At 54.3% G+C, this 57,671-nt stretch carries 43 protein-coding genes and 1 pseudogene (2 of these 44 only partly in view); 11 read left to right on the forward strand and 33 right to left on the reverse strand.

What is annotated here, in order from left to right:
• A protein-coding gene (locus P2W74_RS12870) for a hypothetical protein (RefSeq protein ID WP_276291889.1) crosses the window boundary here: on the forward strand, window positions 1-171 show its 3' portion. Its footprint begins 99 nt before the window's first position; only the last 171 of its 270 coding nucleotides appear in the window; the start codon falls outside the window, past its left edge; its stop codon occupies window positions 169-171.
• Window positions 172-698: 527 nt separating this feature from the next.
• Here the strand turns inward: P2W74_RS12870 and P2W74_RS12875 are convergent.
• From P2W74_RS12875 to P2W74_RS12915, 10 genes and pseudogenes are all read right to left on the reverse strand, one after another.
• Window positions 699-1,145 (reverse strand): OmpH/Skp family outer membrane protein, encoded by a 447-nt coding sequence (locus P2W74_RS12875; protein ID WP_276291890.1) that lies wholly within the window; start codon window positions 1,143-1,145, stop codon window positions 699-701.
• Between the two features lie 56 nt (window positions 1,146-1,201).
• Window positions 1,202-1,780 (reverse strand): OmpH/Skp family outer membrane protein, encoded by a 579-nt coding sequence (locus P2W74_RS12880; RefSeq protein ID WP_276291891.1) that lies wholly within the window; start codon window positions 1,778-1,780, stop codon window positions 1,202-1,204.
• 235 nt (window positions 1,781-2,015) lie between these two features.
• Complete coding sequence (locus P2W74_RS12885; protein ID WP_276291892.1) at window positions 2,016-10,511, reverse strand: autotransporter outer membrane beta-barrel domain-containing protein; 8,496 nt, start codon at window positions 10,509-10,511, stop codon at window positions 2,016-2,018.
• A 50-nt stretch (window positions 10,512-10,561) separates the two neighbouring features.
• The gene (locus tag P2W74_RS12890) at window positions 10,562-11,050 is read right to left on the reverse strand and encodes an autotransporter-associated beta strand repeat-containing protein (protein ID WP_276291893.1); all 489 of its coding nucleotides are present in this window, start codon (window positions 11,048-11,050) and stop codon (window positions 10,562-10,564) included.
• Window positions 11,007-12,371, reverse strand: coding sequence for an autotransporter-associated beta strand repeat-containing protein (locus tag P2W74_RS12895; protein WP_276291894.1), 1,365 nt, complete (start codon window positions 12,369-12,371; stop codon window positions 11,007-11,009). Before P2W74_RS12895 ends, P2W74_RS12890 begins: the two co-directional genes overlap by 44 nt.
• Before the next feature lie 94 nt (window positions 12,372-12,465).
• Window positions 12,466-13,434 carry an autotransporter-associated beta strand repeat-containing protein gene (locus P2W74_RS12900; protein ID WP_276291895.1) on the reverse strand — a complete coding sequence of 323 codons (969 nt, stop codon included), beginning with the start codon at window positions 13,432-13,434 and terminating at the stop codon, window positions 12,466-12,468.
• Window positions 13,435-13,566: 132 nt separating this feature from the next.
• Window positions 13,567-21,552: an autotransporter-associated beta strand repeat-containing protein gene (locus tag P2W74_RS12905; RefSeq protein ID WP_276291896.1), complete on the reverse strand. Its 7,986-nt coding sequence runs from the start codon at window positions 21,550-21,552 to the stop codon at window positions 13,567-13,569.
• A gap of 54 nt (window positions 21,553-21,606) precedes the next feature.
• A pseudogene (locus tag P2W74_RS23620) lies at window positions 21,607-21,684 on the reverse strand (ESPR domain-containing protein); the annotation flags it as partial.
• A gap of 176 nt (window positions 21,685-21,860) precedes the next feature.
• Window positions 21,861-22,508 carry a hypothetical protein gene (locus P2W74_RS12910; protein ID WP_276291897.1) on the reverse strand — a complete coding sequence of 216 codons (648 nt, stop codon included), beginning with the start codon at window positions 22,506-22,508 and terminating at the stop codon, window positions 21,861-21,863.
• Between the two features lie 116 nt (window positions 22,509-22,624).
• Window positions 22,625-22,930: a helix-turn-helix domain-containing protein gene (locus P2W74_RS12915; protein WP_276291898.1), complete on the reverse strand. Its 306-nt coding sequence runs from the start codon at window positions 22,928-22,930 to the stop codon at window positions 22,625-22,627.
• 476 nt (window positions 22,931-23,406) lie between these two features.
• Here P2W74_RS12915 and P2W74_RS12920 point away from each other — a divergent pair, with 476 nt between their 5' ends.
• The 3 genes from P2W74_RS12920 (at window position 23,407) to P2W74_RS12930 (ending at window position 26,280) form a co-directional block, all read left to right on the forward strand.
• The gene (locus P2W74_RS12920; RefSeq protein ID WP_276291899.1) at window positions 23,407-24,960 is read left to right on the forward strand and encodes an EAL domain-containing protein; all 1,554 of its coding nucleotides are present in this window, start codon (window positions 23,407-23,409) and stop codon (window positions 24,958-24,960) included.
• 260 nt (window positions 24,961-25,220) lie between these two features.
• Window positions 25,221-25,361 (forward strand): hypothetical protein, encoded by a 141-nt coding sequence (locus tag P2W74_RS12925; protein ID WP_101737839.1) that lies wholly within the window; start codon window positions 25,221-25,223, stop codon window positions 25,359-25,361.
• Window positions 25,362-25,470: 109 nt separating this feature from the next.
• Window positions 25,471-26,280: an MBL fold metallo-hydrolase gene (locus P2W74_RS12930; RefSeq protein WP_276291900.1), complete on the forward strand. Its 810-nt coding sequence runs from the start codon at window positions 25,471-25,473 to the stop codon at window positions 26,278-26,280.
• A gap of 59 nt (window positions 26,281-26,339) precedes the next feature.
• Here P2W74_RS12930 and P2W74_RS12935 read toward each other — a convergent pair whose 3' ends face one another.
• The 9 genes from P2W74_RS12935 to ttrS all read right to left on the reverse strand — a co-directional run bounded on the left by P2W74_RS12935 (window position 26,340) and on the right by ttrS (window position 35,461).
• A complete protein-coding gene (locus P2W74_RS12935) occupies window positions 26,340-27,296 on the reverse strand; it encodes a YdhT family protein (RefSeq protein WP_276291901.1) in 957 nt (318 codons plus the stop codon).
• A gap of 3 nt (window positions 27,297-27,299) precedes the next feature.
• Window positions 27,300-28,085, reverse strand: a complete 786-nt coding sequence (gene phsC / locus P2W74_RS12940) for a thiosulfate reductase cytochrome B subunit (RefSeq protein WP_276291902.1) — start codon at window positions 28,083-28,085, stop codon at window positions 27,300-27,302.
• Window positions 28,082-28,750 carry a 4Fe-4S dicluster domain-containing protein gene (locus tag P2W74_RS12945; protein ID WP_276291903.1) on the reverse strand — a complete coding sequence of 223 codons (669 nt, stop codon included), beginning with the start codon at window positions 28,748-28,750 and terminating at the stop codon, window positions 28,082-28,084. Before P2W74_RS12945 ends, phsC begins: the two co-directional genes overlap by 4 nt.
• A 63-nt stretch (window positions 28,751-28,813) precedes the next feature.
• The gene (locus tag P2W74_RS12950; RefSeq protein WP_276291904.1) at window positions 28,814-29,464 is read right to left on the reverse strand and encodes a YdhW family putative oxidoreductase system protein; all 651 of its coding nucleotides are present in this window, start codon (window positions 29,462-29,464) and stop codon (window positions 28,814-28,816) included.
• A 13-nt stretch (window positions 29,465-29,477) separates the two neighbouring features.
• Entirely contained in the window at window positions 29,478-31,580 is a 2,103-nt protein-coding gene (locus P2W74_RS12955) for an aldehyde ferredoxin oxidoreductase (protein ID WP_276291905.1), read from the reverse strand.
• A 119-nt stretch (window positions 31,581-31,699) separates the two neighbouring features.
• Window positions 31,700-32,326: a ferredoxin-like protein gene (locus P2W74_RS12960; protein WP_276291906.1), complete on the reverse strand. Its 627-nt coding sequence runs from the start codon at window positions 32,324-32,326 to the stop codon at window positions 31,700-31,702.
• Window positions 32,327-32,797: 471 nt separating this feature from the next.
• On the reverse strand, window positions 32,798-33,007 hold the full coding sequence (gene fumD / locus P2W74_RS12965) for a fumarate hydratase FumD (protein WP_276295189.1): 210 nt from the start codon (window positions 33,005-33,007) through the stop codon (window positions 32,798-32,800).
• Window positions 33,008-33,120: 113 nt separating this feature from the next.
• Entirely contained in the window at window positions 33,121-33,705 is a 585-nt protein-coding gene (ttrR, locus tag P2W74_RS12970) for a tetrathionate respiration response regulator TtrR (RefSeq protein ID WP_276291907.1), read from the reverse strand.
• The gene (ttrS, locus tag P2W74_RS12975) at window positions 33,680-35,461 is read right to left on the reverse strand and encodes a tetrathionate respiration histidine kinase TtrS (protein ID WP_276291908.1); all 1,782 of its coding nucleotides are present in this window, start codon (window positions 35,459-35,461) and stop codon (window positions 33,680-33,682) included. Before ttrS ends, ttrR begins: the two co-directional genes overlap by 26 nt.
• 179 nt (window positions 35,462-35,640) lie before the next feature.
• Here ttrS and ttrB point away from each other — a divergent pair, with 179 nt between their 5' ends.
• The 3 genes from ttrB to ttrA are packed head-to-tail and all read left to right on the forward strand — an operon-like array spanning window position 35,641 to window position 40,459.
• A complete protein-coding gene (gene ttrB, locus P2W74_RS12980; protein ID WP_328517880.1) occupies window positions 35,641-36,375 on the forward strand; it encodes a tetrathionate reductase subunit TtrB in 735 nt (244 codons plus the stop codon).
• Entirely contained in the window at window positions 36,376-37,401 is a 1,026-nt protein-coding gene (gene ttrC, locus P2W74_RS12985) for a tetrathionate reductase subunit TtrC (RefSeq protein WP_276291909.1), read from the forward strand. It abuts the gene before it with no gap.
• Window positions 37,394-40,459 (forward strand): tetrathionate reductase subunit TtrA, encoded by a 3,066-nt coding sequence (gene ttrA, locus P2W74_RS12990; protein WP_276291910.1) that lies wholly within the window; start codon window positions 37,394-37,396, stop codon window positions 40,457-40,459. Before ttrC ends, ttrA begins: the two co-directional genes overlap by 8 nt.
• A gap of 43 nt (window positions 40,460-40,502) precedes the next feature.
• On the opposite strand, the gene P2W74_RS12995 is transcribed toward ttrA, so the two are convergent.
• Genes P2W74_RS12995 through P2W74_RS13005 form a run of 3 tightly spaced genes read right to left on the reverse strand, consistent with a single transcriptional unit; the run spans window position 40,503 to window position 43,020 of the window.
• Entirely contained in the window at window positions 40,503-41,315 is an 813-nt protein-coding gene (locus P2W74_RS12995) for a MetQ/NlpA family ABC transporter substrate-binding protein (RefSeq protein WP_276291911.1), read from the reverse strand.
• Between the two features lie 21 nt (window positions 41,316-41,336).
• A complete protein-coding gene (locus P2W74_RS13000; protein WP_276291912.1) occupies window positions 41,337-42,005 on the reverse strand; it encodes a methionine ABC transporter permease in 669 nt (222 codons plus the stop codon).
• Window positions 41,998-43,020, reverse strand: a complete 1,023-nt coding sequence (locus P2W74_RS13005; RefSeq protein WP_276291913.1) for a methionine ABC transporter ATP-binding protein — start codon at window positions 43,018-43,020, stop codon at window positions 41,998-42,000. Before P2W74_RS13005 ends, P2W74_RS13000 begins: the two co-directional genes overlap by 8 nt.
• Window positions 43,021-43,367: 347 nt before the next feature.
• Here P2W74_RS13005 and ynhH point away from each other — a divergent pair, with 347 nt between their 5' ends.
• From ynhH to lpp, 3 genes are all read left to right on the forward strand, one after another.
• Window positions 43,368-43,598, forward strand: coding sequence for a protein YnhH (ynhH, locus tag P2W74_RS23815; protein WP_456064467.1), 231 nt, complete (start codon window positions 43,368-43,370; stop codon window positions 43,596-43,598).
• A gap of 7 nt (window positions 43,599-43,605) precedes the next feature.
• The gene (gene pykF / locus P2W74_RS13010; protein ID WP_276291914.1) at window positions 43,606-45,027 is read left to right on the forward strand and encodes a pyruvate kinase PykF; all 1,422 of its coding nucleotides are present in this window, start codon (window positions 43,606-43,608) and stop codon (window positions 45,025-45,027) included.
• A 307-nt stretch (window positions 45,028-45,334) separates the two neighbouring features.
• Window positions 45,335-45,571 carry a murein lipoprotein Lpp gene (lpp, locus tag P2W74_RS13015; protein ID WP_001082307.1) on the forward strand — a complete coding sequence of 79 codons (237 nt, stop codon included), beginning with the start codon at window positions 45,335-45,337 and terminating at the stop codon, window positions 45,569-45,571.
• A gap of 68 nt (window positions 45,572-45,639) precedes the next feature.
• On the opposite strand, the gene ldtE is transcribed toward lpp, so the two are convergent.
• From ldtE to P2W74_RS13055, 8 genes are all read right to left on the reverse strand, one after another.
• Window positions 45,640-46,644 carry a L,D-transpeptidase LdtE gene (ldtE, locus tag P2W74_RS13020; RefSeq protein ID WP_276291915.1) on the reverse strand — a complete coding sequence of 335 codons (1,005 nt, stop codon included), beginning with the start codon at window positions 46,642-46,644 and terminating at the stop codon, window positions 45,640-45,642.
• A 99-nt stretch (window positions 46,645-46,743) separates the two neighbouring features.
• The gene (gene sufE / locus P2W74_RS13025; RefSeq protein WP_276291916.1) at window positions 46,744-47,160 is read right to left on the reverse strand and encodes a cysteine desulfuration protein SufE; all 417 of its coding nucleotides are present in this window, start codon (window positions 47,158-47,160) and stop codon (window positions 46,744-46,746) included.
• A gap of 12 nt (window positions 47,161-47,172) precedes the next feature.
• Window positions 47,173-48,393, reverse strand: coding sequence for a cysteine desulfurase SufS (gene sufS / locus P2W74_RS13030; protein WP_276291917.1), 1,221 nt, complete (start codon window positions 48,391-48,393; stop codon window positions 47,173-47,175).
• Entirely contained in the window at window positions 48,390-49,661 is a 1,272-nt protein-coding gene (gene sufD / locus P2W74_RS13035; protein WP_276291918.1) for a Fe-S cluster assembly protein SufD, read from the reverse strand. The genes sufS and sufD overlap by 4 nt, the downstream gene beginning before the upstream one ends.
• Window positions 49,636-50,382 (reverse strand): Fe-S cluster assembly ATPase SufC, encoded by a 747-nt coding sequence (sufC, locus tag P2W74_RS13040; RefSeq protein ID WP_276291919.1) that lies wholly within the window; start codon window positions 50,380-50,382, stop codon window positions 49,636-49,638. Before sufC ends, sufD begins: the two co-directional genes overlap by 26 nt.
• A 9-nt stretch (window positions 50,383-50,391) precedes the next feature.
• Window positions 50,392-51,879: a Fe-S cluster assembly protein SufB gene (sufB, locus tag P2W74_RS13045; RefSeq protein WP_276291920.1), complete on the reverse strand. Its 1,488-nt coding sequence runs from the start codon at window positions 51,877-51,879 to the stop codon at window positions 50,392-50,394.
• Between the two features lie 8 nt (window positions 51,880-51,887).
• Window positions 51,888-52,256, reverse strand: coding sequence for a Fe-S cluster assembly scaffold SufA (gene sufA, locus P2W74_RS13050; protein WP_276291921.1), 369 nt, complete (start codon window positions 52,254-52,256; stop codon window positions 51,888-51,890).
• Between the two features lie 641 nt (window positions 52,257-52,897).
• Window positions 52,898-53,773, reverse strand: coding sequence for a LysR family transcriptional regulator (locus P2W74_RS13055; protein ID WP_276291922.1), 876 nt, complete (start codon window positions 53,771-53,773; stop codon window positions 52,898-52,900).
• 124 nt (window positions 53,774-53,897) lie between these two features.
• Here P2W74_RS13055 and P2W74_RS13060 point away from each other — a divergent pair, with 124 nt between their 5' ends.
• Window positions 53,898-54,749 (forward strand): Vmh family MBL fold metallo-hydrolase, encoded by an 852-nt coding sequence (locus tag P2W74_RS13060; protein WP_276291923.1) that lies wholly within the window; start codon window positions 53,898-53,900, stop codon window positions 54,747-54,749.
• Between the two features lie 83 nt (window positions 54,750-54,832).
• On the opposite strand, the gene P2W74_RS13065 is transcribed toward P2W74_RS13060, so the two are convergent.
• The 3 genes from P2W74_RS13065 to ydiJ all read right to left on the reverse strand — a co-directional run.
• Window positions 54,833-55,021, reverse strand: a complete 189-nt coding sequence (locus tag P2W74_RS13065; RefSeq protein ID WP_276291924.1) for a YdiH family protein — start codon at window positions 55,019-55,021, stop codon at window positions 54,833-54,835.
• A 99-nt stretch (window positions 55,022-55,120) separates the two neighbouring features.
• Window positions 55,121-55,531 (reverse strand): 1,4-dihydroxy-2-naphthoyl-CoA hydrolase, encoded by a 411-nt coding sequence (gene menI / locus P2W74_RS13070; protein ID WP_276291925.1) that lies wholly within the window; start codon window positions 55,529-55,531, stop codon window positions 55,121-55,123.
• Window positions 55,528-57,671 carry the 3' portion of a D-2-hydroxyglutarate dehydrogenase YdiJ gene (ydiJ, locus tag P2W74_RS13075; RefSeq protein WP_276291926.1) on the reverse strand. The gene runs 913 nt beyond the window's last position, so the window shows 2,144 of its 3,057 coding nt (coding positions 914-3,057); its start codon lies beyond the right edge, outside the window — the gene reads right to left on this strand; its stop codon occupies window positions 55,528-55,530. Before ydiJ ends, menI begins: the two co-directional genes overlap by 4 nt.

Consider the following 57,671-nt stretch of genomic DNA (forward strand, 5'->3'; position numbering starts at 1 on the left):
AGCAACGGAAAATATGCGATCGTTCGGGCTGCATCCGGGATATGCTTCAAACCCGGAGACGTTATTCAACGAAACGATTGCGAATGGTTTTTCAACGATGAAAAAACTCGCCTGCTCTCCTTCGAATATCTCGAAGAAAATGAATCTCAGAGGCAACTGCTTGAATATTAATAATGTATTACTGAATTTATGAACAGATAAAAAATCACTGATGTAAATACGAGACTTAGAATACAGGATGACTTGAAAGGTGTGCCGCAACGCTTTATTTCATCCTGAGACACTGTTGCGCACATTGACGTACCGATCATCGCGACTAAGGCTTTTGCCAGTGGTGATTATGATGAATGCATTCTGTTGGAATTTCGTTGGCATAGCAAATATGGCATCAGTTATCGCTAACAGCAGAAAATGCTCTCTGCATTCGACGTCAGTGTTAGCATGGTAATAATTCTAACGAAAAGGCGTCGTTCAGTTTATTACTCCCGATCATTTATAGCTGCACCATCCAAACGGCTGAGCATGATTAAAACTGGTTAAAAATCATTAACCTTCAAATAATTTCAACCAGTTTTTTGCATCGTGCAAATTCACTATCTGAATGAGATTTTAAACACTGAGACATGCCATCACCTCAGTGCTATAAAATCACATCAAACAGAGTAATAACTATCAGAACTTTCAACCATTAAAGGTTATTATTCATTTTCTTCGCAGATATTATTTGGCTTCGTTACCGTAAAACCAGGTAAGTCCCCATAATCAACCTGGATATCTTTCATATTTAATATAATGTCATCTGTTACATCATATTGTTGTTCTGAAGCAATCACATGCTCACTATTCAGTATCATCGCCAGCTCATTGCCACTCCGGTAACGTTCTACCTCTTTAAGAATTGCTCCCAGGCTGGCGGCACGCGCATTCTGCTGTTCAATCCCCCATGACTGGTTAATATTAGCAATATCAACTGCGCGGTTTCTCTCTTTTTCTTCTTCCGACATGTCCAGATAGGCTTCCTGTGCTGCCTGCTCAGCGCCCATCAGAACCTCTTTTACTTCTTGCAGTCGTGCTAACTCTAGTTGACCAACCGGTGACTCATTGAGAACCCGTACTAAATTAACATATGCTATTTTATTGAACATAAACTCACCTATAAATATCACAACATAAATATTAAAATATATGCACTCAGTATTAATTAATGTGCGACTGAGACATCTGATTTATCTTCCTGAGGGGCATCAGCAGATTTTTCATTCGCAACTGGGTTATCGGTAACGCTGATTTTCGGCAAGTCACCATAATTAACTTTCTTTTTCTCCAGTTGTTTAATAAGGTCATTGGTGATATCCGCCCCCTCTTTCGCTGCAAGTATTGAGGTACTGACCATGACATAATCAATCTTGTGGCTGGCGCGATAGTTTTCTGCTTCCTCTGTGATAGCTTTGATGCTCACCTCACGGCTATGTTGCTGTTCAGCTATCCATACTTGATTGAGCGTCAAATTATCTGCCTCACGGCTTTGCTGTTGTTGTTTTTCTGACATAGCCGTATATTTTTCTTTTGCATCACTTTCAGCTTTGAGTAATACAGCTTTAATATCTTGATTATGTTTAGTTTCTTGTTTGCCAATAGATGATTCGTTAAGCACCTTAGCAATATCCACATAAGCAACTTTCGATTGGTTTGCTCCCAACTGGTCACAACCGCTCAAACCAATAACCATTACGCAAACGGCAGAAATGTATTTTAAGCCATTTAATTTTATGTTTTTCATACTTCTTTCTCTCTCAAGATATTAAATTCACAAATAATAACGATATCAAAAAACATTACAGGATGTTGATAATTACACCCTACCTCTCGAAAAAATATAACAATACCATTCAGGTGCATTTTATGAAAATAAAATTAATACATTTAATCATTCAACTCAAATAAATAATGAAGGAATTGTTTATTATAATGGAAGTCAGTGTTTTTCAGACACTGACTTCCTGGTTATATTGCTGTTAAAAATTATATTTCACACCCAGCGTGGCAGATGCATCATTGTATCCTTTATCCCCGACCTGAACACCCACATTCCCCCAGACACTCAGACGTGAATTAAGTTGACCTTCAACACCGGCTTTCACTTCCCCCACATTCCTGGCGCCATCCTGAGATAATGAGTTTCCGTCCATGCGAGTACCGAAGCTTTGCGTGTTGTGGATCCAGTTGATCTCCACATACGGCTTGAAGTTGCGGTTTTTACCTTCATCCAGTTTGCTGTGACCTTTCAGGAAGGTACGCACGCCGAGACGTGTCTGAACATTGCCGTCACCTTCACCCGTGACACGAGTACCATTGTTTTCATGATGCTCATCTGCCGTCACGCCCATCCATATCGCCTGTGCCTGCGGCTGGATATACAACTCATTCAGTGAGCCTTTACTTCCGCTAAATTCTCCCAGTTTATGCGTATAGCCCAGCTCCAGTGACGCCGTCATGCCTTTTGATTTGTATGACTCTGACTGTACCTTCTCGCCTTTCACAGTATTGTCAAACCAGCCGTACTGAGCCCAACTGTCCACATACATTCCCTGTCTGGTTTCGTCATTTTGATACCAGGTTGCATAAAGCCCGGCGCTGTACCCGTTGACGGAGCCATCGGAACTGTAGCCAGTAGCACCGGAATGGGAGTTACTGCTGTTCCTGCCGTAGCCTGCCATCACACCAAGGTGCAAGCCCTGCACACCATCCGGACTCCACTGCGCCACTTCACCACCCAGTTGCGTCACATAGCGGTTACTTTGCGTGTCAACCTGCCCGATGCTGGCGCTCCAGCGGTTATGTCCACCCACCTGACGCAGCCACATGCTGGTGACTTTCTGCTCGCCGGTCAGTGCATCCGTGTACTGCGTTTCACCCGCCCGATCGTGCAACCGGTGAACAAACATGGTATTCGCCGCCGCCAGGTTGGCTGTATAGCTCGCAGGATCCGGGCGAACCCCTGACGTTCCCTTTTTATCCGGCGTGGAGGTATCCCGGCTGGTCAGATACCAATCAGCGCCCTTCTTCACAAGACTGTAGTCATAGATCCCGGCAACGATACGCCCGGATTTGGTGAACGTCCCGTCTGACTGCCCACTGACTTTCACCAACTGAATGCCTTCTACGGTCTGAGCGCCACGGCCGCCGAGATTATTGACCTTAACGAAGGTGTTACCACTGGTATTCCCTTTAACGACAATCTTATCGGTGACCGACGTGTCTCCTCCCAGCACGGAATTCATGACCACCGTGCCGTCCTGTCCATGCCAGTTGGTGGCTGTCAGGGTATGCCCTGTTGTCATTGACTTCCCGGTCGGTGCTGCAAGATTAAGGGTACCGGCAAGATCCACATCATCGACCAGTGAGTCAGCAGTCATATTCCAGCGGCTGGCTGAATCAATATTCACATCCGTCGGATCAATCCAGCCCGTCAGCGTCGCGCCGTTACGCAATGACAATGAAGTATTGTCTTTTGCAATCACATTACTGACCAGTTGCGCACCACCACGGGAACCATCCAGAACCAGCGCACCGCCATCGATATGCGTGTCGCCTGTCCAGTCCGTTTTACCAGTCAGAACAACTTCACCGTCACCCTTTTTAACCAGTTCGCCTGTCCCGCTGATATTGTTATTCATCGTACCAACAGCACTGTTCAGCACCAGCATACCGTCAGAGACGATATTGCCGCTGCCCAGACCCGCCACATCATTCAGACGTGCAATCGCACCTTTACTGATTTGGGTAATGGCGCTGAGCCCGGTGTTAGCCCCACGCACATCGAAGGTTCCCCCCAGAACGTTAATCTTACCGGTGCCGGTCAGACTCCCCGCAGAGAGGCCCCCCTTGCTGAGCGCTAACGTTCCGCCGTTCACGTTCAACGACGAGCCCGCTGCGCTGTTCAGTTCACCGACAGTCTGCGTTTTGCCATTCAGGTCAAAACCGGTATTGCTAGCCAGCGTAAGCAGACGGGTTTTACCCAGTGAATTATCAGCATCAGTACGCAACGTACCCGTACTGACTTTCGTCTCACCGGTATAATCGTTGGTCGCACTGGACAACGACACCACACCTGCCCCTGCATCAATAACAAGGTTACCGCTGCCCGTCACTTTGGCTGACATATCCGCAGAAGCTTTTGTTGCCCCCGTATCCTGCGCCAGCGTCAGCGTTTTACCCGCCTGAATATCCAGTTCTGTCAGACCGTAATTCACATACAATCCATCAGCCGCCGCTCCCGAGGTCAGGCGATAGTCATACGTCCCCCGCGCGACGACATCGCCATTCTGGTTAATATCAATCGTCCGTTCAGCCGTGATCGTGCTGCCATCCTTATTGAGTAACCGGATGGCACCGCCGCTCCCTGTAACTGCAGCGGCTTTAACCAGTTGCACACCTGTGTTGGCTTCATCCTGCATCAGAAGATTCAGCGCATTGTTCGTATCACGAACCTGCGGAACGTACGATTCAGGGGCGTTAATGTACACCGTACCGGTATGACTGATATCAAGGGTATCTGCGGTGATCAGACTGGTCGCCAGAACCTCATCGGGTGCCGTGGCGTTGAACACCACCGTACCGTCATTGACGATCAGTCCGCCGATCTGCTGATTACCATCTCCCACCGTCGTCACGTTGCCGCTTCCCACAGACAGCTTGCCGTGAGTAAGCGCAGTCGTGTTATTCCCGGACAGCGCAAACGTATTGTCTGTCAGTGCCGTCGTCCCCGTGAAGGCTGCCCCCACACCACTGCCGAAGGAGAATGCCTGGCCATGACCGGAGGCGTTCAGCGTACCGGCCCCCGTCAGGGTATTATTAAAGCTGAATGCCCCCTGCGTCAGAACATTAACAGTGCCGTCAGTGGCAATATCCACCCCGCCGGTGCCAAGATTATCGGTACTACTTACCGTGTCAGCTGCAACAGCCAGCGTCCCCGTATCGGTGACACGCCAGTTGCCGGTATATCCCGCATTGGCCCCTGTGATGGTCGCCTGAGCGCCACTCACCGTGGTTGTTCCCGCGCCAGTGAGCTGATTGCTAAAGTCGCTGGCATTTCTGAAGACCAGATCCAGACCTGTACCAACTTCACCTGCTGTCGTATTGATGCTGACAGCACCAGTACCCGCCCCCTGGCTGTCATTCAGTTGCAGCGTACCGCCGGAGATCGTCGTGCCGCCGTTGTAGCTGTTGGCACTGGCCAGTATCGTTCTGCCCGTCCCTGTCTGATTCACCACTCCGCTGCCGGAGATCGCCCCGCTAAAGGTCGACGAATCGCTGCGGTTAAAGGCCAGCGCACCGTTGTTGGTCACATTCCCCGCGACTGAACCGCTGGTACCACCATTGCCCAGTTGCAGCGTGGCTCCGGTATTGATTGTCGTACCGCCGCCGTAATTGTTGCTCCCTGCCAGCACCTGCGTACCGCTTGCCTGTACCAGTGCCAGTTGCGCCCCCGTAATATCGCCTGCAAACACGCTCGTCGCCGTGTCGTTCAGCGTCAGGATCGTATCGGTCGCCGTACCATTGGTCACCGTACCCTCGCCAGACAGGTTGGTCAGCGACTGGTGATAACCGTTCGTGTCCAGCGTTGCTCCGGCATTCACTGTCACGTTCGCGGAGGTCGCAATCACATCCAGCGCGCCAGCCTGCAGCGTCCCGGTCGCCACCGTGGTGTCGCCGGTAAAGTCATTGGTTGTGTTGGACAACGACACTACCCCGGTGCCGGCATCGACCTGCAGACTACCGCTGCCGGTGATCTTCGCCGACATATCCGCCGACGCACCGGTGGCTCCGCTGTTTTGTTCCAGCGCCAGGGTCTGACCGGCCTGCAGATCCAGCTGTTTCAGTCCGTAGGAGACATACAGCCCGTCCTGATTTACCCCCGAGCTCAGACGATAATCGTAGGTACTGAGCGCCACCAGGCTGCCGCCCTGCTGGACATTAATCTGCTGCGCCGCCGTGATGGCATTACCGTTCTGATCCTGCAATTCCAGCGCGCCTGCGCTGCCTGTCGCCGTACTGGCCGCCACCAGACGGGTCCCCAGATTCACATCGTCCTGCTCAAGCAGCGACAGATCCGTCGATGGTGCCGGCGTCGGCAGCACATAAGGTGTCGGTAATATGACCTGTACGATACCCGTGCCGCTGGTATCCAGCAGATTCGCCTGCACCAGACTGGTGGCATCGATCTGCGCCGGTACTGTGGCATTGAAAATGGCTTTACCACTATTAAAGACCAGACTGCCAATGGACTGTGTACCGTCCGCCACCGTGGTCACACTGCCGCTGCCAAGGCGCAGGGTGGCCGCGGTCAGCGCCCCGGTATTCACTCCACCAAGGCTGAAGGTAGCGTTCTGCAGGTCAACCGTTCCGCTAAAGCCCGCGCCCGCAGCCGCCGAAGCAAAGTTAACATCATGCCCGGCCGCCCTGACCGCCACCAGACCGCTGCCGGTCAGCGTGTTGTTGACCGTGTAATCCGCACCCCAGTCCACCGCCAGCGTCGTACCAGAGGCAATATCAATGGCCCCCTGTACACTGCCGGTTGTACCGCCATTACCCAGTTGCAGGGTACCGGCGGAGATAGTCGTACCGCCGCTGTAGGTGTGGGTGCCAGTGAACAGCGTTGTACCCGTTCCTACCTGAGTGACACGGCCACTGCCTGAAATCACGCCGTCAAACGTCGTCGCATCACTGCGGTTAAAGGCCAGTGTGCCATTGTTGGTCACGTTACCGGCGATCGCGCCAGTTGTACCGCCATTACCCAGTTGCAGGGTCCCGGCAGAGATGGTCGTACCGCCGCTGTAGCTGTTGCTGCCGCTCAGCGTGAAGACGCCGCTGCCGGTTTTGGTCAGCCCGCCTGTCCCGCTCAGTATGCCGCTGAACGTCGTGTCGCTGACCGCGTTTTCTGTCAGCATCGCGCTGCCCAGCGTCACGTTACCGGCTCCCGACAGGTTACGCGCCGTCTGGTTATAGCTGTTCAGATCCAGCGTCGCCCCGGACGCCACCGCCACGTTCGCACTCTGCGCAAAGGCGTTGGCGATCCCGGCCTTCAGCGTGCCGCCGTTCACCAGCGTGTCTCCGGTGTAGGTGTTCACCGCCGACAGCGTCAGGGTGCCCGCCCCGGCCTTGGTCAGCGTTTTACCGTCCCAGCCGCTGGTGTAAGCGCCCGCCGCCTGGTTGCCCAGCGCCACGTCCACGTTAAAGGCATCCGCAGCCCCGGCCAGCGTGAAGCGGCCGATCCCGTAAGCCTGCCCTTCCAGCCAGCTCAGTCCGTAACCCACGTTGTAGTCGTTGCCGCTGACGCGGCCCGCCAGACGCAGGTAGTCCACCGCGCTTGCCGCGCCGTTAAGGTTCACGCTGCTGAAGTCGCCGGTGATGCCGTTGGTGGTGTGGACAACCGTGTATTGTGTGCCGGCAATTCCGCTGGCGCTGGCAGGGGCGGCCGTGCCGTAACCGCTCAGGCTCAGCGTCCCGTTCAGGTTCGCGGTCTGCGCGGTTACCGCCGGCTGGGTGCCTTTCGCCACCGTCAGCGATGCCCCTGCCGCCTGGGTAAGCGCCCCGCTCAGCAGCAGGTTGCTGTTCGCCGCCACCTGCGTGCCGGCACCTGCGGCTGTATTCAGGCTGGCAGCATTAAAGGCACCGCTCTGGGCAAAGGCCAGCGTACCGCCGCTGACCGTCACCGCGCCCTCGCGGGAGCCAGCCCCGGTCAGGGTCGCAGTGCCGTTGCCCGTCTTGTTCAGCGTTCCGCTGCCGTTCAGCACGTTAGCCAGCGTACCGTTCTGGGCAAAATCCAGCTGCAGGGCGGCGTTGTTGGCCACCGCGCTGGTGCCCAGTGCCGCACCGTTCTGCGCCACCAGAGTGCCAGCAGAAATAGTCGTGCCGCCGCTGTAACTGTTGTTGCCGCTCAGAACTGTTTTACCTGTGCCCGTCTGATTCACAGCACCGTTGCCTGAAATCACGCCAGCAAAGGTCGCCGTGTCGCTGCGGTTAAAGGCCAGCACACCATTATTGGTCACATTACCTGTGATAGATCCTCTTGTTCCACCATTACCCAGTTGCAGCGTACCTGCGGCGATCGTGGTGCCGCCGCTGTAGCTGTTGGTACCGGTCAGTATCGTTCTGCCCATCCCCGTCTGATTCACCGCACCGTTGCCTGAAATCACGCCAGCAAAGGTCGCCGAATCGCTGCGGTTAAAGGTCAGCGCGCCGTTGTTGGTCACATTCCCCGTGATGGAGCCGCTGGTACCGCCATTACCCAGTTGCAGGGTGGCTGCCGTGTTGATCGTCGTACCGCCGCCGTAAGTGTTGCTCCCCGTCAGGATCTGCGTACCAGTTGCCTGCATCAGCGCCAGTTGTGCGCCAGTGATGGTGCCTGCAAACACACTGGTCGCCGTATCGTTCAGCGTCAGAGTCGTTGCGGTCGTCGTGCTGTTGGTCACCGTACCAGTGCCTGTCAGGTTGGTCAGCGACTGGTGATAACCGTGGGTATCCAGCGTCGCCCCGGCATTTACTGTCACGTTTGCGGACGTCGCAATCACATTGCGGGCACCGGCCTGCAGTGTCCCTGTCGCCACCGTGGTGTCGCCGGTAAAGTCGTTGGTCGTGTTGGACAACGACAGTATACCGGCATCGATCCGCAGGTTACCGCTACCGGTGATCTTCGCCGACATATCCGCCGACGCGCCGGTGGCCCCGCTGTTTTCTGCCAGCGTCAGGGTCTGACCGGCCTGCAGATCCAGCTGTTTAAGCCCGTAGGAGACATACAGCCCGTCCAGGCTGGCCCCCGTGCTCAGACGATAATCGTAGGTACCAACCGCCACCAGGCTGCCGCCCTGCTGCACGTCGATCTGCTGCGCCGCCGTGATGGCATTGCCGTTCTGATCCAGCAGGCTCAGCGCCCCGGCACTGCCGGTCGCCGTACTGGCCGCCACCAGACGGGTTCCCAGATTCACATCGTCCTGTTCAAGCAGCGACAGCTCCGTTGAAGGTACCGGCGTCGGCAGGACATAAGGTACCGGTAATGTGGCCTGCACGGTGCCGGCACCGCTCGCGTCCAGCATATTCACCCGCACCAGACTGGTGGCATCGATCTGCGCCGGTACCGTGGCGTTGAAAATCGCTTTACCGCCGTCAAAGGCCAGACCGCCAATGGTCTGCGTGCCGTCCGCCACCGTGGTCACACTGCCGCTGCCAAGGCGCAGGGTGGCCGCGGTCAGCGCCCCGGTATTCACCCCGCCAAGACTGAAGGTGGCGTTCTGCAGGTCAACCGTTCCGCTAAAGCCCGCGCCCGTTGCCGCCGAGGCCAAGTTAACGTCATGCCCGGCCGCCCTGACCGCCACCAGACCGCTGCCGGTCAGCGTGTTATTCAGCGTGTAATCCGCACCCCACTCCACCGCCAGCGTCGCGCCGGAGGCAATATCAATGGCCCCCTGTACGCTGCCGGTTGTACCGCCATTACCCAGTTGCAGGGTACCGGCGGAGATAGTCGTACCGCCGCTGTAAGTGTGAGTGCTGGTGAAGATTGTTTTACCGGTTCCCACCTGGGTGACACGGCCGCTGCCTGAAATCACGCCAGCAAACGTCGTCGCATCACTGCGGTTAAAAGCCAGTGTGCCATTGTTGGTCACGTTACCCACGATCGCGCCGGTTGTTCCGCCACCACCCAGTTGCAGGGTCCCGGCAGAGATGGTCGTGCCGCCGCTGTAGCTGTTACTGCCGCTCAGCGTGAAGACGCCGCTGCCGGTTTTGGTCAGTCCGCCTGTCCCGCTCAGCGTGCCGCTGAACGTCGTGTCGCTGACCGCGTTTTCCGTCAGCATCGCGCTGCCCAGCGTCACGTTACCGGCTCCCGACAGGTTACGCGCCGTCTGGTCATAGTTGTTCAGATCCAGCGTCGCCCCGGACGCACACCGCCCACGTTCGCGCTCTGCGCAAAGGCGTTGGCGATCCCGGCCTTCAACTTGCCCACCGTTCACCAGCGTGTTACCGGTGTAGGTGTTCACCGCCGACAGCGTCAGGGTGCCCGCCCCGGCCTTGGTCAGCGTTTTACCGTCCCAGCCGCTGGTGTAGGTGCCCGCCGCCTGGTTGCCCAGCACCACGTCCACGTTAAAGGTATCCGCGGCCCCGGCCAGCGTGAAGCTGCCGGTGCCGTAAGCCTGCCCTTCCAGCCAGCTCAGTCCGTAGCCGACGTTATAGTCGTTGCCGCTGACGCGGCCCGCCCAGACGCAGGTAGTCCACCGTGCTCGCCGCGCCGTTAAGGGTTCACGCTGCTGAAGTCGCCGGTGATGCCGTTGGTGGTGTGGACAACCGTGTATTGTGTGCCGGCAATTCCGCTGGCGCTGGCCGGGGCGGCCGTGCCGTAACCGCTCAGGCTCAGCGTCCCGTTCAGGTTCGCGGTCTGCGCGGTCACCGGCCGGCTGGGTGCCTTTCGCCACCGTCAGCGATGCCCCTGCCGCCTGGGTAAGCGCCCCGCTCAGCAAGCAGGTTGCTGTTCGCCGCCACCCTGCCGTGCCGGCACCTGCGGCTGTATTCAGGCTGGCAGCATTAAAGGCACCGCTCTGGGCAAAGGCCAGCGTACCCGCCGCTGACCGTCACCAGCGCCCTCGCGGGAGCCAGCCCCGGTCAGGGTCGCAAGTGCCGCTGCCCGTCCCTTGTTCAGCGTTCCGCTGCCGCTCAGCACGTTAGCCAGCGTACCGTTCTGGGCAAAATCCAGCCGCAGGGCGGCGTTGTTGGCCACCGCGCCGGTGCCCAGGGCCGCGCCATTCTGCGCCATCAGGGTGCCAGCGGAAATGGTCGTGCCGCCGCTGTAACTGTTACTGCCGCTCAGCGTGAAGACGCCGCTGCCCGGTTTTGGGTCAGTCCGCCTGTCCCGCTCCAGCGTGCCGCTGAACGTCGTGTCGCTGACCGCGTTTTCCGTCAGCATCGCGCTGCCCAGCGTCACGTTACCGGCTCCCGACAGGTTACGCGCCGTCTGGTCATAGTTGTTCAGATCCAGCGTCGCCCCGGACGCCACCGCCACGTTCGCGCTCTGCGCAAAGGCGTTGGCGATCCCCGGCCTTCAACTTGCCACCGTTCACCAGCGTGTTACCGGTGTAGGTGTTCACCGCCGACAGCGTCAGGGTGCCCGCCCCGGCCTTGGTCAGCGTTTTACCGTCCCAGCCGCTGGTGTAGGTGCCCGCCGCCTGGTTGCCCAGCACCACGTCCACGTTAAAGGTATCCGCGGCCCCGGCCAGCGTGAAGCTGCCGGTGCCGTAAGCCTGCCCTTCCAGCCAGCTCAGTCCGTAGCCGACGTTATAGTCGTTGCCGCTGACGCGGCCCGCCAGACGCAGGTAGTCCACCGTGCTCGCCGCGCCGTTAAGGTTCACGCTGCTGAAGTCGCCGGTGATGCCGTTGGTGGTGTGGACAACCGTGTATTGTGTGCCGGCAATTCCGCTGGCGCTGGCCGGGGCGGCCGTGCCGTAACCGCTCAGGCTCAGCGTCCCGTTCAGGTTCGCGGTCTGCGCGGTCACCGCCGGCTGGGTGCCTTTCGCCACCGTCAGCGATGCCCCTGCCGCCTGGGTAAGCGCCCCGCTCAGCAGCAGGTTGCTGTTCGCCGCCACCTGCGTGCCGGCACCTGCGGCTCTGTTACTGCCGCTCAGCGTGAAGACGCCGCTGCCGGTTTTGGTCAGTCCGCCTGTCCCGCTCAGCGTGCCGCTGAACGTCGTGTCGCTGACCGCGTTTTCCGTCAGCATCGCGCTGCCCAGCGTCACGTTACCGGCTCCCGACAGGTTACGCGCCGTCTGGTCATAGTTGTTCAGATCCAGCGTCGCCCCGGACGCCACCGCCACGTTCGCGCTCTGCGCAAAGGCGTTGGCGATCCCGGCCTTCAACTTGCCACCGTTCACCAGCGTGTTACCGGTGTAGGTGTTCACCGCCGACAGCGTCAGGGTGCCCGCCCCGGCCTTGGTCAGCGTTTTACCGTCCCAGCCGCTGGTGTAGGTGCCCGCCGCCTGGTTGCCCAGCACCACGTCCACGTTAAAGGTATCCGCGGCCCCGGCCAGCGTGAAGCTGCCGGTGCCGTAAGCCTGCCCTTCCAGCCAGCTCAGTCCGTAGCCGACGTTATAGTCGTTGCCGCTGACGCGGCCCGCCAGACGCAGGTAGTCCACCGTGCTCGCCGCGCCGTTAAGGTTCACGCTGCTGAAGTCGCCGGTGATGCCGTTGGTGGTGTGGACAACTGTGTATTGTGTGTCGGCAATTCCGCTGGCGCTGGCCGGGGCGGCCGTGCCGTAACCGCTCAGGCTCAGCGTCCCGTTCAGGTTCGCGGTCTGCGCGGTCACCGCCGGCTGGGTGCCTTTCGCCACCGTCAGCGATGCCCTGCCGCCTGGGTAAGCGCCCCCCGCTCAGCAGCAGGTTGCTGTTCGCCGCCACCTGCGTGCCGGCACCTGCGGCTTGTATTCAGGCTGCAGCATTAAAGGCACCGCTCTGGGCAAAGGCCAGCGTACCCCCGCTGACCGTCACCGCGCCCTCGCCGGAGCCGGTCCCGGTCAGGGTCGCAGTGCCGCTGCCCGTCTTGTTCAGCGTTCCGCTGCCGCTCAGCACGTTAGCCAGCGTACCGTTCTGGGCAAAATCCAGCCGCAGGGCGGCGTTGTTGACCACCGCGCCGGTGCCCAGTGCCGCACCGTTCTGCGCCACCAGAGTGCCAGCAGAAATGGTCGTGCCGCCGCTGTAGCTGTTGCTGCCGCTCAGCGTGAAGACGCCGCTGCCGGTTTTGGTCAGTCCGCCTGTCCCGCTCAGTGTGCCGCTGAACGTCGTGTCGCTGACCGCGTTTTCCGTCAGCATCGCGCTGCCCAGCGTCACATTACCGGCTCCCGACAGGTTACGCGCCGTCTGGTCAAAGTTGTTCAGATCCAGCGTCGCCCCGGACGCCACCGCCACGTTCGCACTCTGCGCAAAGGCGTTGGCGATCCCGGCCTTCAACTTGCCACCGTTCACCAGGGTATTGCCGGTGTAGGTGTTCACCGCCGACAGCGTCAGGGTGCCCGCCCCGGCCTTGGTCAGCGTTTTACCGTCCCAGCCGCTGGTGTAGGTGCCCGCCGCCTGGTTGCCCAGCGCCACGTCCACGTTAAAGGTATCCGCGGCCCCGGCCAGCGTGAAGCTGCCGGTCCCGTATGCCTGCCTTTCCAGCCAGCTCAGTCCGTAACCGACGTTGTAGTCGTTGCCGCTGACGCGGCCCGCCAGACGCAGGTAGTCCACCGCGCTCGCCGCGCCGTTAAGGTTCACGCTGCTGAAGTCGCCGGTGATGCCGTTGGTGGTGTGGATGACCGTGTACTGTGTGCCGGCAATTCCGCTGGCGCTGGCCGGGGCGGCTGTGCCGTAACCGCTCAGGCTCAGCGTCCCGTTCAGGTTCGCGGTCTGCGCGGTCACCGCCGGCTGGGTGCCTTTCGCCACCGTCAGCGATGCCCCTGCCCGCCTGGGGTAAGCGCCCCGCTCAGCAGCAGGTTCCTGTTCGCCGCCACCTGCGTGCCGGCACCTGCGGCTGTATTCAGGCTGGCAGCATTAAAGGCACCGCTCTGGGCAAAGGCCAGCGTACCGCCGCTGACCGTCACCGCGCCCTCGCCGGAGCCGGTCCCGGTCAGGGTCGCAGTGCCGCTGCCCCGTCTTGTTCAGCGTTCCGCTGCCGCTCAGCACGTTAGCCAGCGTACCGTTCTGGGCAAAATCCAGCCGCAGGGCGGCGTTGTTGGCCACCGCGCCGGTACCCATCGCACTGCCGTTCTGCGCCACCAGGGTGCCAGCGGAAATGGTCGTGCCGCCGCTGTAGCTGTTGCTGCCGCTCAGCGTGAAGACGCCGCTGCCGGTTTTGGTCAGTCCGCCCGTCCCGTTCAGCGTGCCGCTGAACGTCGTGTCGCTGACCGCGTTTTCCGTCAGCATCGCGCTGCCCAGCGTCACATTACCGGCCCCCGACAGGTTACGCGCCGTCTGGTTATAGCTGTTCAGATCCAGCGTCGCCCCGGACGCCACCGCCACGTTCGCACTCTGCGCAAAGGCGTTGGCGATCCCGGCCTTCAGCGTGCCTCCGTTCACCAGGGTGTCACCGGTGTAGGTGTTCACCGCCGACAGCGTCAGGGTGCCCAACCCGGCCTTGGTCAGCGTTTTACCGTCCCAGCCGCTGGTGTAGGTGCCCGCCGCCTGGTTGCCCAGCGCCACATCCACGTTAAAGGTATCCGCGGCCCCGGCCAGCGTGAAGCTGCCGGTGCCGTATGCCTGCCCTTCCAGCCAGCTCAGTCCGTAGCCGACGTTATAGTCGTTGCCGCTGACGCGGCCCGCCAGACGCAGGTAGTCCACCGCGCTCGCCGCGCCGTTAAGGTTCACCGTGCTGAAGTCGCCGGTGATGCCGTTGGTGGTGTGGATGACCGTGTACTGCGTACCGGCAATCCCGCTGGCGCTGGCCGGGGCCGCAATCCCAAAACCGGTGATGTTCAGCGTACCATTCAAACTGGCAGTCGCTGCTGTAACAGCCGTTTTAGCTTGAGTATCAGCGACACCGTTGAACGTGGCGCCCGCTGCCTGGGTGTAGGCTCCGCTCAGCACGATATTTGAGATCGGACTGACCGTGATAGCCGCGCCACTGGCAACATTCAGGCTGGCGGCATTAAAGGCGCCGCTCTGACCAAAGGCCAGCGTGCCGCCGCTGACCGCCACCGCGCCCTCGCTGGAGCCGGTCCCGGTCAGGGTCGCAGTGCCGCTGCCTGTCTTGTTCAGCGTTCCGCTGCCGTTCAGCACGTTGGCCAGTGTGCCATCCGTCGCGAAATCCAGCTGCAGGGTGGCATTATTGGTCACCGCGCTGGTGCCCAGTGCCGCACCGTTCTGCGCCACCAGGGTGCCGGAAGAAATGGTCGTACCGCCGCTGTAGCTGTTGCTGCCGCTCAGAACTGTTTTACCTGTGCCCGTCTGATTCACCACACCGCTGCCTGAAATCACGCCAGCAAAGGTTGCCGTGTCGCTGCGGTTGAAGGCCAGAGCCCCGTTGTTGGTGACATTCCCCGTGATGGAGCCGCCGGTGCCGCCATTACCCAGTTGCAGCGTCCCCCCGGAAATGGTGGTGCCGCCGCTCCAGGTATTGCTGTTTGTCAGCGTCAGCGTACCGGTATTGGTCTTGGTCAGCGCACCGCTGCCACTCACCACACCACTCATTGTCAGCGCCGTACCGGCTGCGGTATCAAGGATGCCGCCACCGGTATTGAGCGTTGTCGTGCGTGCGGTGCTGAAACTGCCGGTGGTTGCCAGCGTACCGCCGTCAAAACTGAGAGGTCCAGAGGCAGCGCCCAGGTTCGCATCACCCGATACCTGCACAATACCGCCATTAATCGCTGTGCCGCCGGTATACGCGTTGGTTCCCGTCAGGATCAGCGTACCGGTGTTGGTCTTACTGAGGGCTCCACTACCGCCGATCGCACCGCTCATCGCCAGCGTCGTGCCAGATGCAGTATCAAGGGTGCCGCCATTGGCATTGAGAGTCGTAACGCGCGCCGTGGTAAAGCCCGCCGTCGTGGCCAACGTACCGCCGTCAAAACTGAGCGTTCCCGCCGTTGCACCAAGGTTGGTATTACCTGACACCTGCAGTACGCCACCATTGATCCGGGTTCCTCCGGTATATGTGTTGGCCCCGGTCAGTACCAGCGTGCCCAGATCGGTCTTGGTGACCGATGTCGCTCCCTGCAGGATGGCATTTATCGTCGCAGTCATTGTTTTGCTGGCATCAGAACCATCGCCAACGCGCAGTTCAGGCGTACTGCCGTCGACTGGCGAGTTGACCAGTGTGATGGCGCTGCCGTTAATGGCATAACCCGTAGTCGTGAACTGCATCCCCGAGGTCTCAACCTGACCAAAGGAATTATCAACCGTGACAGCACCCGCCGTGCCCCCAAATACAGCAAAGGATTTGTTCCCGTAGGCGGAGTTACTCGACCCCGAAACGTCGGCCCAGGCCGTCTGTCCCAGTAAACGCCAGGTCCCTGCGCCGCCTTCTCCGCTCCCCTGGTTATAGTTACCAGAGTTCATACCGTCCCAGAACGCAAGCAACTGACCCGTACTGTTAATCAGGTTCACCTGGCCGGGTACCGAACTTTGCAACGCAAGCGTCGTCCCTGCCGGGACGGTGCCCAGTACCAGACCATTGTTGGTCAATGTCCCGTTGTAGTTAAAGACGCGATAAACACCTGCCGAGAAGGTTCCGCCTGCCGGAGTGGCGACATTCAGACGCCCGTCCAGCGTTAGGTTGCCGTTGACGTCAGTGCGGCTGTTTTGCGCCACACCATTGACTTTGCCGAACTGATAATTGAGGTTTGAAAGGTCATTGAGCACCAGGTTGCCATTGATGGTCAGCGTTCCTCCGGTACCGCTCTCGCTGCCCGGCATCAGGGTGGCGCCATTAGCAATCGTAACATCGCCGCCGATCGTCCCGATACCGCCCAGGGTCGCACCGTTCGCGACAGTTGTCGCACCGGTTGCGGCAACCTGATTGCCGTCAATATACAGCGCACCTGCAGACACAGTGGTTGCGCCGGTATAGGTATTGCTCCCTTTCAGCACCGTGGTGCCTAAGCCCAGTTTCGTTAAACTGCCCGCGCCGGAAATCAACGCGTTTTGACTGGTTATTGAGCCGTTACTGGCGTTAAACGCCAGCGCCCCCCCCGCCATGTTCACGTTGCCGATGATGGAGCCGTCTGTCGTGCCATCGCCCAACTGTAAAACACCGGTATTGATTGTGGTGCCGCCGGTATAGGTCTGCGTTCCCGTCAGCGTCAGTGTACCGGAGCCTGCTTTTCTGAGCGCCCCTGTGCCAGAAATCACACTGGAAAACTTCACGTTATCGCTGCGGTTAAATGCCAGCGTTCCGTTGTTGGTAATATTGCCGGTAATCCACCCGGAGGTACCGCCATTACCCAGTTGCAGCGTACCGGCAGAGATGATAGTCCCACCGGTAAACGTACTGTCCCCGGTCAGGATCGTGGTTCCGCTGCCGATCTGTTGCAGATATCCGGCCCCGGAAATCCCTCCGGCGTAAATAGAAGTATCACTACGATTGAATGCCAGTGAGCTGTTAGCCACCAGCGTCACCGGTGTTGAACTGATGGTGCCGCGGGTCCCGCCTGAACCGATCTGTAACACGCCGCCGCGAACATCCAGAACCGTGCCAGCGCCACTTGAGCTATAAGAAACGTTATCAAGCACAAGGGTGCCTGATCCGGCTTTAGTCATGCCGTTAGTGCCTCTGTAACGGCCCGTTTCGCTGATATTGCCTTGCAGTGTTAGTGTCGCACCCGCATCAATATTAAGATTTAACGAACGGTTGCTCGCATAGTAGCCTGTAAAACCCAGAAAAATGTCATTCGCCAGGGTTGCGTTACCTATTGCCCGCAGGTTACCGCCGCCACCGTAGACTTCATCAACGGCCTGACCGGTGATGGTGCCCGTTCCCAGAGAAGCCCCAGCTCCCACGATTAAGGTCCCGTAGTCAGCAACCTGAATACCGCCACTCCAGGTGTTGCTTGATCCCGTTACGGTCACGGAACCACCAGTCTGCGTCAGCTTGCCCGAGCCCGAAATAAGGCCACTTAAGGTCAAACTATTGTAAAGTTTGCCACCCGTGCTGTTAACCGTGATGTTTCGCGCGATATTGGCTGAACTCCCACTACCCGACAGTCCCCCACCGTTAAACGTCAGGTCTCCTGAAACATCCCCAAGGTTATTATCGTTCGATACATATAATACCCCTCCCGTAAGCGTCGTACCTCCGGTATAGGTATTCACACCACTGAGTGTTGTGGAGCCAGACAGTTGCGAAACGTCCCCACTGCCCGAAATCACCCCTGAGTAGGTCTTGCCGCCATAATACTTAAAGGCCAGCGTGCCATTGTTTGTCACATTACCCGCAACCGAACCGTCATTATTGGCTGTCCCGTCGCCCAGTTGAAGTACGCCGGAAGAGATTGTCGTACCGCCGGTATAGGTATTTGTGCCAGTAAACACCGTGGTTCCCGGGCCGTTTTGCGTCACAGAACCGGTCCCGGAAATGATACCGCCATAGCTGAGGGTGGACGCCGTTCTGGGCATAAACACCAGCGCTGCGTTGTTCACCACGTTACCAGGCAGCGTGCCGTTAGTCGTACCGTCACCAATCTGCAGGGTACCGGATGAAATAGTTGTCCCCCCCGCATAGGTGTTTGCCCCGGTCAGAATGGCAGTACCCGTTCCGATCATCCGCAGTGCCCCGGAACCTGACACGACACCCGATACTGCCATTGAGGTTCCGCTGGCGGGTTTAAGCGCCAGTGTGCCGGCATTCGCGATATCGCCCTGGATGGACCCATTGGTGGTGCCATCACCAAGTTGTAGCGTACCGCCGGAAATGTTAGTTCCGCCCGTGTAGGTATTGGCACCGGTCAGGATCAGCGTCCCCAGGTCCGTTTTGGAAAGTCCGGTAAAGCCCCCCAGAATAGCGTCGATGGTTGCGGTGTAGCTACTGCCAGCGGCAGTTCCGTCGCCGACCCTGAGCGTACTAAACCCGCTGCCTGATGTGGTTTCGTTCAGTTCAACTGTATCACCGATGATTCTGTAACCATCCGCCATGAACTGCATACCGGTAACCGCAACCTGCCCCTGGCTATTATCGACAGTGACCGTACCCGGCGTGCCCTGGAATACCGCAAAATTGGTGCTGTAAGCGCTATTCGCGGCCCCTGAACCGTCTGTCCAGTTGCTGTTCGCACCGACACCGGTATTCCAGATACCAGATCCGCCATCGATAATACTGTTGTCATGACCAGTGGTGCCGTCCCAGAAAGTGGTGCCGGCATAGTTATTTATCAGGTTAACCTGACCGGCGACGGAGGTCTGCAGTGTTGCATTCGCGCCCGATGGCAGCGACCCCAACACCATGCCATTGTTGGTCAGCGAACCGGAATAACTGATAATCCGGTAGACACCGGCATCGAAAGTCCCTCCCGCAGAGGTCTCCACATTGAGGGTTCCCGCCAGCGTCAGGTTGCCGTTGACGATGGTCAGGTCGTTGAGCGAGCCACCTACAGTACCCGCCTGACCGAGGTGGTAATTAAGAACAGAGCCCGTAGAGAGTGCCAGATTGCCCTTGATGGTAAGCGTCCCGACAGCCCCTGTGGAAGCTCCCGGTGCCAGAGTGCCACCGTCGGCGACGGTCACGCTGCCGCCGATAGTGCCATTGCCGCCCAGAGAGGCGCCGGAAGCCACTGTCGTCAGCCCGGTCGCCGACGACTGGTTGCCGTTGACGTACAGTGTCCCCGCTGAAACGGTGGTTGCACCGGTGTAAGTGTTATTTCCCGAAAGGGTTGTGGAGCCACTACCAGACTGTACCACCGCACCTGTGCCGGAAATGACGTTGTTATACGAGGTAACGTCACTGCGGTTAAACGTCAGGGTTCCGTTATTGATCACGTTACCGGTTCCGAGCGAGCCCGACGTTCCGCCATTGCCAATCTGCAATGTGCCGCCGCTAATCGTGGTACCACCGGTCCAGGTATTTGCGCCACTTAAGACCAGTGTCCCTGTATTGGCCTTGTTCAATCTTCCAGCGCCTGAAACCACACCATTCATAGTCAACGTGGTACCTGACGCAACATCAAAGGTACCTGCACCATTGAGATCGACCGCACGCCCTGAGGCAAAGGTGGCCGTAGAGGCAAGCGTACCGCCGTTAAACTGCAGGAGCCCCGTTGCCGCCCCCATATTACTGTCACTCGCGACAACGACCCGACTTCCTGTCCAGAAGCCGATCCCACCGGTATGGGTATTATTACCGGTCAGCAGCACTATACCGCCTGGCGTCCCTCCGCCATAGAAATAGAGCCGGCCTCCGCCAGATACGGTGCCGTTTAAGGTGATAATCGAGCCATTATAAGCATCTAAATTCGCAGAGGCATTCATAGCAATATTACGTGTCAGCGCACTGCTCGACATCACACGCAAAAAACCGCCACCGGTATAGGTTATTCCACCAGCCGCGTTACTGCTCAGGTTACTCTCATCGTTTATTTGTAAGGTGCCACCATTGATGTTCGTCGTGCCGCTATAGGTGTTGTTGGTCCCGGTGAGGATCACCGTACCGCCATTTACGCCAAAGCTGCCAGCACCAACAATCGGAGAGGCTAAGGTTATGCTTCCACTTGAAGAACTAAAGAAACCAGTCGCACCACTGTTGATGGTAATGGTGCGCGACGTCGCGAATGCTGAGGGAGCCTGAAAGTAACCCGTCCCGTTATTGAACGTGATACCACCTGACGCAGCGCCGAGGTTGTTGTCATTATTGACAATGATCCCACCGTTGCCACCGATAAACGTACCGCCACTGTAAGTGTTTGCTCCGGTAAGCGTTATCCAGTTTCCAGCATTCTGGTTGACAGTACCGGTTCCCGAGATGGTACCGGCAAAAGTATAGGCAGCACCCCGACTAAAGATCAGAGCACCGTTGTTTGCGATGTTACCCGAGATCGAACTCGACCCACCATTCAGTTCCAACGTGGCGCCAGAGGCAATCGTCGAACCACTGACGCTGTTGTTGGCATTCGTCAGCACCAGCTTGCCTGCGGAAACATCCACCCCGCCGGTAAAAGTATTAATTCCGCTCAACGTGGTTGTGCCGCTGCCAATATTTTGCAGTGAGCCAGTCCCTGAAATCACGCCGCCATAGGTGTACGCATTGCTCCGGTTAAAGGCTAACACGCCGTTGTTGACCGTCGCCCCCGAACCCAGTGTTCCTGTGGTACCGCCAGTGCCCACCTGCAAGCTGCCGCCACTGCCGATGGTCGTCGTACCCGTCCAGGTGTTTGCGCCATTCAGCACCGTTGTACCGGTACCGGTAAAACCGAGTGCTCCGCTGCCAGAAAGTACCCCATTAAAGGTCGCCGTCACTCCGGGGGAGACATTGATATTGCCGCCGCCAGGATTAATGGTCACATTGCGGGTTCCATTAAACGCCCCCGTAATGTTCAGGGTGCCCGTCGTCGTCGGATTGCCCAGCGCAAGAACCCCGGCAGCTGCGCCGAGGTTACTGTCGCTGGAAACTTCCAGCACGCCACCACCAGAAACAGACGTCCCGCCGCTGTAGGTATTCGCACCGCTCAGGATCAGCTTACCGCCCCCTGTTAACGCGAGCATCCCGCTGCCGTTAATAATGGAATCGATCGTTGCTGTAGCGCCACTGCTCACATTTATCGCGGACTGTGCCGAAACGGTATCAAGCGATCCACCGGAGAGGATATAACCATCAGTGGTGAAGCTCAGATCCTGTACTTTTATCAGGCCCGCGAGCGTCACGGTGCCGCCAGGACCACCAAACCAGGCACTGTCGCCTGCGGCATTGTTCCACGGCATCGTAATGGTGCCGTTATACCAAGCGCTACTGGTAGTATCCCAGGTACCACTCCCCCCTGAACTCTGCCCTGTCGGCGACCAAACTAATGTGGAGGCATTCGCCGCACTGAGCAGCGCCATTCCTCCCAATACGCCCATAGCGGCTCGCCCGGCTCTTTTGGCCAGGCGGCGTTCGCTTTTCGCTTTTCCATGGGATCTTGCAATCTCCGAGACGACTACCCAGCACTGGAGGCCGGCATTCCAGACAATTTTAAAAACTTTATTCATCATTAACTCGCTAACAAATAAGGAACCAGTTCATTTCCCGACAATTATTCAGTCAATTCACTGATTTCATTGTTTTATTCCTGCCCCAGTTCGGGTGTTATCTTTAATTTAAGGTTCAACTCTTGCGAAGCTTTACTTTCATTAGTCAAGCGCCGAAAAACGATACTTAGTGTGCTTATTTATAGTTTTGCCAGTATTGAGTCCATCTCACGAATATTAATTTTCAAATGCTTAGATATTTTCTTACGGTAAGTGGCAGCAGTTTTGTAATGAATTCCCATTCGACGTGCGGTTTCAGCCAGCCCCATTTTTTCAGTCTGGATAACCAACCACTCAAGCTCCCTTTGCGTGAGTCTGATACCTCTGATTTTCTCTAATTTTTCTAATATCAGAGGACTGAGGTTGGTGACACCTTGGTTATTTTTAGTGAGCTTTATCAGGCGAATTAGCACATTCAAAGGTTCATCGCGATGCACGATTGCATTAGGCTCACGGCCAATCACAGCAGACAATAAAAATGGATCGGACAATGCCGTACATACCACCACTTTATAATGACTTGCCTGCACACCCACCTTGATGTTGTCCAGAAATCGTAATCCCTCACACAGAGGTTCGCTTCCGCTCACGAGTTCAGTAATAACCAGAACCCGTTCTTCAGCAGCAACACTAATATTAAGTTGTGTTTTCAACGCAGAAAACGTTGGTACTCTAAAACTAACAGACCGTCCAGCATAGTTATCAACAAGTGTACATAGCCCTACAGCACTAAAATAAACACTGTCCATAACTAATACACGATTGAAAGGAAAAAATAACGATTGCATATTTCCCCGAATTCACTGGCATTAATGTAAAAAAAACAAAAAAAAGGATCAGGCAATTATCGTTTTAATGGATAATTAAAGATTAATAGATAGTTTAAGATATTAATAATATTTGATTAAAGATTAACATTACCTTTAGCAAAAAAGGTATCAAAGGTGGTAAAAAATTCTTTAAGTTGTTGACTTAAGTTAACTGCATATTCAGTAGACTCAAGATTACGGCCTTCTCGAATGAATAAAGGCTCATCAAAGTAGTGTCTGACTCGCTTCAGATGGATACTGACCGATGACGGAGAACAGCCGAGAATCAAGGATGCACTGTATAAGCTTCCTGTTTCAACAAATGCGATAAATACGAGTATCGATCTAAAATCGACCTCCATAAGACGACGATATTTAAAACTACAATCCATTGAACTCATACTCACCTCGCCATCCGATTTTGCTTTTTTGGATTCCAATAGCACTTAAAGTATAGATTTTTAGTCCACTATTCAATACACACGCCCGGAAGAGGGGTAAGCATAAAACATCAATAAAACACCAAATAACCAAACATAAACATCACAATCATCATTAAATACAGCACAAATAATCAAGAAAAACCGAAAATCTAAGTCATTTGCACTACGCCAAACACCCAAACCAAATGTTAACAACATTTCAACTATTGAAATTAAATCATCATTTAAAAATCGTTAATTAAAAATAATTATCGTCCTTCATAAAACCTCCCTATGATACCCTTCATATTTTTCTCAACCAAAAGCAACATCCGACATCTGTGTCATTCCTCAGACACTAATGCAATGCCTCCAGCAATATCTTTTAAAACAGAGCATTACAGATATAATTATAAATAATTCTACCACTGTGCTGATCGCCAAAAATGATAATATTGCAAGACTCATTGAACGTTCGTCCGCTTAAAACCTGTCTGGCTCGTGCTATAGCGGCCAGTCTGTTATTTTTCATTTTGGGGCTTAGTATTACTCTTTGGCTAACGATCACAAACGTCGCTCAGGATGCCAAAATACAGCTTCAGTATGCCCAACAATCCATTGAGCGGTCCCTCGACAGCGCACGTCAGATAGCCTCAACGTCAGCCGGTAGTCTTGGTAAACCTTGTCATGACGTCGTACATAAACTAAGAATGCTGATAGAGATCTCACCAGAAATAAGCAGTATAGAACTTGCTCGTGGAAATCGTATTTATTGCTCCACTCTTCTTATTTCAGGCAAAGAGCACATTGATTTTGATAGCAGCATGAAAAATCAGATCTATCTGATTCACGACTCCTTACCAAAGCAAGAGCAGCCACTCATTGTTTACCAGGAAATTGTCGGTAGCGATGTCATCGCGATAAAACTCTCTGGCCATCATTTGATAGAAAAACTTGACGCTTTGAGCATCAATTCACCTTTGAACGTAATCATTGGAAGAAACAAATGGACGTATACAGCTTCCTCGACAAATCAAAGACTCTCTCTTGATACCCCCGACAATATAGAGCAGGCATCAACCCAATACCCATTTCGGGTTATTGCAAATATGTCTTTAAATAATTATGCAGAAAATATCAGGCGTTATTCATTGCCTAATGTCATCGCCTGGGCTTTTTTTAGTCTGATTATTGGTTATTGGGTATTTAAGAGATCAAGACGAACTTCGCTTCCCCGGCAAGAATTATTACGCGCTCTGGAACATCGGCAGTTCATACCGTTTATACAACCTGTTGTATGCGCAAAAGGCGATCGCTGGATTGGATGCGAAATCCTTCTGCGTTGGCAACATCCACGGCAGGGCATCATTTCACCGGACATATTCATACCGATAGCAGAACAGTGTGACCTTCTTGTCCCTATGACGCGAATGCTGATGATTCAGATTCGAGAACAATTTGCTCCGCTGAAACATCAGCTGCCTAATGGGTTCCATTTTGCTTTCAATATCAGTGCCAGCCATTGCAGAGATTTCAGTCTGGTGGATGACTGTCGGGACTTTATTAACGCTTTTCACGGCTATCCCATTAAATTAATACTGGAACTGACTGAGCAAGAATTATTGATTGCTGACGACCTCACCCATAAGCTGATCGCAGAATTGCATAGCCTGGGAGTACTCATTGCTATTGATGATTTCGGTACTGGCAATTCAAATTTGAGATACCTACAGAAACTCAAAATCGACTTTCTTAAGATCGACAAGAGTTTCGTCAGCATGATTGAAAGCGACCCGCCCTCTCGTCATATCGTTGATAACATCATCGATCTGGCTGCACGTCTGAATCTCTGGTTGGTGGCTGAAGGCGTCGAAGATCAATTCCAGGCTACATATCTGAAAAATTGTGGAGTCGATTATCTGCAAGGCTACCTATACAGTAAACCCATACCTGCTAATGATTTCATTTTAGCACTACTGAGTAAATTTGAACTACAACAAACTCAATAATATTCAATGTAATAGGTTAAAAATTCGCACTGGGTTATCCGGCTTTTCTTTCCTCTCACAGAGAGGAACATTGCTATAATCAAAGGTCCGCTCGCCATACCGAAGAACAGATTGCTTTTGCGCTGAATCAGGCAGAAAGCGGCCCTCGTTCAGGGGAATCCTGCGGAATCAAGTCCACCTTGCTGCACTTTGTTTGTTGATTATGTCCTTTCTGAAATATAATCAGATGCTGATAAACACAGAAATGAAGCAGGTAGCCGATGGAAATTGATCTCGATAATCTGGTCTTTAACGGGCTGGAAGAAGCGGAAGAACGTAATGCAGAGCGTCTTGATGATGCAGACAAAAAAGCACAAGCGATTGTGGCCGATGATGACTGCGGCGACGCCTGCAAAATCTAATGTTTAAACCGGCTGCGCGCCGGTTTTTTAATGCCATTTCTTCCCTCTTTCCCTATTGAGTCTTCCCCGCTGATAGCAGACAATTCAGGCCTATGGCTGGAGAATAACCATGTCTTTGAAAATCAGCGTGCTACTTGAAAATCATCTGGCAAAAGAAAGCCACAATTCCTCGCCATTGATATCCAGACCCGGTCTCAGTTTACTCATTGAAGACGGCCAGGACAGATTACTGTTCGACACCGGCCCCGATAATAGCTTTCTGAAAAATGCTCTGAGCATGGGGATTGATCTCAACACGCTGACGGCGGCTCTCCTTTCCCATGGGCACTATGATCATTGCGGTGGCGTACCGTGGCTCCCGGAGAACACGCGGATCATCTGCCATCCGGCCATCAGTCAACCGCGTTTTGCTGCGCTCAAATTTGCCGGGATACGCACAAAATTCAAAAAGTTGTCAGTCGACGTTGATTATTCACGCTTTATACAGGAACCGACATCAACGCCGGTGGATATCAGCGCACGTTTCATGTGGTCGGGCGAGATCTCAACCCCTTTTCCAAAAGCCTATGGCGTTCTTGGCGATCCCGCGCACTCCACAGATTACATTCAGGATGAGGGTGTGCTGATCTATAAATCGGCACAGGGACTGGTGATCATCACCGGCTGCGGTCATAAAGGGATTATCAACATTGTACGTCACTGCCAAAAAATCACCGGCATCACGCGTATCCATGCCATTGTCGGTGGGCTGCATCTGCGGAGTACGTCGCCGTGGGCTTTATGGAAAATCAGACGTTTTCTCCGCAAGGAAAACCCAACGTATATTTTCGCCTGCCATTGCACGGGTTGGTGGGGAAAATTGTGGCTGCCTTCACTGCACAGCCCTGCGACGGGGGAAGTGGTCGTCATTCCGGAATAAGAGACTACACGGCATGATTATTTGGCAATAGTCGACCTGTATGAAGACTCCAGACTGACTCAGCACGCCACAAACTGGTGGTGTTCATTGAGCCGGTATTTCACCCCAGCCTGAATATTGTTCTCCCCTTCAATGGCAACGGCAAAGCGTGTGCGCACCCCATCGTGATAGGCCAACGCGGCGCACCCTCCGGGTCCAAGAATGATGGAATCCACATGCCCGACACTGGCGATAACGGCATGTTCACCACTGGCAACAATATGAACGTTATCACCGCTATTGGCTATTTTGGGCTGTTCACCGAAGCAGGTAATGTGTGACAGATCGCCCGCGCTGGCGATATTACTTCTGCTGCCGAGGGTGCTGACTCGCACACGCATTCCCGTATTGGCGATACGAGTGCTATTCCCGGCGCTGCTGACGCGGGTGGAATTACCCGCCACCACCACGCGGGCACGATCGCCTGAACTGCCAATGTGGGCGTTATATCCCACACTGCCAATACGTACGCCATAACCCGCGCTGGCGATCTGTGTGGCATAACCGGCGCTGCTCAGCCAACCATTGTCCCCCGTACTGCCGATATAACTGTGGGTCCCCGCGCTGGCCGCTTTCACATTGTCTCCGGCACAGCCTAACCGCACGTTATCGCCCGCACTGCAGATCTGCGCGCTATTCTCCGCGTTCGCCAGCTGTTCTTTATCTTTAACCGTGGACAATTTACTGAAACAGGGGGCAACGCTTTCTGCATCATGAGGAAAAACGGCATTCGGCGGGGTCAGTGCATTCGCCAAAAAATCCATGGTACCAATATCCTGACGCACAAAGCTCTCTTCACTCAGCCACTTTGTCCATGCATATTCCACCAGACTGTTTGCCCAATCCGCATAACCTGCGAACTGTAGCGTGCGATGCACGTCTGCGTAACTTCCCCCATCAGGAAAATGACGAATAAACCATTTATACATTACGGGCCCGACACGCCAGGCCCGCAAATCCCTGCGCGTAATCACCATCGATCAATGCCGGTGGTAGCCATCTACCATGCACTTGAAGGTTTCGCCCGGTGTGCGACCTGTTGTGCATAAATAGAGATGACCAAAAATGAAAAACAGACTGACGATGGATAACGCGAAATGCGCCTGCAACAGCCAGTAACGAACGCCAGGGAACAGATCGCCGACAACCTGAGGGTAAAGCGACAACAAGCCGGTTATCAAAAGCAACGGCAACAATCCATACATGACACCGACATAGGCAGCCTGCTGCAGCGGGTTAAACTTCGAACGTACGCTTGCCGGAAACGGGTGCGATTCCCCCTGCATAATGCCGAACAGATAGAAACGCGTCTGCCGAAGCGCACGGCTTACCCCCCCCTGGCGCTGAATGATGTAATGATGACCATTACCGCCCGCCAGGTTGATCAACACAAACCCAATCCAGCATATCAGCAGCAAGAACCCACAGACTTCATGCACCGCCAACAGACTTTTGATCGCCGACGGGCTGGCGAGCGTGAAATGATTGATCAGGCCACTGACCAATAACAACAGAAATAACAACGCATTAGACCAATGCCATAGCCTGACCGCTTTTGAGTACAAATAGACTTTCTCCCCGTGACTCGCCGACTTCTGACTCACGGATCGAAAACGCAATATGGCGTGCAGCGCCAGCACTAGCCCCATCGCCACCAGCATCAAACCGGCAATCACCAACCAGACAGGCCAGTATTCCGCTGAAAACAGGGGGACATAGTGGGCGAGCTGCATGTGAAACTGTTCGGCACTCTGCGACGCGTTCATACATTTTCCTTTTTAATCAAATGTTGACCGAACCGGCGATACAGATGGGGTTTGCCTGCGCCTGGAAGTTGATGCTCGTAGTATTTGTTTTCCCGCAGCCATGCCTGAATTTCTGGACTGTCTTCACGCCCAAAAATCAGCGCGTGCTCTGGACAGGCACTGACACAAATGGGAGGAAAGCCTTTCGCCAGACGGCTTTCAGCGCAGAAATCGCATTTATCTGCCACTTTGGTTTGTGGGTTGAGATAACGAACCTGATACGGGCATGCGCCGATACAGTAGCTGCATCCAATGCAGCGGGATGTATCTACCCGCACAATACCGCTTTCGTCTCGCCAGGAGGCCCCGGTCGGACAAACGTCAATACAGGGCGCATTCTCGCAGTGCTGGCAAGACTGACGAAAATAGTGATACAGAGTTTCATTTTCGTTATCAGACACCGGGATATGCGCGATCGACAAACGGCTCCCCTGCGGGGGGACGTGATTCGTTTTACGGCACGCACGTGCGCACAAATTACAGCCATTACACAGTGATTCGTCGTGAATCATGGCGTAGCGCACGTCTTTCGTATTTTTCGTGCCGGCTACTACCTTTTGACCGGGCCCGGTGAAAAAGATCACCGTCCCCATGCCAATTACAAATTTTCGTCGAGTGAAGGACATCGGGTTATCCTCTAATGCTGTGACAGAGATCGTCCACACGTTCCATGACATCTACCTGAAAAATCAGGGGTTCTGATACTGCTCAACCTCAAGCCATTCACATAAGCCATAGGCTTTTCCGTAGCTCATAAAACGCTCGCTAAACAGATAAGGCTCTGCGTTTGATGACTCCACGCGGCGTATATCCGCATAGTCCGGGTGAACATCCATCGTCGCCAGCGCTGCCTCTATCTCTTGCGGTTCAAAGCGGTACGGCGGTTGCTCCAGCATGGCGACTTTGTAAGGACGGGGATACGTCCGACAATCAAAGCGCACCGCCTCGGCAACCGCGCGGCAGATATCCCTTTCCACCACCTGCACACACATGTCGGCATAGTTTGCGGTCATCGTCTGCGTGCTGTAGTAGTACTCATCCTGACTCCCCTTCACGCAGGTAATATCCGCACCCCTATCGCCCTGACGCAAACTCTCCAGCAGAGGATCGAGATCCTCTTCGGTCAACAAATAGGGCGGCAGCGTAAACAGACTACGCGCCACCAGGTTTCCCGATGCCGAATGCTGGCGGATAAAATCCGCCACAATCGCGACTGGAGTAGCCGCTTCCGGCGGCGTATCGCCCTGCTCTTCCTGAGGACGCAACGCATGAAACCACTGGCGTTTTTCGGCGTCTATCTCTGGAGCATCCTGGGCTGAAACGCTATCTACATGGCTCATCACGCGTTCCTTTCTACGCAGGCAACAGATTCTGCGCGGCCAGATCGGCTGCAACGTCTTCAAGCCCGAGTCGATTCAGGGTTTCGCGGGTCGGGCATCCCAACTCAGGATCCCAGCCCATCTCCTTATAGAACAGCGTCAAAGAAAGGCGCATATCCTCACGATCCATTTTGTCTGTCCCTTCGGTGAAGACGGGGATTTTCGGATCTTTGTCGAACACCCAGGAACAGATGAGATCGTGTTCATTACGCATATCTTTGGTTTGCATCAGCTTGACCGTGTAGGCGCGGTGCAGCGTAAAGATACGTTCAGCGGCGAGATCCAGGCTGGCCTGGGTCGTTTCATCGCCGGTTACGGCCTGAAAGAACTTAGCCTCCAGGTCCAGATCGCCGCGATAATTACGACTTTTGAGCGGTGATACCGTCATTGGCCATACCCAGTTACACAGCGTGACGGCGTTATGCAGGCAGACTTTGAGCAGCGTCCATTTGGCATACTTAATTTTGGCCGCATTGATCGGCGTGTAATTTTTGGTTTCGTCGTAGGCGTCTTCTGAACCAAACAACTCGCCCGCCACTTCCCGTTGCAATTTCAGCGGTAAACCGGAACCAATGAAGTTGATGTGGGTATGCGTCATACAGTCACGGTTAAACATGCAGTTGGTGATCGCCCCAACCTGTGCTGAAGCTTCGTTGGCGTGATGCACAGGAAAGCCAAACGGCGACCAGAGTTTGTTTTTATCGTAAGCCCAGTATTCTTTACCCAGATTCCAGCGCTCAGCGATGGCATAAGAACCATCCGCAAGATGGCTAAGTTCACCAACGCGATGCGCCAGTCGGTAGTAGAAGTCTTTGATGAAATTAGGATCCCCCGCTTCTAACTGGTCCCAACGAATTTCGGCATATTCGTCGGCCGGAAGAACGCGTTTAAAGACCCCTTTGCTGTAGCACCAGGTGAAATCCCGGTGCAGTTGCCCGTAATTACACCAAATACCGTAATCGTCAAACAGGTTTAAACCGATCAGATTACCAATGACGCGCCCGTCATCTTTGTCATCAAAGTCTTTCGGGCCGTGTGGGAAGATCGTGGTATGGACAAAGTTCGCCACGCAGGTGTTCCCCCCGGTACTCGGCACACCAAAATCTTTTACCCGGGGAATGTTGAGCTGGGTCATACAGCGAATCGGACACGAGTGGCATCCGCTCATTTTCACCGTGTATTTTTCGGCGGCAGGCCCCAGATCAAACACCGACTTACAGGTACGAAAGCCGACGGTGTTCTGGTTACCCGGTGGTATTTCACCCGTCTCAATGGGGCCGCCTTCCGCTGCCCCCCAATACAATCCTTTGCGCGCATTCCAGCGTGAAGCCGGAGAGGAATATTCTGCCCACGCCTGCGGTGTACTGGGTACTACATGGTTGTTATTGGAGCCAATCAGCTCGGTCATCATATAGTCATTGAGCCGTTTCATCTCTTTGCGATCGGCAATATTGACCCCTTTAGTCCCCTCAACCGCAATCGCTTTCAGGTTTTTCGACCCCATCACCGCCCCGGTTCCTGCCCCACCACTGTGGTTGCGGCTGTTGATCATGCAGGAAAGCGGAACAAGGTTTTCGCCGGCCTGACCGATAGCCGCCACGCACGTTTCAGGACTGGTCATCCGACAGATCTCTTCCGTCGTGGCTCGCGTCCCTTTGCCCCAGAGAAAATCGGCTTTCTCCAGACTGACTTTGTCGTCTTTAATGCTAAGCCAGACGGGCGATGCCGCCTTGCCTTCAATAATAATGGCGTCGTAGCCCGCAAATTTCATTTGGGCCGCAAAAAAGCCCCCCATATGCGCATCTACGACTAAATTGCCTTTGGTAAACGTGGAAAGCGAGGTGATATTAACGCGAGAGCTGCATGGCGCTCCTGACCCTGTCAGCGGTCCGGTGGCGAATACCAGTTTATTGCCTTCATCAAAAGGTTTTGTGCCTGGCGGGACTTCGTCATACATTATTTTATAACCAAAGCCCATTCCGCCGACGAATTTTTTAAATTTGCTGGAATCTTCAAGAGTTATTTCACCCGTACTGAGATTGACCCGCAAAATATTACCAGTCCAACCGTTAGCCATAATTTTTTCCTTTGCAAGATGATTCAATAGCGTGATTATCGCTAACCTTCATCCCACATTTTTTGCAAAACTGGATTCATTAAGGGAGGATGACGCACCGCGTTTCCGCCTGAGATCAATCAAACAGTAATTTCTTTCCACTCAATGATTTTTAATGCCCCGGTCGGGCAAGCATTGGCGCATTCGCCGCATAAAACACACTTTGAGGACTTTTTGGTTTCGGTGTTTACGGTGGCCATCATCCAGGGACACGCTGTCGTACATGCGCTGCAGCCAATGCATCGCTTATGATCAACGGCAATACAGCCCTCTTCCTGTTGCCAGGTAATGGCGCCAATGGGGCACACCTTCATGCATTGCGGATCTTTGCACTGACGGCAGGTATCAGGGGTATAGTTCAAATCACCGTACAAGCCGCCGCCGGAGCCGACGCCAGCATCGCCAAAGAAATAATGACGATGGATCTTAATGCGAGAAAAGAACGTTCCTACTGCGCCATCGTTATAATTGGTACAGGAAATCTCGCAGCGATGACATCCTGTACAGCGGGCGCGTTGAGTGACCAAAACGCCTTTCGGCGTATTTATCAGCCCTACTGTGCCACTGTCTATATCTTCCTGCTTGCAGCCAAAGAGTGACAACAACGCAGGCGCAATCGTTAATCCCGCCAGCCCTTTTCCTGATATACGCAAAAATTCAAGCCGCGTTAAACCGAAATCTAAAAGTGGACGATCAACCTGGTTCATTTATTTTGCATCCTCTTTGCAAACGCAGTGCTGACAACATCTCCCAGGCCAATTGTAATTATGCAAAAACAGAGCCTCTAATGTTGCCTCCAACACCTGGTGTTTTGGCCTTAACCGGATCTCGTAAAAGAGGATTAAATGCCAACAAACTAATCCTTTAGGGTTAGGCGTAAAGATAATGTGGTTATTCAGCAGGTATAACTTTGATCGTCATCAATTAAAAAACGGAAGGGAAATATTAAATGCGAAGTGATATTTATTATCATTAAATGAGTGGGTAATATTTTTTTATTGCTATTTCATATGTTTGTGACAAGTCTCGCAGATATAACAATACGACACCATCGATATATAATTAATCATATAACGATTATTCCTATTAATGAAAGAAATAGTATTTTCATATGGAAATAGTGACCCAAATATATAGAAACAGAGATGGCGAAAGATATCGCCTATCCCCTTATCCGATTAACCTGTTAATGCCCTGATGACCGTTTCCATCGCCTGTTTTTCCAGCTCACTCCGCGCGATACGCTGATTCGCTAACGCCGTTCTTAACACGCCAGCAATCACGACGTGTTTCGGTTCTTGCCCCAGATCGCGCATTTCCAGCACCACTTTGCCTACTACTCTGCACATTTCCCGGTACAGTTCGTCTTCTTTGCCTGGTTTTCCCATCATATTTCACTCGTTGCCAGCATCAGCCAACAGCATATATCACTCCGTTGAAATAGACAAAATTCAATGAAAATCAAATAAATAAAGATTGAAACTATTGCATAGTTATCGATTTACAGCACCTGCTGCAGGCGATTAACCAGCTCCGCCAGGCTCCCGGCCTGCATTTTTTCCATCACCCTGGCGCGATGAACCTCCACGGTGCGCACCGCAATATTCATCACGCTGGCGATTTCGCGATTCATCAACCCTTTCGCGACCAGCGCCGCCAACTCGCCCTCTTTTGGCGTGAGTTGTTGGTAACAGCGGATGATGGACTGTCGCGCAAACGCCGACGCAGAAACCATCAGCGCATGTTCCAGCGCAATCTGGAGTGGTCCGGCAGACACCGGCTTTTGCAGGAAATCGACCGCCCCGCGCTTCATCTGCTCCACCGCCATCGGAACATCCCCATGCCCGGTGAGAAACACGACGCCCAGCGTACTGCCTCGCTGGCGCATCTCTTCATGCACGCTCTGACCATCCAGATCTGGCATACGCATATCCAGCAACAGCACGCCGGTTTGTCGCAAGTCCGCCTGAGATAAAAAACAGCCGCCGTCGTTCCAGCAACGAACTTCGTACCCTAAACTCTCCAGCAAAAAGGCACATGCGTCTGTCACTGCCACATCATCATCCAGCAGATGAATGATCGCCATCGCCGCTCTCTCCCTCGCTCTTTCTGAAATGCAATATGACCACCGCCCCCGTCTGACCATCAGGCGATGTCTGGTTCGAAATGCTGATGTCTCCCTGGCCGTAACGTACCAGCCGCTGGCAGATAACCAGCCCTAAGCCCATCCCTTCTTTGCGGGTGGTCACGAAGGGCTGAAAAGCCTGATGCAGTATCGCGTCGTCGATCCCCCCCGCATTGTCCCGCAACAGGATATACATCGTGTGGTTGCCCTCTTCAGCCTCTAACCACACCGTTGTCGCGCCCGCCTGGGCGGCATTGAGGATAAGATTCGCCAGAACCTGTTCAAGGAGCATCGGCGGTAGCGTGAGCGTCAGTGCAGGATCCACATCGGCGTGTAACGTCACCGTCGGGAAATGCTGCGACATGCGCAACAGTTGCCAGACGTGGGAAATGGCGTCGCGAATGCCGATCGCCTTCCACTCCTCGGCCTGGACCGGGTTTCCCCGCGCCTGGCTGACCCAGTGGCGCAAATTGCGCAACGTATCCGCGCCGCGCTGGGCCTGGCTGTCGATGTGTTCCAGTGCGGGTAACAGCGGGTGTTGCGGATCCTGTTTGCGTAACCGAATCAGACAGCCTTCGGCATAATGGCGGATCGCCGAAAGCGGCTGATTGATCTCGTGGGCGAACCCGGAGGTCATCTCGCCGAGGATACTCATTTGTCTTGCCGTTTCGAGTGCCTGCTCTTGTTGATGCAGCAGCACATTATTCCGTTCCAGCTGCTTACCCCGCCGCCGAACCAGCAACATAACCCAGATGTAATTCAGGGTAAGCAGGAAGACGATAATCGCCGCGCCGCCCATTACCGTCTGGTGCTGAATGAGCCAGCTTTTCACATCCAACCATAAACGTCGCTGCTGCGGATGCTGGCGCACCTCGCGCAGCAATGCTTCAACCTGGCTGGTAGAGGCAGGCGCCCCCCAGTGATACGGGGCGGATTCCGGGGCGTTGAATAACGCGCGGGTAACGCGATCCGCAAGGGCATTACTGACGGACGACAGGGCCGCAAACGACCAGTCAGGATAAAGGGGGGTGCTGGTTAAACAGGGAATCGAAGCCGGATGGTTGAGAACCGCCACAAAATCGTCTTTGTGGATCAGGCCTTCCTGGTCCATTTTTTCCAACAGACACACCGGTACAATCGCGGCCTGCACCGCTTTTTCTCGTAACAGATACACCACCGCATCGCCGGGGAAACCGGTAAAACGTAACTGCAGATCGCGTTCCGGACGTAGCCCTGCGTCGCTGAGGGCTTTATACCCCAGCAAATACCCGCCGAATGCCTGGGCATCAATGGCGCCAACCGTTTTACCGATCAGATCGTGAACGGTGTTGATACCGCTGTCACGCCGCGTCAGGATCACGCTGCCAATCACATTTCCCGCCGTCTTGCTCCCACGCAGCGAACGCAGCGATGCCAGCCAGCGTAACGGGGCGTGACTATTGAGCTGCACAAACTGCGCCGGGTTAGTAATCACAAACTGAATCGTTCCGCGATTCACCGCCTCCTGCATTTGGTGCAAGTCTAGCGGTTGAATATGGAATTGTTCGTCAGGCAGTTGCTGATTCAGCATCGTCACCAGCGGTTGCCAGTGATTGCGCGTTGAATCTTCCCCTCGCATCGCCAGAATGCCGATATTCCACGACTCCGCCCACGCGGGATTCGTTAATACCCAGACGGATGCCAGCACCGCCAGGGACTTCGCCACTTTGCCTTTCACCCAAGAATCCCTGTCATTTATGTTGTTTTAGATCAACAACAAGCCGGGTATGTGGTTAACCACAATAGAGCTGCCCCCGCCACGATTTTTACACTGTAAATCATCAAGATTCTTTATACATAACACGCAAATCAGCGACATGACCAATGTTTAGTGGTCGCATCGTGACGGGAGAAAATATGGACAGCAGTAAACGGCAGTTTCTCCAGCATCTCGGCGTCCTGACCGCAGGCGCCTCTCTGGTCCCCCTGGCAGAGGCGAAATTTCCCTTCTCCCCGGAGCGACATGAAGGATCGGCTCGACACCGTTATGCGATGCTGGTCGATCTGCGGCGCTGTATTGGCTGTCAGGCCTGTACTGTCAGTTGTGCGATTGAGAATCAGACGCCACAGGGGGAGTTTCGTACGCACGTCAACCAATATCAGGTCAGGCTGGAAGGTGAGCAAAACGTCACTAACGTACTGCTTCCCCGCCTGTGTAACCATTGTGATAACCCGCCCTGCGTCCCGGTCTGTCCGGTGCAGGCCACCTTTCAGCGAGAGGATGGCATTGTGGTAGTGGACAACACACGCTGCGTCGGTTGCGCTTACTGCGTGCAGGCCTGTCCCTATGACGCCCGGTTTATCAATCATGAGACGCAAACTGCGGACAAATGCACGTTCTGTACGCACCGACTGGAGGTTGGATTGCTCCCCGCCTGCGTTGAATCCTGCGTCGGCGGCGCCCGGATCATCGGTGACATCAACGATCCCGACAGCCGGATCTCACAGATGCTTCACACTCACCACGATGCTATCAAGGTACTGAAACCGGAAAACGGCACCTTGCCGCACGTATTCTACCTGGGCCTGGACGAGGCGTTCGTCACGCCGCTGATGGGCCGCGCACAGCCCGCGATCTGGCAGGAGGTTTAAATGTCGCATTCACTGTTCATCGAAGAGGTGCTGGCCCGGCCGCAGGAAGTGAGTTGGCTGCCCTGGGCTGTGCAATATTTCTTTTTTATTGGCATCGCCACCTGTGCGGCACTGTTTGCCTGCTATCTGCACTGGCGTAAGTCTGACAACAGCGCCTCTCTGGAGAATTTGACGCTGCTGATTGCCCTGACCTGCGCCATCACCGCGCCGTTGGCGCTTACCGCCGATCTCCACCAGACCGCCCGCGTCTGGCATTTTTATGCGTATCCTACCCCCTGGTCCTGGATGCCCTGGGGCGCCGTATTCTTGCCGCTGTTCACGGGTTTTCTGGGACTTTGGTTTGTGGCGCAGCACATCAAGCGGTTAACCAACAAAAGTTACCGCCTCACTAAGTGGCTGGCGCTGGCCAGCGCGTTGTCCGCCGTAGGATTACTGGTTTATACCGGGCGGGAAGTGTCTGTGGTACAGGCTCGTCCGGTCTGGTTCAGCTACGCCTTTCCGGTGGCGATGCTCTTCAGCGCCTTTCAGGCTTTCTTCGCACTATTGGTTGTCGCCAATCACCGCGACCCGCGATTACAACGACGCCTCGCGGGGGGACAGTTCTGCATGTTGCTGGCGCTGGCGCTCGTCGTGGTGATTTGGGTCAGCAGCGATACGCTATCCGGCGTCGCGCTTCGCCAGTGGGTAGACGTATCACCCTCCGCCCGGCACTACGCCATTGGCTGGGTCGCCTTATGGCTTTTCACTCTCACCGTGTGCGCCATCGCAATGCGTAAACCCTTATCGAGCGTATGGCGCGTCAGCCTGGCGTTAAGCGCAATGGCACTGTGCTGGCTAATGCGCTGGACACTGCTGATTCAGGTACAGACCATCCCCAAATTTAACGCGCAATTTAACCCGTATTCACTGCCTGGAGGGAACGACGGCTGGCTGGCCATCGTTGGGACTTTTGGTTTGTGGATTGCGCTTATCATCATTGTTCGTGAGGTGCTTAACGTGCTCACCAGGAGATTACAACATGGCTAATTTAACCCGTCGTCAGTGGCTTAAAGTGGGTCTTGCCGTGGGCGGCATGGTGACCTTCGGCCTCAGTTACCGTGATGTGGCAAAACGCGCGATTGACGGTCTGCTGGATGGTACCTCCGGCAAAATTACCCGCGATCGGATCTTCGGCAATGCGCTGATCCCCGAAGCGCATGCTGCGCCGCACTGGCAGCAAAATCCGCATCAGGTGATCTCCATGACGCAATGTTTCGGTTGCTGGACACAGTGCGGCGTGCGGGTTCGGGTCGACACCCAGCAGGGCAAGGTACTGCGAATTGCGGGCAATCCGTATCACCCGCTTTCGCACGAGCACCACATTGACGCCGCCGTCCCTTTTGCAACGGCGATGGAGCAACTGGCGGGTGAACATGGGCTCGACGCCCGTTCGACCGCCTGCGCCCGTGGCGCCACGCTACTCGAAGGTTTATACAGTCCGCTGCGCATCCTGGTGCCGATGAAACGCGTGGGTAAACGGGGAGAAGGGAAATGGCAACGCATCAGTTTTGAACAGCTGATCGAGGAGGTTGTCGAGGGGGGCGATCTGTTCGGCGAAGGACACGTCGACGGCCTGCGCGCGATTCACGCCCCGGACACGCCCATTGACCCGCAGCACCCCGGTTTTGGCCCTAAAAGTAATCAACTGCTGGTGACCAACACCAGCGATGATGGGCGCGATACCTTCCTGCGCCGCTTTGCCCTCAACAGCTTCGGCAGTAAAAATTTCGGTGCGCACGGCGCGTACTGTGGCCTGGCATACCGGGCGGGTTCTGGCGCGCTGATGGGCGATCTGGATAAAAACACCCACGTAAAACCCGACTGGGAAAACGTCGAATTCGCCCTCTTTATGGGCACCTCTCCGGCGCAGTCCGGCAACCCCTTTAAACGCCAGGCCAGACAGCTTGCCAGCGCGCGCTTACGCGATGATTTTCGCTATGTGGTCGTCTCTCCGGCACTGCCATTAACCACCGTGCAGGCCGACCCTCGTGGGCACTGGCAGTCCATTTTGCCGGGCAGTGACTCTGCGCTGGCGATGGGCATGATCCGCTGGATCATCGAAAATCAACGCTATAACGCCGCGTACCTCGCTCTCCCCAGTGCGACGGCCATGCAACAGGCTGGTGAGAAAAGCTGGACTAACGCCTCACATCTGGTGATCACCGATGAGATCCCAACCCTTGCCGGACAGCATCTGACCCAGGCGCACCTGAGTTCTGAGGGAAGTGCCGACCCCGTGGTGGTCAACGAATCGGGCGAGATGGTCGCGGCAGCGGCGTGTCAGCAAGCCCAGCTGTTTGTCACCCGCCAGGTGACGCTGGCAGACGGTCGTCACGTGACGGTAAAAAGCGGGTTTCAGTGTCTGAAGGAGTCCGCAGAAAAACTGACGCTCAGCGAGTACAGCCAGCAGTGTGGGGTTTCACAAGAAAACATGGTGGCCATGGCTGACGCCTTCACCGGTCATGGCCGCAAAGCAGCGGTGATTACCCATGGCGGAATGATGGCGGGCAATGGATTTTACAATGCCTGGGCCGTGATGATGCTCAACGCGTTGATTGGTAACCTCAGTCTCGAAGGCGGTGTTTTTGTCGGCGGCGGTAAATTTAATGGCGCAACCGATGGTCCCCGCTACAACATGGACAGTTTTCCCGGCAAGGTGAAACCGAAAGGTCTGAGTATTGCCCGCAGTAAAACCGCCTATGAATCCTCCGAAGAGTACCGTGACAAAGTGGCTGCCGGGAAATCCCCTTTCCCGGCAAAAGCGCCGTGGTATCCGTTCGTGGCAGGCCAGCTCACCGAATTACTCAGCTCTGCGCTGGAAGGTTATCCCTATCCGCTGAAAGCCTGGATTTCCAATATGACCAACCCGTTCTATGGCATTCCGGGATTGCGGGCGGTCGCCGAAGAGAAGCTCAAGGATCCCCAACATCTGCCGTTGTTTATCGCGATTGATGCGTTTATGAATGAGACGACAGCGCTGGCGGATTATATCGTGCCGGATACCCACAACTTTGAAAGTTGGGGATTCAGCGCACCGTGGGCGGGTGTCGCCAGTAAAGCCACGACCGCTCGTTGGCCTATTGTTCCGCCAGCCACGCACCGCGCGGCAGACGGGCAGCCCGTATCGATGGAATCGTTCTGTATCGCGGTGGCGAAACGGCTGCATCTGCCTGGATTTGGCGACAATGCGATCACTGATACGCAGGGCAACAACTACCCGCTGAATCGCGCAGAAGATTACTACCTTCGCGTAGCCGCCAATATTGCGTTTATGGGCAAATCGCCAGTGGCCGAGGCCAATCAGGAGGATGTCACGCTGACCGGCGTAACGCGTATTCTGCCGGTGATTGAACAGACGCTGAAAGCCGATGAAGTGGGCCGTGTTGCCTTTGTCTACTCGCGCGGCGGTCGTTTTGCGCCGGAAAAAAGCGGTCGGGTGGATGATCGGGTCGGCAACGCCTGGGAAAAACCGCTGCAAATCTGGAATGCGAGCGTTGCTGCACATCGTCACGCTATTACCGGTGAACGCTACAGTGGCTGCCCGGCATGGTATCCGTCGAGGCTGTCAGACGGGCGTTCGGTGGATGAACTGTTCCCCGTAAAACAGTGGCCGCTCAAGCTCATTTCCTTTAAGTCCAATACGATGGCGAGCGCATCGGCGGTGATCCCGCGTTTACTCCACCTTAAACCCACCAATCTGGTGGCGCTCAATCCGCAGGACGGCGAACGTTACGGACTCGCGCATGGCGACGTGGCGCGTATTACCACGCCCGGCGGCGAGGTGGAAGCGCACATCAGTCTGCTCAGCGGCGTAATGCCGGGCGTGATTGCCATTGAGCATGGTTATGGGCACCGGGAAATGGGGGCAGCACAGCATACCCTGGACGGTGAACCGATGCCGTTTGATGCGCAGATAAAATCGGGAATCAACCTGAACGATTTAGGGTTTGCCGACCCGACCCGCCAGGTGAGTAATACCTGGCTGGACTGGGTGTCGGGCGCAGCGGTTCGCCAGGGATTACCGGCGAAAATTGAGCGGGCCTGAACCGTGTGCCGGATGGCAACATCGCCATCCGGTACAGAACCTGTCAGTTATTGACCGGGATCACCGCGCCTTTATATTTGGTGCGGATCCAGTCCTGAATCGCCTGAGAGTGCAGCACGTCAACCAGCGCCACAATATCCTTCTTCTTCTCATCGCCGCGATGCACGGTAATGATGTTGGCGTATGGGTTATTTTCACCACTTTCTACCGCAATCGGATCGTGTACCGGATCCAGCCCGGCATCGATCGCGTAGTTGGCGTTGATAACCACCGCGTCACCTTCGTCGTTGTTATACATCTGCGGTAACAGCGCCGCTTCAACGTTTGGCAGGAACTTCAGCTTTTTCGGGTTATCGACAATGTCGCTGATGCGGGCAGACACTTTATCCACGCCAGGCTTCAGTGTGATCACCCCTTCTTTTTCAAAAATCGACAGGATACGTCCCTCTTCAGAGACAGCATCACGCATGATAATTTTGCCGCCTTCCGGCAGATCCTTCAGCGACTTGTATTTCTTCGAGTAAATACCGATCGGCTCAATATGAATCGCCCCTGCGCTGACAAAATCATAGGTTTTATCACCCGCATGATCCTTCAGAACGCTGTTCAGGTACGGAATATGCTGGAAGTAGTTCGCATCAATCTCGCGCCCAGCCAGCGCGGTATTCGGCAGGATGTAATCCTGAAAGGGTTGGATCTTCAGTTCGATCCCCTGCTTTGCGAGGATCGGTTTCGCCTGCTCGAGAATTTCAGCATGCGGAACGTTCGATGCGCCAACGGTCAGGGTGTCAGCCCAGGCGGTAAAGCTCAGGGCGCTTAAGGTTGCTGCGGCGAGTAGTGTCAGTGATTTTTTCATGATGCAGGTTTCCATATTTTATTAGCGTTTATCGAACAGAGAAGTGATCACGTCGCCGCAGAACTGGATAATGAAGACGATGAGCAAAATGGTCACCGTCGCCACCAGCGTGACGTCGTTGTGGTTGCGCTGGAATCCCTCCAGATAAGCCAGATTCCCTAAACCCCCTGCGCCAATCACCCCAGCCATCGCGCTGTAGCTAACCAGCGCAATCAGCGTCACGGTGATCCCGGACACCAACGCGGGTGATGACTCAGGCAGTAAAACCCGAAAAATAAGCGTGGCTGGACGAGCGCCCATCGAGCGCGTGGCCTCAATTACCCCCTTGTCGACCTCGCGAAGCGCGATCTCAACCAGACGCGCATAAAAAGGCGCCGCGCCGACGATCAGAGCAGGAAGCGCCGCGTTGGCACCAAGGATGGTCCCCACCAATGACTTGGTGAATGGAATCAGCAGTACAATCAAGATGATGAACGGGATAGAGCGAAACACGTTCACCACAAGGGAGATCGCGCTATAGAGTGCGCGATGTTGATACAGCCCGCCACGGGCGGTCAGGAACAACGCCAGCCCCAGAACGATGCCAAGCGCAAATGTGGCGGCCCCTGAAAGCGCAGTCATGTAGAGCGTTTCCTGCGTTGCCGCCCACAGTTGCTCCCACCGCAGGTGGGGAAACAGCGTCTCAACCATGTTGCACCACCTCGCCTTCAATGCCACTGCGACCCAGATCCGCCAGAATATTGTGCAGTTGCTCTTCGGTTGCCGCGACATGCAACCAAAGTTCCCCAAACACGCCGTGCGCGGTTTGCGTCATCTTGCCGTGCAAAATATTGAACGGCAGGCCGTAGCGCAGGGTCAGCTCCCCGACAACCGGTTGATGCGTGCTGTGGCCGGTAAAGGTCAGCTTCATCACCGTGCCGCCCAATTCACTCGCCAGTAAAGGGTTAAACGCATCGTCCTCGGCATACTGGCTGACCTGGCGGACAAACTGTCGGGTGATCGGCTGCTGCGGATGGGTAAAAACGGTCAACACGTCCCCTTCTTCCACCACCCGGCCACTCTCCATCACCGCCACGCGATCGCAAATTTTGCGCACCACGTGCATTTCATGGGTAATCAGCACAATCGTCAGTTGGAAGCGACGGTTGATATCGAGTAGCAGATCGAGAATTTGATCGGTGGTTTGTGGGTCCAGCGCCGAAGTGGCTTCATCGCACAACAACACATCCGGACGATTTGCCAGAGCCCGCGCAATGCCCACGCGCTGTTTTTGCCCACCACTCAATTGAGACGGGTACGCATTTTCGCGCCCGGTTAAGCCGACAAGCTCAATCAATTCCGCCACCCGGGTCTTGATCTTCGCCTTTGGCGCGCCAGCAATTTGCATAGAGAAGGCAATGTTTTCGCTGACGGTGCGCGACCACAGCAGATTAAAGTGCTGAAACACCATGCTGATTTTTAGCCGCGCCTGGCGCAAGGATTCCCCTTTAGCCTGAGAAATAACCTGCCCATTGATGGTGACGCTGCCAGCAGACGGTTTTTCAAGCCCATTGAGTAACCGAATCAACGTGCTTTTTCCGGCTCCGCTGTAGCCGATGATTCCGTAAATTTGCCCCTGTTCAACCGTCAAATTGACGTTATCCACGGCGGTGATCGTATGTTTGCCGGGTGTAAACACTTTCGAAATATTTTTCAGAGCGATCATATCGTTATCGTATCCGCTGCTGCTGATGGTTATCCTGCCAGTGCTTTTCGCTGTTTAGCAGTATGGATGTCCAAATGAGTGTAATCAGAGCAGATACGCTTTTAAATGATTAAAAAAGAATTTGTTATAACGTCAGAGAATAAACACGATCGCGCGTGAATTCAGGCTTTGGCACTATTTTTGTAATGCTAAAGCATAAGACTGTCTCTGTTGCGCAACAGTTCCGCTTCCGGGAGGGTCAGTCTTCGCGCGGGTATTAACGCCTTAACAACAATTTGTGGTGAAACTGCACAGAAGATTTTTGAAACGCTGTTTTTATTTTCCTTTTGGATAAACTTCAGCGTATAATGCGCGCCAATTGTCTCTTGAATGGTTTCAGCAGATTGGACTATAAAACTCAACGACTAACATTATCCCCTTCCCGTTGGGCTGAAACACGAGCACACATTCTTCTGCACGCTCCTTCGATGTCACCTATCCTTAGAGCGATGTATCACCACTTTCGCAACACAGGTTTAGCTTCTTGGCCGTGCGCCCCCGAAGCCAGATTTCCATATCCTTCTCAACTTAAAGACTAAGACTGTCATGAAAAAGACGAAAATTGTTTGCACCATCGGCCCGAAAACCGAATCTGAAGAGATGTTAAGCAAAATGCTGGACGCGGGCATGAACGTCATGCGTCTGAACTTCTCTCATGGCGATTACGCAGAGCATGGTCAGCGCATCCAGAACTTGCGCAACGTGATGAGCAAAACCGGCAAAAAAGCCGCTATCCTGCTCGACACGAAAGGTCCGGAAATCCGTACCATCAAGCTGGAAGGCGGTAACGATGTTTCTCTGAAAGCGGGCCAGACCTTCACGTTCACTACCGACAAAACTGTGGTCGGTAACAACGAAATCGTTGCTGTGACTTACGAAGGTTTCACCACTGACCTGAGCGTAGGCAATACCGTTCTGGTCGACGATGGTCTGATCGGCATGGAAGTTACCGCGATCGAAGGTAACAACGTTATCTGTAAAGTACTGAACAATGGCGACCTGGGCGAAAACAAAGGCGTTAACCTGCCGGGCGTTTCTATCGCACTGCCAGCACTGGCTGAGAAAGACAAACAGGACCTGATCTTCGGTTGTGAGCAAGGCGTTGACTTCGTTGCCGCGTCCTTCATCCGTAAGCGTTCTGACGTGGTTGAAATCCGTGAGCACCTGAAAGCGCACGGCGGCGAGAAGATCCAGATCATCTCCAAAATCGAAAACCAGGAAGGCCTGAACAACTTCGACGAAATCCTCGAAGCGTCTGACGGCATCATGGTTGCTCGTGGCGACCTGGGTGTAGAAATTCCGGTTGAAGAAGTGATCTTCGCGCAGAAGATGATGATCGAGAAATGCGTCCGTGCGCGTAAAGTGGTTATCACTGCAACGCAGATGCTGGACTCCATGATCAAAAACCCACGCCCAACCCGCGCAGAAGCAGGCGACGTGGCTAACGCCATCCTCGACGGTACCGACGCCGTTATGCTGTCTGGCGAATCCGCAAAAGGTAAATACCCGCTGGAAGCGGTCTCCATCATGGCGACCATCTGCGAACGTACCGACCGCGTAATGACCAGCCGTCTGGACTACAATAACGACAGCCGTAAACTGCGTATCACTGAAGCCGTGTGCCGTGGCGCAGTAGAAACTGCAGAAAAACTGGAAGCTCCGCTGATCGTTGTTGCGACCCGTGGCGGTAAATCTGCTCGTGCAGTGCGTAAATACTTCCCGGATGCAACCATCCTGGCGCTGACCACCAATGAAACCACCGCGCGTCAGCTGGTGCTGAGCAAAGGGGTTATTCCACACCTGGTGAAAGAAATCGCCTCTACGGATGATTTCTATCGTCTGGGTAAAGAAGTGGCGCTGGAGCTGGTTGAACGCGGTCTGGCACAGAAAGGCGACGTTGTGGTCATGGTTTCCGGCGCGCTGGTACCAAGCGGCACCACCAACACGGCATCTGTTCACGTGCTGTAATAATTCCTGAGTGAATTAATTTGTTTAAAAAGCGCCCTCGTGGCGCTTTTTTATTTTATCAATAGCTACTATTAATAAAAAATCAAATCGGATTTCACTATCTAATTACTGATTATCTAAGATGAATCCGATGGAAGCATTCTGTTTTCACTCAGTTTTTTAGACGATTTTGCTCAATTCGGTGCTTCTTTGAGCGAACGATCAAAAATAAGTGCATTAGCATCAAAAAAATATTCTCAACCTAAAAAACTTTGTGTAATACTTGTAACGCTACATGGAGATTAACTCAATCTAGAGGGTATTAATAATGAATCGTACTAAACTGGTACTGGGCGCGGTAATCCTGGGTTCTACTCTGCTGGCAGGTTGCTCCAGCAACGCTAAAATCGATCAGCTGTCTTCTGACGTTCAGACTCTGAACGCTAAAGTTGACCAGCTGAGCAACGACGTGAACGCAATGCGTTCCGACGTTCAGGCTGCTAAAGACGACGCAGCTCGCGCTAACCAGCGTCTGGACAACCAGGCTACTAAATACCGTAAGTAATAGTACCTGTGTAATAGAAATGGCGCACATTGTGCGCCATTTTTTTGTCTGTGATTCACCCTTCCCTGTTACTGCGTCACACGCTGCTCCGTATCATTCCCCGATTTACCATTCTGCGCAGATTCAACCGTTGGGACATTATTCGCAATTGGTGTCTGACGGGCAGTAACGGCCACAGGATATCCCGCGCGACGATACAGCGCTTTCTCTACCAGCCCATGATCCACATTCTTGTCCCCTTTGAACTGGCTAAAGCCCGCTGGCAGCACATACGGCATGGTCTGTACGTTTTGTTCTTCTTCCGGTGACAGCGGTCGGTGCACTTCAACATAACGCATACCGTTAGGCTCAACGGAGTATTTCACCGGTTCATTGATCACTTTTACCGGCGTTCCTGTCCTGACCTGAGCAAACAAGGCCTTAATGTCAGGCGCATTCATGCGGATACAGCCAGAGCTAACACGCAGACCGACGCTGTCCGGTGCGCTGGTGCCATGAATGAGATACTCCCCGTGGCCATGCGCCAGACGCAGCGCATAGCGTCCCAACGGGTTATTGGGCCCGGCCGGGACCACGGGCGGCAGCGTAACTCCACGCTCCAGAGAACGCTTACGGATGCCTGGCGTCGGTGTCCATGTCGGGTTAGGGATCTTCTGACCGACTCGGGTTTCCATCACCGGTGTTTCAAGCCCCTGCAACCCAATACCGATCGGGAAAACCTGAACCAGATTCTCTCCTGGCGGATAATAGTAGAGCCGCAGTTCCGCCAGATTCACAATGATGCCTTCGCGCGGAGCATCCGGTAATAACAATTGAGAGGGGATTGTAATCAGCGTTCCGGCTTTAGGAACGGGAGCAATGGTGTTATTCGCTTCCAGGATCAGCATCGCGGCGGTATCGAAACGCCGGGCTATCGCCTGTAAATTCTTATCGCCTTCCTGAACGGTGTACGTTTGATTTTGCCCAACCAGACGACTTCCTGCTGGCGGTAATGGATAATCCACCGCCCAGGCTGCCTGTAAGGCGCTGTAAGCGCCGAAAAGTGTAATAGTGATGAGAGACACGCGTTTCATACCCAAACTCCTGTATTCACTGGCTATGAGCCAGAAGGCTGAAAGTCCGACAAGGCAAAGCGCCACCTTGCCTAACAGGATGAAAGCTGTCTATTGAGTTTAGCCAATAGTGGCGGCTTTGGTGCGGATAGCGCGTATCATTGCCTCCAGTCCCTGTGAACGGGAAGGCGTCAAATGCTGCGCAAGCGCCATTTTTTCAAACCACGGTCGCACATCAAAATTCACAATATCCTGGGCTGTCATCTGGTCGTACAAAATAAAAACAACGCCGATAAGCCCCTTCACAATTGCCGCATCACTGTCGCCCTGCAACTCAATAATGCCTTCAGCATTCTGACGCATAACGATCCATACCTGACTCTGACATCCTTGAATGCTGTTTTCCGGGTTACGATCCTGCTCAGTTAATTCTGGCAGACGCTGTCCCAATTCAATGATGTACAGATACTTATCTTCCCAATTAGCGCAACGCTGAAAATTACGCAACAATTTTTCTTTATCCGGTAGCGCGACCATAGCGTCTCCCTGTTACCCCAGCAGGCGGTGAATACGTGTCAGTCCTGTCGCCAGGCGATCCACTTCTTCATGGGTGTTATACATTGCCAGCGACGCCCGGCACATGGCAGGGACGTGATAGAACGCCATCAGCGGCATCGCACAATGATGCCCGGTACGCACAGCAATGCCGTAGTTATCCAGAAAACTCCCCACATCATAGGCGTGATGTTTACCGAGATTGAACGCGATAACGCCAAGCCGATTATCCGGGCCGTACAACGTCAGTTCCGGCACCTCAGCCAGTTGCTCCAGCGCGTAGTGCATTAAATTCTGTTCATACTCGCTGATGTTCGCGAGCCCCAGCGCCGAGACATACTCTATTGCCGCACCGAGGCCCACGATACCACCGGTATTTGGCGTACCGGCCTCGAAGCGCCAGGGGGCTTTTGCCCAGGTGGTTCCCTGCGTCAGGCTAACTGTGGCGATCATCGACCCACCACCTTCCCACGGCGGCATTTCCTGCAACAACGCCTCTTTGACGTACAGAACGCCAATGCCCGTCGGCCCATACAATTTATGCCCGGAGAAGACATAGAAATCGCAGTCCAGCGCCTGCACATCGACCTTGAGATGCATCACCGCCTGCGCGCCATCCACCAGCACTTTCGCTCCGTACTGATGTGCGAGGGCAATCATTTCCGGCAAGGGATTCTCCGTCCCCAGCACATTGGAGACGTGCGTAATCGCCAGCAACTGCGTGTTATCGTCAAACAAGGTGTCCAGAACGTCCAGTTGCAACGTGCCGTCCTGGTTTAGCGGGATCACCCGCAGCTCCGCCCCGACGCGCGAACACAGCATCTGCCACGGTACGATGTTGGCGTGGTGCTCCATCTCGCTGATAATAATGTTGTCGCCAGCGCGTATATTGCTGTTACCCCAGCTGTTCGCCACCAGGTTAATGCCTTCTGTCGTACCGCGAACAAACACTAATTCTTCGGCGGAGCGGGCATTCATAAACAATGATGCCTGCTTGCGTACGTTTTCCATTCTTTCCGTAGCCTGCGCACTCAGCGTGTGAATACCACGATGGACCGCCGCATAGCCGTGTCGATAAAATTCGGCCTCAGCATCGATAACCTGATTGGGTTTTTGCGCACTTGCCGCGCTGTCCAGATAGGCCAACGGCAGGCCATTGACCTCACGCGTCAGGACAGGAAAGTCCGCCCGTACTTTTTGGATGGAGAAAGTCATGCTACGCCTCCCGGCAGTCGAAGACCTATTCGCGCCAGCACCTGTTGTTTAAGCACATCATCACCGAGAACTTCCGTCAGCTCTGCGGCAAATGCATAAAGGATCAACTGTTGTGCATCCTGCTGCCCAATCCCCCGCGAGCGCAAGTAGAACATCTGCTCATTATCGATACGTCCTACCGTTGCCCCGTGACTGCACTTCACATCATCGGCATAAATTTCCAACTGCGGCTTAGTATCGACTTCAGCGAGTTTACCCAGCAGCAGGTTGTTATTGGTCATCTGTCCGTCGGTTTTGATCGCGTGCTGCGCCACGGTGATCACACCATTAAAGACGGCTCTGCCTTTATCGCTGACGATGGTTTTATGCAGCTGACGGCTGTTGCAGTAGCCCTTGTTATGCTCCAGCCAGGTCCGGGTATCACATACTTCATTTTTCACCGGCATCGCCAGACTGTTGATCCGAAGGGTGGTATTTTCGCCGTTAAGCTGCGTGCTGGTATTATGGCGCAGCACGGCATCTCCCAACAGGAAGCTGTGGCTGTGCGCCGTGGCATCGCCAGCAAGTCGAAGATCGTTATGCGCAAAGTGATGGCTAACCGGGTTTTCAAACACCAGCTTGATGTGATGCAGATGCGCATTCGCACCGACATTCATCGTTAACCGCGCCCCGGTGAAATGACGCGTGTCATCGAGGCTGACATAGTGCTCAATAATCGTTGCTTCCGCACCTTCACCCAGCTCAAGGTGATGGCGATAATGTGCGGTATTCACTTCATCACCGTCCACGCCTTGCGTGATATGCATCAGCAGCAGTGGCTTCACAGGACGTTGATTACGTTTAACGCTGATGTGGCTCACGCGTTGGGCAAGGCTTTCGGTCAAATGCAGGAACACATCAGGCTGAATCGGTGCAACCCAGATTTGCCGTTCATCATTGAACGTGACCTCAAAGCCGCTGCCTTCTGTGCTGTCACTCAGCGCCGGGCTAAATTGCCCATCGACAAACACCAGGCGAACCGCATCAATGCCTAATGCCAGAGCCTCGCATTGAGCCGGGTTAATTTCAGCAAAGCGGCTGACAAAAGTACTGTTGGTCAATCCTTCAAGCGGTGTGTATTTCCAGTTCTCATGCTTACGCGTCGGCAATCCCAGACGCAGCATCTGTTGCAGATGCTGCTGTGCATGTTCTGAGCGCAATTCTCCTTGCGCTTCAAACAGGCGATGCCATTGTTGCAGCACGCTACTGCTGTTCGCTAAGCCAGCCATATCCCTGCTCCTCCAGTTGTTTGACCAGAGTGAAATCACCGGACTTCACAATCCGCCCCTGATACAAAACGTGAACGTAATCAGGCTTGATATAGTCGAGAATACGCTGATAGTGGGTGACGATAATGAACGCGCGTTTCCCGTCACGCAGGGCGTTCACCCCATCGGCGACAATTTTTAGCGCATCAATATCCAGCCCGGAATCAGACTCATCAAGGATGCACAGTTCCGGCTCCAGTACGGCCATCTGCAGAATGTCATTACGCTTTTTCTCGCCGCCCGAGAAGCCCACGTTCACTGAGCGGGTTAACAAATCTTCCGGCATCTTCAGGAGCGCCATTTTCTCTTCCATCAGATCCTGAAAATCAAAGCGATCCAGAGACTCTTCCCCACGGTAACTACGCACCGCATTGAGCGCGGTTTGCAGAAAGAACTGGTTACTGACGCCAGGGATCTCCACCGGATACTGGAATGCCATGAAAATCCCTTCACCCGCCCTCGCCTCCGGCGACAGTTCAAGAAGATCTTTCCCTTTAAACTCCACCTTACCCTGGGTGACTTGATAATCTTCACGTCCGGCAAGCGTAGCGGATAAGGTGCTCTTTCCGGAACCATTAGGTCCCATAATGGCATGCACCTCTCCAGGACGGATCTCAAGATTCACGCCCCGCAAAATCGCGTTATCCTCAACACTGACCTGTAAATCTTTAATGCTTAACATGAGCTTTCCTTATCCAACGCTGTGTTCAAGGCTAATCGCCAGTAATTTTTGCGCTTCAACCGCAAACTCCAGCGGCAATTCGGAAAAGACGTCCTTACAGAAGCCGTTGACGATCATGGAGATGGCATCTTCTTCACTGATCCCGCGTTGCAGGCAGTAAAACAGCTGGTCTTCACCAATGCGCGAGGTGGTCGCCTCGTGCTCCAGTTGGGCGCTGTTATTTCGGCACTCAACATACGGGAAGGTATGTGCGCCGCAGTCCGTACCGATAAGCATGGAGTCGCACTGGGTAAAGTTTCGTGCGTTGGTCGCCGTTGGCATGATCTTCACCAACCCGCGATAACTGTTCTGGCTGTGCCCCGCGGAGATCCCTTTCGAGATAATGGTTGAGCGGGTATTTTTGCCGATGTGGATCATTTTGGTGCCGGTATCCGCCTGCTGATAGCCGCTGGTTAACGCGACGGAGTAAAATTCGCCGATGGAGTTGTCGCCGCGCAGAATACAGCTCGGGTATTTCCAGGTGATGGCCGAGCCGGTTTCCGACTGGGTCCACGACATCTTGCTATTTTCCCCTTCGCACAGCGCACGCTTCGTCACAAAGTTCAGAATACCGCCGGTGTTGTTATCACCGGGGAACCAGTTTTGCACCGTGGAGTATTTCACTTCAGCGTCTTTGTGGATGATCACTTCGACGACCGCCGCATGCAGCTGGTAGCTGTCACGAACGGGCGCAGAGCATCCTTCGATATAGCTCACGTAGCTCCCTTCCTCCGCCACCAGTATGGTGCGTTCAAACTGGCCGGTTTTTTCCGCATTAATGCGGAAATAGGTGGAAAGCTCCATCGGGCAGCGCACGCCTTTCGGCACATAGATAAAGGTGCCGTCAGATGCCACAGCGGCGTTAAGCGCCGCAAAAAAGTTGTCATTCCCCGGAACCACAGTCCCGAGGTATTTCCTCACCAGTTCAGGGTGGTCGTGAATCGCTTCACCAAATGAACAAAAAATGATGCCCTGTTCTGCCAGTTTTTCACGGTAGGTGGTGGCCACAGAAACGGAGTCGAAAATGGCGTCCACCGCCACGTTGCTACCTTCATGCACCGGCACCCCTAACTGGGCGAAAGCATCCTCCACCTCTTTGCTTAAAAAGGCATTCGACCCTGTCTGCTGTACCGCCCCAGGTTCAGAGGCGCACGTGTCGTCGCAGTTTCCGCACGAAGGAGCCGAGTAATAGCTGTAATCCTGATAATTCAGTTTGTCGTAATGCGCTTTGAGCCAGTGCGGCTCCTCCATCTCAAGCCATGCACGAAACGCGTTGAGGCGAAATTCGAGCATCCATTCAGGTTCATGGCGTTTTGCAGAAATAGCGCGAACCACCTCTTCATTAATGCCTTTTTCCAGCTCGTCGGTTTGCAACTGGGTGAAGAACCCCTCTTTATAGTTGAGGTGTCCACCCGTCCAGGTTTTGACATCGTCAGTTGCTTCAGTATTACGAGACATAGTACCGCCTATACCCCAAAGCTTTCGCCGCAGCCACATTCATTCTGCGCTTTCGGGTTGTGAAATTTGAATATTTGATTTAATCCCTCGCGCACATAATCGACTTCCGTTCCGTCGATAAACGGCATTGCCTGCAACGGCACATACAGTTTCGCACCATCGAATTCGAACAGCAGATCGTCTTTGTGCGGTTCACTGACCGTCGCCAGCACATAACCAAACCCTGCACACCCGGTTTGCTTCACGCCTAAACGCACGCCCTGCATGCCCGGCTGCTTCACAACCAGCTCGCGAATATGTGCTGCCGCTGTGGGCGTTAACGTCAACCCGCGCCAGGCAAAGTCGTCCGGATTAAATGTTCCTGAATGCAATTCCATAGGTTCACCTCATGTCATGAGCCACCAGGGCATAACATCATGTTAGTGATAATGATTATCACTTCAACCCCTCATCCGCAGGGGCATTCGGTTAAATCGCCCTTTTTGGCTACGTTAACTAAGCATAGACCCTGCTACGCGGGATCACAGGGAACGATGATTTTGTTCAATGCATTGATTAATAATGAATTAAGGAGAGGTTATCGCTCTGGCAGGTCAAATAAGAAAAGATGTATAGGAAATGCCTATTTATAAACCAGGCACAACTGGCACGTGCCAGGTGTAACGGAGTACCAACATTGTGAATAGTGCTGAAATGAATGAAGAACAGGTATGGCGCATCTGACGACGATCATCATCAAACAGAGTAAAAGAATGTCATTGAAGAAGAGAGAGAAAATGCAGACAGTGCGGAAATGACCAGCGAACGGTCAGCGCTGTGATACAGCGCTGACCGTTCGCCTTCCCCATCCGGCGCTTATCTCCGGCACTCATTTCTGGCTTAGCTCTTGAAGGGGCATAAGAATCCTCTCATAACCTAGCGGTTCCTTTTTAACACTAATTGCGGTTTGTTTTTTTTATGAGCTATATTAAGCACCTGGAGGTTCAAATAATCATCTGAATCGCTCTGATAATCAGGTTTATCTCATTGCGGCCTGCACCGCTTCCAGCAGCAAACGCAATGCTGCTGGCTGATGATCGCGGGAAAGATACATGCCATACACCGCAAGTCGCCGTGGCTCCAGTTGCGGTAAAAGCCGAATTAACTCCCCCTGTGCTAACCCTGGGCGAGCCTCTTTTTCCGGCACCAGCGCAATGCCCATTCCCGCCTGCGCAGCCTCACATAACAGCGAAGAGATCCCGGCACTTAAGTTTCCCTTGATGACCACCGATGCGGCCTTGCCCTGAGCGTCCAGAAAATGCCAGGATTTTCCCGCAAATCCACTGTAATAGAGGCAGTTATGCTGCGCCAGGTCCTCAACCGTCTGTGGGGTTCCATGCTGGCGCAGATAATCAGGTGAGGCGCAGAGGACGGATTCACAGTCGCCAAGTCGACGGGCTATCGTCCCTGGCTCAGGATTGTCGGTAATACGGATCGCCACATCAATACGTTCGCCCACCAGACTCACCGGTTGATTATTGATTTCAACCTCAATGCGTAGTTCCGGATAGCGCGCTAAAAAGTCAGGCAGAATCGGGGCCAGAATATGAGTTGCCGTAAAATGCGCACAAGCAACGCGTAGTGTTCCTGAAGGGATTTCACGTCCGGCGGCCCCCGCAATATCGAGGGATAACCTTGCAAGGGTACGTGTTTTCACCAGCGCCTCTTCCCCGGCAGGGGTAATCGTTAACCGCCGTGATGAACGATGGATCAGTCTGGCGCCCGCCCATTTTTCCATTTCATCCAGATAGCGGCTCACCATCGGTCTTGAGATCCCCAGCGCGCGGGATGCTGCGCTCAGGCTGCCCAAATCGCAGATATGGTTAAATACCGTTGCCGCCATGACTCTGTCCATTCCGCCCTCATCTGATCGTTTTACGAAACTAAGCATGTTCTGATAGAGGAATTTTAACAGATGGAGATTTGCTTAGAATACGTGGCGTAAATAAAACAACATCATCTGTAAAAGGCTTCCTATCATGAACGTTAAAACGCTGGCACTGCTGCTGTCATTTGCCGCATCGCCGTTACTCGCCGCCCCGCTTCAACTTGATGTCTATAATCCACAAGAACGCGGTCTTTTTCCGGTCTCTTCTACTCTGGTTTCAGGCCCGAAAGAGGCCATATTGTTTGATGCGCAGTTCAGCATCAACGACGGCGAAAAACTGGTGAAGATGATTCAGGCGAAGGGCAAAAAACTGAAAGCCATCGTGATTACGTCGGGCGATCCGGATTTTTATTTTGGTCTACAACCGCTTGTCAGCGCCTTTCCAGAGGTGAAGATTCTGGCGACACCCCACGTGGTTGAGCATATTCGCGCGACAAAAGACGCCAAACTGGCATTCTGGGGCCCACAAATGAAAGACGGCGCGCCAACAGCGGTTACGGTGCCAACGGTCACCCACGACACCCGGTTCACCATTGATGGCGAAACGCTGGAACTCCGCCATCCAAATGATTACGCCGCCTACATCTGGATCCCTGCTAACCGTGCCATTCTGGGCGGAACGGGCATCGCTTCCGGCATTCACGTCTGGACGGCAGACACGCAATCGGCAAAACAACGCGCGGCATGGCGAGACACTCTCAATGAAATGCAGAGCCTGAAGCCGAATCAGGTGATCCCAGGACACTACATTGGCGAGCGTCCGACTGGCGATAGCGCGATCCGTTTCACGCAAGATTATCTGCAATCCTTCGAAAAAGCGCTGGAGGCGAATAAGGGATCAACGTACGTGATTCAGGCGTTAAAAGCCGCCTGGCCGGGGTTGGCGGATGAAAGTTCTCTTGAATTGAGTGCGAAAGTCAACAGCGGTGAAATGGCATGGTGAACAGATAAAAAATAACCCCGGCGGGAGACTGTCGGGGTTTTCTGTTTGGCATTATACACCGTCGCCGTTCAGGCGGTCCGGCATCAATGCACGCCCAACCGCCAGGCAAAATAAATTTCTTCTTTCAGCTCAGTGGAGGAAAGCGCGAGTAAATCGGCAAATTCCAGCTCGAGTTGTTTCAAACGTTTCAGATACTGCGCGGGAGAAAGCTCAGTTTTATCGCGGCGAATAAATTCAATGGCCAGTTGGGCCGGGTCTAATTGGGTAGACATATCATCCTCACTTTTGTTCAAAACGTGCACAGTATATCACTTTCCACTGTGCACATTACGACCAAAAGCAAAACCAGACGGATAATTAAAGTGACACTGTCACACAATGGCCGTCGTCAGGCGCGAAGTACAACACAACCGCCCCTGTTCATCGAAGATCTCAATTTGCCAGACCTGATGGCGCGAGCCAGTATGCAGCGCTTTGCACACACCTCTCACGCGCCCTTCGCGAGCGGAACGAATGTGGTTGGCATTCACCTCCAGCCCCACCACTTTTTGTTCGCCCTGGGTACATAAGTAGCCAGCAACCGAGCCGATACTTTCAGCCAGAACGACGGACGCCCCACCGTGCAACAGGCCAAAAGGCTGTTTTGTCCGACGATCCACGGGCATTGTTGCCTCCAGCGTATCGTCGCCAATATGCTCAAATCGGATATCCAGCAGTCCGACCATGTTTCCTTCTCCCATCGCGTTAAGCGCGTCGAGAGAAACCTCACGTTTCCAGATCATCCAATAATCTCCAACAATGCCTGTAATGGATGGCGAACGCCGGTGCCTTCAATGCGCTTGACCTGGCTCCGACAGGAATAACCCGTCGCCAGACAGCGGTTGCGCGGCAGTCGCTGCATCGCCTGATGCCATGATAGCTCGTAGATCCCCAGCGAGTTTTCATGATTTTTGACTTCGTGCCCGTAGGTCCCTGCCATCCCGCAGCACCCGACGCTGACATTTTCCAGTCTGGCGCCAAATTGGGCAAAAATAGCCCCCCACTGCGTCGGCGCGCCGGGCAAGGCGGTCACTTCGGTACAATGGCCGAAGAAATACCAGGGCTCACCGCTGACCGCCAGCGGCTGTATCGGCTCGAGTACTTTCGGCAGCCATTCATGAACCAGTTGCACGTGGAAATCGCCACGCTGTTCACCGAGCGCCAGGTTATATTCATCGCGATAGCACAGAACCAGCGCCGGATCGACGCCCACCATCGGTATCCCCAACGCTGCCACGCGATTGAGAAACTCTGAAGTCTTCTTCGCGGTTTTCGCAAAACGTTTGAGAAAGCCTTTGATGTGCTGAGCCTTGCCATTCGGCGAGAATGGCAGCAGCACCGGCTGCAATCCCAGCTTTTCCACCAGGCGGACGAAATCGGCCACCACCTGCGCGTCGTAATAACTGGTGAACGGATCCTGCACCACCAGCACCGTGCGGGATTTTTGCTCGAAACTTAACAACTCCAGCTGTTCCAGCGTCATATTGGCGCTGCGGTGCCCGACCATTTGTTGCTGCAGGGACGGCGAAGAAAGCAGCGGCAAATCGACCATCCCAATGTGTTTTTTGGAAAGCGACCGCACCAGCGGTTGATTAATAAAGAAGTTGAATGTTTTTGGCGCCCGGGCCATCAACGGCGCATAGGTTTCCACTGTCGCTACCAGATGATCGCGCAGAGGACGCAAATAACGGGTGTGATAGAGCTGTAGGAAACGCGAGCGGAATTCCGGTACATCAATTTTGATCGGGCATTGCGTGGAACAGGCTTTACAGGCCAGACACCCGGACATCGCCTCTTTCACTTCATGCGAGAAATCGTACTCGCCCTTGCGGGCATGCCAACTGTTACGGGTTCGGGCAATCAGAGTACGCAAACTGGCGCGTTTTTCTGGCAGTTCGTGTTCCAGCTTGACAGGATCGATACCGCGGTCAGCCAACAGGCGTAACCATTCCCGCACCAGCGTTGCGCGCCCTTTCGGGGAGTGAATACGGTTAAGACTGATTTTCATCGACGGACACATCGGGCTTTTGGCATCAAAGTTAAAGCACAGCCCGTTGCCGTTGCACTCCATCGCCCCACGCCACTCTTGCCTCACCGCTAACGGGATCTGGCGATCGTAGGTGCCACGCTTCACGGCATCCACTTTCATCATCGGCGCATCAATACCTTCAGGCGGGCAAATCTTGCCTGGATTCAGCCGGTTTTGCGGGTCGAACGCCGCTTTCACTTTGCGCAGTTCACCGTACAGTTGCTCGCCAAAAAATGCCGGGCTGTACTCGGCGCGGAAACCTTTCCCGTGTTCGCCCCATAACAGGCCGCCATATTTCGCCGTCAGCGCCACCACGTCGTCAGAGATTTGCTTCATCAGTATCTCTTGCTGCGGGTCGCACATATCCAGGGCCGGTCGAACGTGCAACACCCCGGCGTCAACGTGACCGAACATGCCATAGCTCAGGCCGTGGTTATCGAGCAAAGCACGGAATTCGGCAATGTAATCGGCAAGATGCTCTGGCGGTACGCAGGTATCTTCGGCAAAAGGAATCGGTTTTGCCGAACCTTTGGCATTCCCCAGCAAACCCACCGCTTTTTTACGCATTGCGTAAATACGTTCGACACCCGCCAGCTCAGTACAAAGCTGCCAGCCGATCACGCCAGCCTGTTGCCGGGCAATCAAGCCATCGAGTCGCTCGCACAGCGCCTCGATCTGCGCGTCAATCAACGCTTCGTCATCCCCCGCAAATTCGACGATGTTCAGACCCAACATCTCTTTATCCGGCACATCGGTGATGAGTTCACTGACGGAATGCCAGACAATGTCCTCCCGCGCCAGGTTGAGCACTTTAGAATCGACGGTTTCGACCGACAGCGCCCGCGCCTCAACCA

It is taken from the genome of Citrobacter enshiensis, from assembly GCF_029338175.1.
GTDB lineage: Bacteria > Pseudomonadota > Gammaproteobacteria > Enterobacterales > Enterobacteriaceae > Citrobacter_D > Citrobacter_D enshiensis.

Coding starts and splice junctions, on each gene's coding strand:
- P2W74_RS12875 (WP_276291890.1), bottom strand. CDS start 1,145: ATGTTCAATAAAATAGCATATGTTAATTTAGTACGGGTTCTCAATGAG.
- P2W74_RS12880 (WP_276291891.1), bottom strand. CDS start 1,780: ATGAAAAACATAAAATTAAATGGCTTAAAATACATTTCTGCCGTTTGC.
- P2W74_RS12905 (WP_276291896.1), bottom strand. CDS start 21,552: ATGGGCGTATTGGGAGGAATGGCGCTGCTCAGTGCGGCGAATGCCTCC.
- P2W74_RS12910 (WP_276291897.1), bottom strand. CDS start 22,508: ATGCAATCGTTATTTTTTCCTTTCAATCGTGTATTAGTTATGGACAGT.
- P2W74_RS12915 (WP_276291898.1), bottom strand. CDS start 22,930: ATGAGTTCAATGGATTGTAGTTTTAAATATCGTCGTCTTATGGAGGTC.
- P2W74_RS12925 (WP_101737839.1), top strand. CDS start 25,221: ATGGAAATTGATCTCGATAATCTGGTCTTTAACGGGCTGGAAGAAGCG.
- P2W74_RS12930 (WP_276291900.1), top strand. CDS start 25,471: ATGTCTTTGAAAATCAGCGTGCTACTTGAAAATCATCTGGCAAAAGAA.
- P2W74_RS12935 (WP_276291901.1), bottom strand. CDS start 27,296: ATGGTGATTACGCGCAGGGATTTGCGGGCCTGGCGTGTCGGGCCCGTA.
- phsC (WP_276291902.1), bottom strand. CDS start 28,085: ATGAACGCGTCGCAGAGTGCCGAACAGTTTCACATGCAGCTCGCCCAC.
- P2W74_RS12945 (WP_276291903.1), bottom strand. CDS start 28,750: ATGTCCTTCACTCGACGAAAATTTGTAATTGGCATGGGGACGGTGATC.
- P2W74_RS12950 (WP_276291904.1), bottom strand. CDS start 29,464: ATGAGCCATGTAGATAGCGTTTCAGCCCAGGATGCTCCAGAGATAGAC.
- P2W74_RS12955 (WP_276291905.1), bottom strand. CDS start 31,580: ATGGCTAACGGTTGGACTGGTAATATTTTGCGGGTCAATCTCAGTACG.
- P2W74_RS12960 (WP_276291906.1), bottom strand. CDS start 32,326: ATGAACCAGGTTGATCGTCCACTTTTAGATTTCGGTTTAACGCGGCTT.
- fumD (WP_276295189.1), bottom strand. CDS start 33,007: ATGGGAAAACCAGGCAAAGAAGACGAACTGTACCGGGAAATGTGCAGA.
- ttrR (WP_276291907.1), bottom strand. CDS start 33,705: ATGGCGATCATTCATCTGCTGGATGATGATGTGGCAGTGACAGACGCA.
- ttrB (WP_328517880.1), top strand. CDS start 35,641: ATGGACAGCAGTAAACGGCAGTTTCTCCAGCATCTCGGCGTCCTGACC.
- ttrC (WP_276291909.1), top strand. CDS start 36,376: ATGTCGCATTCACTGTTCATCGAAGAGGTGCTGGCCCGGCCGCAGGAA.
- ttrA (WP_276291910.1), top strand. CDS start 37,394: ATGGCTAATTTAACCCGTCGTCAGTGGCTTAAAGTGGGTCTTGCCGTG.
- P2W74_RS12995 (WP_276291911.1), bottom strand. CDS start 41,315: ATGAAAAAATCACTGACACTACTCGCCGCAGCAACCTTAAGCGCCCTG.
- P2W74_RS13000 (WP_276291912.1), bottom strand. CDS start 42,005: ATGGTTGAGACGCTGTTTCCCCACCTGCGGTGGGAGCAACTGTGGGCG.
- P2W74_RS13005 (WP_276291913.1), bottom strand. CDS start 43,020: ATGATCGCTCTGAAAAATATTTCGAAAGTGTTTACACCCGGCAAACAT.
- ynhH (WP_456064467.1), top strand. CDS start 43,368: ATGCGCGCCAATTGTCTCTTGAATGGTTTCAGCAGATTGGACTATAAA.
- pykF (WP_276291914.1), top strand. CDS start 43,606: ATGAAAAAGACGAAAATTGTTTGCACCATCGGCCCGAAAACCGAATCT.
- lpp (WP_001082307.1), top strand. CDS start 45,335: ATGAATCGTACTAAACTGGTACTGGGCGCGGTAATCCTGGGTTCTACT.
- ldtE (WP_276291915.1), bottom strand. CDS start 46,644: ATGAAACGCGTGTCTCTCATCACTATTACACTTTTCGGCGCTTACAGC.
- sufE (WP_276291916.1), bottom strand. CDS start 47,160: ATGGTCGCGCTACCGGATAAAGAAAAATTGTTGCGTAATTTTCAGCGT.
- sufS (WP_276291917.1), bottom strand. CDS start 48,393: ATGACTTTCTCCATCCAAAAAGTACGGGCGGACTTTCCTGTCCTGACG.
- sufD (WP_276291918.1), bottom strand. CDS start 49,661: ATGGCTGGCTTAGCGAACAGCAGTAGCGTGCTGCAACAATGGCATCGC.
- sufC (WP_276291919.1), bottom strand. CDS start 50,382: ATGTTAAGCATTAAAGATTTACAGGTCAGTGTTGAGGATAACGCGATT.
- sufB (WP_276291920.1), bottom strand. CDS start 51,879: ATGTCTCGTAATACTGAAGCAACTGACGATGTCAAAACCTGGACGGGT.
- sufA (WP_276291921.1), bottom strand. CDS start 52,256: ATGGAATTGCATTCAGGAACATTTAATCCGGACGACTTTGCCTGGCGC.
- P2W74_RS13055 (WP_276291922.1), bottom strand. CDS start 53,773: ATGGACAGAGTCATGGCGGCAACGGTATTTAACCATATCTGCGATTTG.
- P2W74_RS13060 (WP_276291923.1), top strand. CDS start 53,898: ATGAACGTTAAAACGCTGGCACTGCTGCTGTCATTTGCCGCATCGCCG.
- P2W74_RS13065 (WP_276291924.1), bottom strand. CDS start 55,021: ATGTCTACCCAATTAGACCCGGCCCAACTGGCCATTGAATTTATTCGC.
- menI (WP_276291925.1), bottom strand. CDS start 55,531: ATGATCTGGAAACGTGAGGTTTCTCTCGACGCGCTTAACGCGATGGGA.